The organism is Pseudonocardia alaniniphila, from assembly GCF_022524485.1.
Taxonomy (GTDB): domain Bacteria; phylum Actinomycetota; class Actinomycetes; order Mycobacteriales; family Pseudonocardiaceae; genus Pseudonocardia; species Pseudonocardia alaniniphila.
Window position 1 is genome coordinate 113,057 of sequence record NZ_JAKXMK010000024.1, and the last position, 57,671, is coordinate 170,727.

At 71.1% G+C, this 57,671-nt stretch carries 48 protein-coding genes (2 of these 48 running past the window's edge); 29 read left to right on the top strand and 19 right to left on the bottom strand.

Annotation, left to right across the window (positions count from 1 at the left end):
• A protein-coding gene (fahA, locus tag MMF94_RS26515) for a fumarylacetoacetase (protein ID WP_379660442.1) crosses the window boundary here: on the top strand, positions 1-344 show its end. Its footprint begins 907 nt before the window's first position; the window shows 344 of its 1,251 coding nt (coding positions 908-1,251); its start codon lies beyond the left edge, outside the window; the stop codon is at positions 342-344.
• A gap of 12 nt (positions 345-356) precedes the next feature.
• Here fahA and MMF94_RS26520 read toward each other — a convergent pair whose 3' ends face one another.
• Positions 357-989, bottom strand: a complete 633-nt coding sequence (locus MMF94_RS26520) for a TetR/AcrR family transcriptional regulator (RefSeq protein ID WP_241039911.1) — start codon at positions 987-989, stop codon at positions 357-359.
• Positions 990-1,072: 83 nt separating this feature from the next.
• Positions 1,073-2,134 carry a LacI family DNA-binding transcriptional regulator gene (locus tag MMF94_RS26525; protein WP_241039912.1) on the bottom strand — a complete coding sequence of 354 codons (1,062 nt, stop codon included), beginning with the start codon at positions 2,132-2,134 and terminating at the stop codon, positions 1,073-1,075.
• A 94-nt stretch (positions 2,135-2,228) separates the two neighbouring features.
• Here MMF94_RS26525 and MMF94_RS26530 point away from each other — a divergent pair, with 94 nt between their 5' ends.
• The 6 genes from MMF94_RS26530 to MMF94_RS26555 all read left to right on the top strand — a co-directional run bounded on the left by MMF94_RS26530 (position 2,229) and on the right by MMF94_RS26555 (position 9,487).
• On the top strand, positions 2,229-3,440 hold the full coding sequence (locus tag MMF94_RS26530) for an MFS transporter (RefSeq protein WP_241039913.1): 1,212 nt from the start codon (positions 2,229-2,231) through the stop codon (positions 3,438-3,440).
• A gap of 132 nt (positions 3,441-3,572) precedes the next feature.
• Complete coding sequence (locus MMF94_RS26535) at positions 3,573-3,902, top strand: bifunctional 3-phenylpropionate/cinnamic acid dioxygenase ferredoxin subunit (protein WP_241039914.1); 330 nt, start codon at positions 3,573-3,575, stop codon at positions 3,900-3,902.
• Positions 3,899-6,322 (top strand): GcvT family protein, encoded by a 2,424-nt coding sequence (locus MMF94_RS26540; protein ID WP_241039915.1) that lies wholly within the window; start codon positions 3,899-3,901, stop codon positions 6,320-6,322. Before MMF94_RS26535 ends, MMF94_RS26540 begins: the two co-directional genes overlap by 4 nt.
• Positions 6,323-6,392: 70 nt before the next feature.
• A complete protein-coding gene (gene solA / locus MMF94_RS26545; protein WP_241039916.1) occupies positions 6,393-7,523 on the top strand; it encodes an N-methyl-L-tryptophan oxidase in 1,131 nt (376 codons plus the stop codon).
• Positions 7,520-8,659, top strand: a complete 1,140-nt coding sequence (locus MMF94_RS26550) for an aromatic ring-hydroxylating oxygenase subunit alpha (protein WP_241039917.1) — start codon at positions 7,520-7,522, stop codon at positions 8,657-8,659. The genes solA and MMF94_RS26550 overlap by 4 nt, the downstream gene beginning before the upstream one ends.
• A 42-nt stretch (positions 8,660-8,701) precedes the next feature.
• The gene (locus tag MMF94_RS26555) at positions 8,702-9,487 is read left to right on the top strand and encodes a class I SAM-dependent methyltransferase (protein ID WP_241039918.1); all 786 of its coding nucleotides are present in this window, start codon (positions 8,702-8,704) and stop codon (positions 9,485-9,487) included.
• Here the strand turns inward: MMF94_RS26555 and MMF94_RS26560 are convergent.
• Positions 9,484-10,542, bottom strand: coding sequence for an esterase-like activity of phytase family protein (locus MMF94_RS26560; protein ID WP_241039919.1), 1,059 nt, complete (start codon positions 10,540-10,542; stop codon positions 9,484-9,486). The genes MMF94_RS26555 and MMF94_RS26560 overlap by 4 nt on opposite strands.
• A 183-nt stretch (positions 10,543-10,725) precedes the next feature.
• Between MMF94_RS26560 and MMF94_RS26565 the strand changes: the two genes are divergently transcribed.
• Positions 10,726-11,619, top strand: a complete 894-nt coding sequence (locus tag MMF94_RS26565) for an endonuclease domain-containing protein (RefSeq protein WP_241039920.1) — start codon at positions 10,726-10,728, stop codon at positions 11,617-11,619.
• A 50-nt stretch (positions 11,620-11,669) separates the two neighbouring features.
• Here the strand turns inward: MMF94_RS26565 and MMF94_RS26570 are convergent, their stop codons facing one another.
• Positions 11,670-12,449 carry an IclR family transcriptional regulator gene (locus MMF94_RS26570; RefSeq protein WP_241039921.1) on the bottom strand — a complete coding sequence of 260 codons (780 nt, stop codon included), beginning with the start codon at positions 12,447-12,449 and terminating at the stop codon, positions 11,670-11,672.
• 68 nt (positions 12,450-12,517) lie between these two features.
• Here MMF94_RS26570 and MMF94_RS26575 point away from each other — a divergent pair, with 68 nt between their 5' ends.
• From MMF94_RS26575 to MMF94_RS26590, 4 genes are all read left to right on the top strand, one after another.
• Positions 12,518-13,984: an aldehyde dehydrogenase family protein gene (locus MMF94_RS26575; protein WP_241039922.1), complete on the top strand. Its 1,467-nt coding sequence runs from the start codon at positions 12,518-12,520 to the stop codon at positions 13,982-13,984.
• A gap of 16 nt (positions 13,985-14,000) precedes the next feature.
• Positions 14,001-15,551: an APC family permease gene (locus tag MMF94_RS26580; protein ID WP_241039923.1), complete on the top strand. Its 1,551-nt coding sequence runs from the start codon at positions 14,001-14,003 to the stop codon at positions 15,549-15,551.
• 73 nt (positions 15,552-15,624) lie between these two features.
• Entirely contained in the window at positions 15,625-17,172 is a 1,548-nt protein-coding gene (locus MMF94_RS26585) for a GMC family oxidoreductase (RefSeq protein WP_241039924.1), read from the top strand.
• 36 nt (positions 17,173-17,208) lie between these two features.
• Entirely contained in the window at positions 17,209-17,664 is a 456-nt protein-coding gene (locus MMF94_RS26590) for a nitroreductase family deazaflavin-dependent oxidoreductase (protein WP_241039925.1), read from the top strand.
• Here the strand turns inward: MMF94_RS26590 and MMF94_RS26595 are convergent.
• Positions 17,651-19,081, bottom strand: a complete 1,431-nt coding sequence (locus MMF94_RS26595; protein WP_241039926.1) for a hypothetical protein — start codon at positions 19,079-19,081, stop codon at positions 17,651-17,653. The two genes, MMF94_RS26590 and MMF94_RS26595, sit on opposite strands and share 14 nt — an antisense overlap.
• Before the next feature lie 168 nt (positions 19,082-19,249).
• The gene (locus MMF94_RS26600; protein WP_241039927.1) at positions 19,250-22,522 is read right to left on the bottom strand and encodes an AfsR/SARP family transcriptional regulator; all 3,273 of its coding nucleotides are present in this window, start codon (positions 22,520-22,522) and stop codon (positions 19,250-19,252) included.
• Between the two features lie 130 nt (positions 22,523-22,652).
• Here MMF94_RS26600 and MMF94_RS26605 point away from each other — a divergent pair, with 130 nt between their 5' ends.
• On the top strand, positions 22,653-23,561 hold the full coding sequence (locus MMF94_RS26605; protein WP_241039928.1) for an NAD(P)-dependent oxidoreductase: 909 nt from the start codon (positions 22,653-22,655) through the stop codon (positions 23,559-23,561).
• Positions 23,558-24,433, top strand: coding sequence for an NAD(P)-dependent oxidoreductase (locus MMF94_RS26610; protein WP_241039929.1), 876 nt, complete (start codon positions 23,558-23,560; stop codon positions 24,431-24,433). The genes MMF94_RS26605 and MMF94_RS26610 overlap by 4 nt, the downstream gene beginning before the upstream one ends.
• Here MMF94_RS26610 and MMF94_RS26615 read toward each other — a convergent pair.
• From MMF94_RS26615 to MMF94_RS26625, 3 genes are read right to left on the bottom strand one after another with little or no spacing between them, the layout of a single operon-like run.
• Positions 24,420-25,322 carry a ketopantoate reductase family protein gene (locus MMF94_RS26615; RefSeq protein ID WP_241039930.1) on the bottom strand — a complete coding sequence of 301 codons (903 nt, stop codon included), beginning with the start codon at positions 25,320-25,322 and terminating at the stop codon, positions 24,420-24,422. The genes MMF94_RS26610 and MMF94_RS26615 overlap by 14 nt on opposite strands.
• Before the next feature lie 38 nt (positions 25,323-25,360).
• Positions 25,361-25,693 (bottom strand): DUF3140 domain-containing protein, encoded by a 333-nt coding sequence (locus MMF94_RS26620; protein WP_241039931.1) that lies wholly within the window; start codon positions 25,691-25,693, stop codon positions 25,361-25,363.
• Positions 25,694-25,736: 43 nt separating this feature from the next.
• Positions 25,737-26,258 (bottom strand): MarR family winged helix-turn-helix transcriptional regulator, encoded by a 522-nt coding sequence (locus MMF94_RS26625; protein WP_241039932.1) that lies wholly within the window; start codon positions 26,256-26,258, stop codon positions 25,737-25,739.
• A 110-nt stretch (positions 26,259-26,368) separates the two neighbouring features.
• Here MMF94_RS26625 and MMF94_RS26630 point away from each other — a divergent pair, with 110 nt between their 5' ends.
• Entirely contained in the window at positions 26,369-27,043 is a 675-nt protein-coding gene (locus tag MMF94_RS26630) for an FMN-dependent NADH-azoreductase (protein ID WP_241039933.1), read from the top strand.
• Between the two features lie 49 nt (positions 27,044-27,092).
• On the opposite strand, the gene MMF94_RS26635 is transcribed toward MMF94_RS26630, so the two are convergent.
• Positions 27,093-28,286 (bottom strand): acyl-CoA dehydrogenase family protein, encoded by a 1,194-nt coding sequence (locus MMF94_RS26635; protein ID WP_241039934.1) that lies wholly within the window; start codon positions 28,284-28,286, stop codon positions 27,093-27,095.
• A 162-nt stretch (positions 28,287-28,448) separates the two neighbouring features.
• Between MMF94_RS26635 and MMF94_RS26640 the strand changes: the two genes are divergently transcribed.
• On the top strand, positions 28,449-29,453 hold the full coding sequence (locus tag MMF94_RS26640) for a TIGR03557 family F420-dependent LLM class oxidoreductase (protein WP_241039935.1): 1,005 nt from the start codon (positions 28,449-28,451) through the stop codon (positions 29,451-29,453).
• 1,361 nt (positions 29,454-30,814) lie between these two features.
• Here the strand turns inward: MMF94_RS26640 and uxaC are convergent.
• Positions 30,815-32,227 carry a glucuronate isomerase gene (gene uxaC, locus MMF94_RS26645; RefSeq protein WP_241039936.1) on the bottom strand — a complete coding sequence of 471 codons (1,413 nt, stop codon included), beginning with the start codon at positions 32,225-32,227 and terminating at the stop codon, positions 30,815-30,817.
• Between the two features lie 154 nt (positions 32,228-32,381).
• On the opposite strand from uxaC, the gene MMF94_RS26650 reads away from it, so the two are divergent.
• Genes MMF94_RS26650 through MMF94_RS26675 form a run of 6 tightly spaced genes read left to right on the top strand, consistent with a single transcriptional unit; the run spans position 32,382 to position 38,993 of the window.
• Positions 32,382-33,419, top strand: a complete 1,038-nt coding sequence (locus tag MMF94_RS26650; RefSeq protein ID WP_241039937.1) for a LacI family DNA-binding transcriptional regulator — start codon at positions 32,382-32,384, stop codon at positions 33,417-33,419.
• On the top strand, positions 33,416-34,624 hold the full coding sequence (locus tag MMF94_RS26655) for an extracellular solute-binding protein (RefSeq protein ID WP_241039938.1): 1,209 nt from the start codon (positions 33,416-33,418) through the stop codon (positions 34,622-34,624). Before MMF94_RS26650 ends, MMF94_RS26655 begins: the two co-directional genes overlap by 4 nt.
• On the top strand, positions 34,621-35,745 hold the full coding sequence (locus tag MMF94_RS26660; protein ID WP_241039939.1) for an ABC transporter ATP-binding protein: 1,125 nt from the start codon (positions 34,621-34,623) through the stop codon (positions 35,743-35,745). Before MMF94_RS26655 ends, MMF94_RS26660 begins: the two co-directional genes overlap by 4 nt.
• Positions 35,746-35,755: 10 nt before the next feature.
• A complete protein-coding gene (locus tag MMF94_RS26665; protein ID WP_241039940.1) occupies positions 35,756-36,676 on the top strand; it encodes an ABC transporter permease in 921 nt (306 codons plus the stop codon).
• Entirely contained in the window at positions 36,676-37,536 is an 861-nt protein-coding gene (locus MMF94_RS26670) for an ABC transporter permease (protein ID WP_241039941.1), read from the top strand. Before MMF94_RS26665 ends, MMF94_RS26670 begins: the two co-directional genes overlap by 1 nt.
• Positions 37,533-38,993: a mannitol dehydrogenase family protein gene (locus tag MMF94_RS26675; RefSeq protein ID WP_241039942.1), complete on the top strand. Its 1,461-nt coding sequence runs from the start codon at positions 37,533-37,535 to the stop codon at positions 38,991-38,993. The genes MMF94_RS26670 and MMF94_RS26675 overlap by 4 nt, the downstream gene beginning before the upstream one ends.
• Here the strand turns inward: MMF94_RS26675 and MMF94_RS26680 are convergent.
• Positions 38,983-39,729: a helical backbone metal receptor gene (locus MMF94_RS26680; RefSeq protein WP_241039985.1), complete on the bottom strand. Its 747-nt coding sequence runs from the start codon at positions 39,727-39,729 to the stop codon at positions 38,983-38,985. The two genes, MMF94_RS26675 and MMF94_RS26680, sit on opposite strands and share 11 nt — an antisense overlap.
• A gap of 1,302 nt (positions 39,730-41,031) precedes the next feature.
• On the opposite strand from MMF94_RS26680, the gene MMF94_RS26685 reads away from it, so the two are divergent.
• The gene (locus MMF94_RS26685) at positions 41,032-41,637 is read left to right on the top strand and encodes a GNAT family N-acetyltransferase (protein ID WP_338104370.1); all 606 of its coding nucleotides are present in this window, start codon (positions 41,032-41,034) and stop codon (positions 41,635-41,637) included.
• 10 nt (positions 41,638-41,647) lie between these two features.
• Here the strand turns inward: MMF94_RS26685 and MMF94_RS26690 are convergent, their stop codons facing one another.
• Positions 41,648-42,562, bottom strand: a complete 915-nt coding sequence (locus tag MMF94_RS26690) for an ABC transporter substrate-binding protein (RefSeq protein ID WP_241039943.1) — start codon at positions 42,560-42,562, stop codon at positions 41,648-41,650.
• A 107-nt stretch (positions 42,563-42,669) separates the two neighbouring features.
• Positions 42,670-43,578 (bottom strand): LysR family transcriptional regulator, encoded by a 909-nt coding sequence (locus MMF94_RS26695; protein ID WP_241039944.1) that lies wholly within the window; start codon positions 43,576-43,578, stop codon positions 42,670-42,672.
• Between the two features lie 67 nt (positions 43,579-43,645).
• Here MMF94_RS26695 and MMF94_RS26700 point away from each other — a divergent pair, with 67 nt between their 5' ends.
• A complete protein-coding gene (locus MMF94_RS26700) occupies positions 43,646-44,983 on the top strand; it encodes an MFS transporter (protein ID WP_241039945.1) in 1,338 nt (445 codons plus the stop codon).
• Here the strand turns inward: MMF94_RS26700 and MMF94_RS26705 are convergent.
• Positions 44,973-45,920, bottom strand: a complete 948-nt coding sequence (locus tag MMF94_RS26705; RefSeq protein ID WP_241039946.1) for an alpha/beta fold hydrolase — start codon at positions 45,918-45,920, stop codon at positions 44,973-44,975. The genes MMF94_RS26700 and MMF94_RS26705 overlap by 11 nt on opposite strands.
• A gap of 149 nt (positions 45,921-46,069) precedes the next feature.
• Between MMF94_RS26705 and MMF94_RS26710 the strand changes: the two genes are divergently transcribed.
• Positions 46,070-46,954 carry an SCO6745 family protein gene (locus tag MMF94_RS26710; RefSeq protein WP_379660441.1) on the top strand — a complete coding sequence of 295 codons (885 nt, stop codon included), beginning with the start codon at positions 46,070-46,072 and terminating at the stop codon, positions 46,952-46,954.
• 55 nt (positions 46,955-47,009) lie between these two features.
• Here MMF94_RS26710 and MMF94_RS26715 read toward each other — a convergent pair whose 3' ends face one another.
• Entirely contained in the window at positions 47,010-48,632 is a 1,623-nt protein-coding gene (locus tag MMF94_RS26715) for an AMP-binding protein (RefSeq protein ID WP_241039948.1), read from the bottom strand.
• A gap of 208 nt (positions 48,633-48,840) precedes the next feature.
• Here MMF94_RS26715 and MMF94_RS26720 point away from each other — a divergent pair, with 208 nt between their 5' ends.
• Positions 48,841-50,580 (top strand): NAD-dependent malic enzyme, encoded by a 1,740-nt coding sequence (locus tag MMF94_RS26720; RefSeq protein ID WP_277398831.1) that lies wholly within the window; start codon positions 48,841-48,843, stop codon positions 50,578-50,580.
• 5 nt (positions 50,581-50,585) lie between these two features.
• Positions 50,586-52,025 carry a class II fumarate hydratase gene (gene fumC / locus MMF94_RS26725; RefSeq protein ID WP_241039949.1) on the top strand — a complete coding sequence of 480 codons (1,440 nt, stop codon included), beginning with the start codon at positions 50,586-50,588 and terminating at the stop codon, positions 52,023-52,025.
• 56 nt (positions 52,026-52,081) lie between these two features.
• On the opposite strand, the gene MMF94_RS26730 is transcribed toward fumC, so the two are convergent.
• From MMF94_RS26730 to MMF94_RS26740, 3 genes are all read right to left on the bottom strand, one after another.
• Positions 52,082-52,690, bottom strand: coding sequence for a TetR/AcrR family transcriptional regulator (locus MMF94_RS26730; RefSeq protein ID WP_241039950.1), 609 nt, complete (start codon positions 52,688-52,690; stop codon positions 52,082-52,084).
• 29 nt (positions 52,691-52,719) lie between these two features.
• A complete protein-coding gene (gene icmF, locus MMF94_RS26735; RefSeq protein ID WP_241039951.1) occupies positions 52,720-55,935 on the bottom strand; it encodes a fused isobutyryl-CoA mutase/GTPase IcmF in 3,216 nt (1,071 codons plus the stop codon).
• A gap of 197 nt (positions 55,936-56,132) precedes the next feature.
• Positions 56,133-56,426 carry a hypothetical protein gene (locus MMF94_RS26740; RefSeq protein WP_241039952.1) on the bottom strand — a complete coding sequence of 98 codons (294 nt, stop codon included), beginning with the start codon at positions 56,424-56,426 and terminating at the stop codon, positions 56,133-56,135.
• An 82-nt stretch (positions 56,427-56,508) separates the two neighbouring features.
• On the opposite strand from MMF94_RS26740, the gene MMF94_RS26745 reads away from it, so the two are divergent.
• Complete coding sequence (locus MMF94_RS26745) at positions 56,509-57,279, top strand: maleylpyruvate isomerase family mycothiol-dependent enzyme (RefSeq protein ID WP_241039953.1); 771 nt, start codon at positions 56,509-56,511, stop codon at positions 57,277-57,279.
• Between the two features lie 106 nt (positions 57,280-57,385).
• Positions 57,386-57,671 carry the 5' portion of a hypothetical protein gene (locus tag MMF94_RS26750; protein ID WP_241039954.1) on the top strand. Its footprint extends 11 nt past the window's final position, so only the first 286 of its 297 coding nucleotides appear in the window; it begins with the start codon at positions 57,386-57,388; its stop codon lies beyond the right edge, outside the window.

Sequence of the window (57,671 nt, forward strand, 5' to 3'; positions counted from 1 at the left end):
AGCTGGAGGTGGCGCTCAACGACCACGTGGTCTCCCGCCCGCCGTTCGCCACCATGTACTGGACTGCCGCGCAACAGCTCGCGCACCTGACCGTCAACGGGGCTTCGCTGCGTCCCGGGGACGTCTTCGCGAGCGGCACCGTGTCCGGGCCGGAGAAGGAACAGCGGGGCTCGCTGCTGGAGCTGAGCTGGGGAGGGGCCGAGCCGATCACGCTGGCCGACGAGAGCACCCGCACGTTCCTCGAGGACGGGGACGAGGTCGCGATCACCGGCACCGCCCCCGGCACGGCAGGCACCCGCATCGGCCTGGGCGAGGTCCGCGGCCGCATCCTCCCCTCCCGCTGACGCGGCGAGCCGTCAGGTCAGGAGGGTTCGGGCCGTCTGTTTCCAGAGGGGGAGATGGGGGTCGGTGCTCGGGTCGCGGTGATCCAGTGCGTAGGCGAGCCCGACCCCGCGCATGCTCGTGAACAACAGGTCGCGAACCTCCGGATAGCGTGGGTGGGCGACGAGCTCGGGTCCGTAGAACCGGTCGAGCCCGCCCTTGATCGCCGCGCCGATCTCCCGCTCGTGGACGAGGAGCGCGGCGCGCAGCTCCTTGTTGGTGCGCGCCGCCGTCCACAACTCCACGGCCGCCCAGAAATGCGGTTCGGAGAAGGCCTCCCACATCAGTTCGATAGCGCGGTCCAGCCGTTCGGCGCCGGTCAGTCCGCCCGCGAGGCTCTTGATCCGTTCACCGTTGCGCCGCAGCCGCTGGGTGGACAGGTGCTGGGACGCGGCGACGAGCAACTGCTCGCGTGACGGGAAGTGGTGCAGCAGCCGGCCGCGGGACACGCCGGCCCGGGCCTGGATCTGCAGGGTTGTCGCACCGGCATACCCGGATTCGACGAGGCAGGCGACCGCCGCGTCGAGGATCTGGGCGCGGCTGGCCGCCGTGCGCTCGTCGCGACGCCCGCGCGGCGCGGGTGACGAAGCATCGGCGGAGGCGTTCATGGTCCGCGAGGATATGTCTCGCGCCGGATGACGTGTGCGCGAGCACCGTATTCGGTATACGTCGGACGGTTTGGCGCGCGGCGTCAGCGGGTGTCAGGCCGGGGTGGGCCGCTCGTCGTGCCGATTCGCAGCGACACCGGCAGCGTGACGTCCGGCGGCCGCCGCCCCTCGACGAGCTCCATCGCGGCCTCAGCAGCGGCGCGGCCCTTCTCGTCGGTCGGCTGCACCACCGTGGTGAGGCGGGTGACACCCAGCCAGGGCAGGTCGGCACCGTCGAACCCCACGACGCTGACGTCCTCCGGCACCCGCAGTCCCAGCTCCTTCGCGGCCTGCAGCACGCCTGCGGCGAGCACGTCGCTCTGCGCGATCACGGCGGTGGGGCGCCGGTGCGCCGGAACGTCCAGCAGCACGCGCCCCGCCGCTGCACCCTCGTCGACGGCGTTGCTGGCCGTCTCGAACGCGGGCACCGGTCCGAAGACGTCCTCCACGCCCTCCAGCCGGTGCCGCACGTCGCGGTAGTGGGCCCGGGCCCGGCGGGCGGCGTCGACGGGGCCACACCGGCCGTCGAGGCGCAGGGGCATCGCGAGGATCTCGACCCGGCGGTGGCCGAGCTCGTGCAGGTGCCGGGCGAGGTCACGGGTGCCGCGCCGGTCGTCGATGTCGATGAGCACGACGCCCTCCAGCTCCGGGCCCTCGACGACGACGAGGGGTACGCCGCGGGCCCGCAGCCGGTCGAGCGCGGGGTCGTCCTCGAGCCCGCAGGTGGCGAAGATCGCGGCGTCGAGCGGGATGCGCCCGATCTGCTCGGTGGAGGGGCGCCCTGAGTCGCCGGCGAGCAGCAGCAGCCCGACTCCGTGCGAGCCGAGCACGCCGGTGATCCCGTCCAGCAGTTGGACGGCCACGGGGTCGCGGAAGGCGTACAGCAGTCGCTCGCCGACGAACGCGCCGATGACCCCGCTGCGACCGCGGCGCAGCGAGGCGGCCAGCGGGTCGGGCCCGGCGTAGCCGAGTTCGGCCGCGGCGGTCAGCACCCGCTCGCGGGTGCCGGGCGTGACCCGTGGGCTGCCGGAGAACGCCAGCGACGCGGTGGAGGGCGAGACGCCCGCGCGCGCCGCGACGGATGCGAGCGTCGGGCGGGTGGACACCCCCGAACGGTAACGGGGCCACTCGATTACAGGTTGAACCCGGCCGGGTGACCGCGTACGGTGTCGTCGATCGAATCGATTCGACAAGGAGCGCATGTTGACGACGACCGGGGCCCCGCCCGCCGCCGCCGAGGTCCTTCGTGCCCGTACCGCCGTCGTCGTCGCGTTCGCCGCGAACGGGCTCGCGTTCGCGTCGTTCATCTCCCGCACGCCCGCGATCCGGGACGTGCTGGGGCTGACACCGGGGCAGCTGGGCCTGCTCCTGCTGTGCCTGTCCGCCGGCGCCGTCGCGGGGTTGCCGCTGTCGGGGCCGATCGTCCATCGGCTCGGTCCGGGTCGCGCGGTGCTCTCGGGAGCCCTGTCGGAATGTCTCGGATTGGCCCTGCTGGTCGTCGGGCTGTTCACCGGGGCGGTCGCTCCGGCGGCGATCGGGCTCGTGCTCGCCGGGTTGGGCACGGGGGTCTGGGACGTCGCGATGAACGTCGAGGGTGCCGACGTCGAGCGCAGGCTCGGTCGTTCGCTCATGCCCCGGCTGCACGCAGCGTTCAGCCTCGGCACCGTCGCCGGTGCAGGCCTGGGAGCCGCATCGGCCGCGCTGGGTGTGCCCGTCGCGGTGCAGATCATGGTCGTCGCCGCGCTGCTGCCGGCGGTGGTCATCGTCGCCACCCGGCGGTTCCTGCCCGTCCACGTGGCCACCGCGGAGGAGAAGGCCGCGGGTGCGGGGGTCCTCGCCGCGTGGCGCGAGCCGCGCACGCTCCTGGTCGGACTGCTGGTGCTCGGGTTCGCCTTCACGGAAGGCTCTGCCAACGACTGGATCGCCATCGCGTTCGTCGACGGCTACGGCTCCGGCGAAGCGGTCGGGGCCGTCGCCTTCGGGTTCTTCGTCAGCGCGATGACGATCGGGCGGCTGGTCGGCGGATCCGCGCTCGAACGGTTCGGCCGCGTCGCCGTGCTTCGCGCGACCGCCGCGATCGCACTCGCCGGCCTTCTCCTCGTGGCGCTCGGCGGCTCCACGCCCGTCGCCCTCTGCGGAGCACTGCTCTGGGGGATCGGCGCCTCGCTCGGCTTCCCCGTCGGGATGAGCGCGGCCGCGGACGACCCGGCCCGCGCGGCCGCGCGCGTCTCCGTGGTGAGCTCGATCGGCTACACGGCGTTCCTGGCGGGGCCTCCGTTGATCGGCCTGCTGGCCGAGCACGCCGGCATCCTGCGCGCCCTGTTCGTGGTGCTGGGCGCTCTGGTTCTGGGATTGCTGGCCTCGGGTGCCAGTCGCCCGCTCCCCCTAACAGGGTCGAGCAGCGCCCGCTGACCGAGAACCTGGCCGAATCGCCAGGTTACGGTCATTTTTCACAGCCTTCCGGGCCTTGACGTTGCCGGTTTGGCAGCGAACTCTGTTGCGCGTCGTGCACCACGTTTCGCACAGCGCTTCGGGAGACTCCCCATGATCCACGTCTGCCCGCTCACCGATCTTCCGCGCGGAAGTGCCCGCCGCCTCCCGCTCGACCCGCCGGTCTCGGTGTTCCACACCAGCGACGGCGAGCTCTACGCGATCGATGACACCTGCACCCACCAGGATGCCTCGCTCGCCGACGGTTGGCTCGAGGGTTGCGAAGTCGAGTGCCCGTTACATGCGGCGATATTCGATCTGCGCACCGGAGAACCGGACGGTCTGCTGGCTCGCGAACCGGTCCGTACCCACCGGGTCGTCATCGAGAACGACGCCGTGTACGTCGTCCTCGCCGGGTCCGACGAGCTAGAAGCCGCGTCGTGAGCGCCTCTCCCCGAGTGGTCGTCATCGGGGCAGGCGTCGTCGGAGCCGCGGTCGCCGACGAGCTCACCGCGCGCGGCTGGACCGACGTCACCGTGCTCGACCAGGGCACACTCCCGCTGCCGGGCGGGTCGTCCTCGCACGCTCCGGGCCTGGTGTTCCAGACCAACCCGTCGAAGACCATGGCCGGCTTCGCCCGCTACACCGTCGAGAAGCTCTCCGCGCTGGCCGGGCCGGACGGATCGTGGTGCTTCAACGCCGTCGGCGGCCTGGAGGTCGCCACCACGCCCGAGCGGCTCGCCGAGCTGCGCCGCCGGCACGGTTTCGCCACGAGCTGGGGCATCGAGTCGCGGCTCGTCGGCCCGGACGAGTGCGCGGCCATGCACCCGCTCGTCGACGCCGGCCGGGTGCTCGGCGGGTTCCACACCCCCACGGACGGTCTGGCCAAGGCGCCGCGGGCGGTGGCTGCTCAGCTCGCCCGCGCCGCCGACCGCGGTGCGCGGGTGCTCGGCAACCACCGGGTGCTCGACGTGCTGCGGGAGAAGGGGCGCGTCACGGGCGTGCGCACCGACCACGGCGACCTCCCCGCCGATCTCGTGGTCTCCGCCACGGGCTTCTGGGGGCCGAAGACCGGCGCGCTGGTGGACCTGACGATCCCGCTGCTGCCGATGGCCCACCAGTACGTGACGACCACACCCGTCGCCGCGCTGGCCGGGAGGAACACGGAAGCCGCCGAGGCGAGCGCTCCGATCCTGCGTCACCAGGATCGTGATCTGTACTTCCGTGAGCACGTCGACCGCGTCGGCATCGGCTCCTACGCCCACCGCCCGATGCCGGTGGACCTCGACGTGCTGCCTGCGGAAGGCATGCCGAGCGTCCTGGGCTTCACACCCGAGGACTTCGCGCCGTCCTGGGCCGACGCACGCGAGCTGTTGCCCGCGCTGGGTGACGCCGAGATCGACACCGGCTTCAACGGCATCTTCTCCTTCACGCCCGACGGGATGCCGCTCATCGGCGAGCACCCGGGACTGGCGGGCTTCTGGGTGGCCGAGGCGGTCTGGGTGACCCACTCCTGCGGCGTCGGGCAGGCGCTCGCCCGCTGGCTCGTGGACGGTGAGCCGGGCGTCGACCTGCACGAATGTGACCTCAACCGGTTCGAGGAAGCACAGCTCGCGCCGACCTACATCAGCGCCCGCAGCGCGCAGAACTTCGTGGAGGTCTACGACATCCTGCATCCGCTGGAGCCGCCGGCGCAGCCGCGGCCGTTGCGGGTGAGCCCGTTCCACCCCCGGCAGGTGGAGCTCGGGGCCGTGTTCCTGGAGGCCGCGGGCTGGGAGCGGCCCCACTGGTTCGAGGCCAACGCCGCCCTGCTGGAGGTTGCCGGCATCCCGGAGCGCGGGGCGTGGGCCTCGCGGTTCTGGTCGCCGATCGCGGGGGCCGAAGCGCTCGTCACGCGCGACCGCGTGGCGATGTACGACATGACCCCGCTCAAGCGGCTGGAGGTCAGCGGCGCCGGTGCGCTGGATCTGCTGCAGCGGCTCACCACCAACAACCTCGCCAAGTTGCCGGGCGCGGTGACGTACACGCTGCTGCTGGAGCCGTCCGGCGGCGTGCGCAGCGACCTCACCGTCGCGCGGCTGGGCGAGCAGCGGTTCCAGGTCGGTGCCAACGGCAACCTGGACCTCGACCGGCTCGTCCGCGAGGCGGGTGACGACGTCGTGATCCGCGACATCACGGGCGCCACCTGCTGCATCGGGCTGTGGGGACCGCGAGCCCGGGACGTGCTGGCGTCGGTCACCTCCGATGACGTCTCGCACGCCGGGTTCGGCTACTTCCGGGCCCGCGGCATCCACGTGGACGCCGTGCCCGTCACGGCGATGCGGCTGTCGTACGTCGGCGAGCTGGGCTGGGAGCTCTACACGAGCGCCGAACTCGGGTTGCGGCTGTGGGACGTGCTGTGGGAGGCCGGGCAACGCCACGGCGTGATCGCGGCCGGCCGCAGCGCGTTCAACTCGCTGCGACTGGAGAAGGGCTACCGCAGCGCAGGCACCGACATGACCACCGAGCACGACCCGTACGAGGCCGGGCTGGGCTTCGCGGTGCGCCCCGGCGACTACGTCGGCAGCGGAGCGATCGCGGGGCGCGAGACTCCCGCCCGGCGGCTCGTCCCCCTCCTGCTCGACGACCCTGCGCACGTCGTCATGGGCAAGGAGCCGGTGTGGCATGCCGGCACGCCCGCTGGGTACGTCACCAGTGCGGCCTACGGCTACACGATCGACGCGAGCATCGCCTACGCGTGGTTGCCGGCGGCCGCCGCCGAGCCCGGCACTCCGGTGCACGTGGAGTACTTCGGCGACCGACTACCGGCGGTGGTGGCCGCCGAGCCCCTCTTCGACCCCGAGATGAAACGGATCCGTTCATGAGCGAGCTCGCGAGCGAATCATCGGCGCAGCACCTCGGCGAATCCGCGACCGAGCGCAGCGAGGGCGCGCGATGACCAGCTACGACGTGATCGTGGTCGGGCTCGGCGGGATGGGCTCGGCCGCGGTCCGGCACCTCGCCGCCCGGGGCAAGCGCGTGCTCGGGCTGGAGCGGTTCACCCCCGCTCACGACCGGGGCTCGAGCCACGGGGGCTCGCGGATCATCCGGCAGTCCTACTTCGAGGACCCCGCGTACGTCCCGCTGCTGCTGCGGGCCTACGAGCTGTGGGCCGAGGCGGAGAAAGAGGCCGGCGCCGACCTGCTCACCCTCACCGGCGGCCTCTACCTGGGGCCGCCCGACAGCACGACGTTCGCCGGGAGCCTGCGGGCGGCGCGGGAGTGGGACCTGCCGCACGAGGTGCTGGAGCCCGACGCCGTGCGGGCCCGCTTCCCGACGTTCGCCCCGGCCGCCGACGAGCTGGCCGTGTTCGAGGAGCGTGCGGGCTTCGTCCGTCCCGAGGCGGCCGTGGCCGCACACCTGGAGCTCGCCGCCCGCGACGGCGCCGACCTGCGGTTCGGCCAGCAGGTGCTCTCCTGGGACGCGACGGGCGACGGCGTGTGCGTCCGCACCGCCGAGGGCGAGCACCGCGCGGAACGGCTCGTGATCTCACCGGGGGCGTGGGCGCCCTCGGTGCTTGCCGACCTCGGCCTGCCGCTGCGCGTCGAACGTCAGGTGCAGTACTGGTTCGCCCCGCCCGGCGGCGTCGAGCCGTTCGCCGGCAACCCCGTCTACGTGGCAGAACAAGCCGAGGGAGCGCAGATCTACGGCTTCCCCGCGATGGACGGCCCGGACGGCGGTGTGAAGGTCGCGTTCTTCCGCCGCGGCCGCGACACCGACCCGGACGCACTCGACCGCGTGGTCACCGACGCCGAGGTACAGGAGATGCGCGCCCGCGTCGGCCACACCCTGCCCGGCCTCGTCGGACCGGTGCTGCGGACCGTGCCGTGCATGTACACCACCACGCCCGACGAGCACTTCGTGATCGCCACCCACCCCGAGCACGCCAACGTCACCGTGGCCTGCGGGTTCTCGGGGCACGGGTTCAAGTTCGTGCCGGTCGTCGGGGAGATCCTCGCCGACCTCGCCACCACCGGGGCCACGGCCCACCCGATCGCCCTCTTCGATCCGCGGAGGTTCCCATGACCGTCTCCACGACTCACGGTCCGCCGCCCACCACACAGCCGTCGCTCATCCCCACGCTTCCCGGCTCGGCCTACACCGACCCGTCGGTCTTCGCCGCCGAGCAGGAGCGGATCTTCGAACGCCGCTGGACGTGCGTGGCGTACGCGGCCGACCTCGCCACGCCCGGCGCGTTCCGCACCGTGACGGTGGGCCGGGAGAGCGTCGTGCTCGTCCGGGGCCGCGACGGTGCGGTGCGCGCGTTCCTCAACGTCTGCCGCCACCGCGGTGCCCGGCTCTGTACGGAGGAGGCCGGGGAGCTGCGCCGCAACCTGCAGTGCATGTATCACGCGTGGACCTACGACCTCGCCGGCAAGCTCGTCGCGGCGCCGAACCTGACGTCCATGCCCGACGTCGACCGCGACGAGTACGGGCTGCTGGCCGTGCACATGCGGGAGTGGCTGGGCTACGTGTGGATCTGTCTCGACCCCGATCCGCCCTCCTTCGAGACCGACGTGCTGGGCGAGGTCGTCACCCGGCTCGGCGACCTCACGGCGATCGACAGCTACGGCGTCGAGCACCTGGCGCTGGGCAGGCGGATCACCTATGACGTCGCGGCCAACTGGAAGCTGATCGTCGAGAACTTCATGGAGTGCTACCACTGCGCGACGATCCATCCGGAGCTCACGACAGTCCTTCCGGAGTTCGCCGACGGGTACGCGGCGCAGTACTACGTGGGCCACGGCGCCGAGTTCGGCTCGGAGATCACCGGGTTCACGGTCGACGGGAGCGCGGGAGCCGAGCGGCTCCCCGGCGTCACTCCCGACCAGGATCGCCGCTACTACGCGATCACGATCAAGCCGCAGGTCTTCGTCAACCTGGTGCCCGACCATGTGATCGTCCACCGCATGACTCCACTGGCCGCCAACCGCACGGTGGTGGAGTGCGACTGGCTGTTCGCCCCCGACGTGGTGGCGAGCGGGTGTGACCTCGGCCCGTCGGTGGAGCTGTTCCACCGCGTCAACGTCCAGGACTTCGACGCCTGCGAGCGCACGCAGCCGGGGATGAGCAGCCGTGCCTACCGGGAGGGCGGCGTGCTCGTGCCCAGCGAGCACCACATCGGACAGTTCCATGCCTGGGTGGCCGATCAGCTGGCGTGAGCCCGGCTGATCGAGGTGCTCGCGGCGCAGAAGGGTAACCGCGTGCGACACGAGGAACGGCAACGTCACAGGTCGTCGTTCGGTGCGGCGGCCGTCGCATACGCCGAGCATCGCCCGGACTACGCGCAGGACGCGGTGCGGTGGGCGCTCGCGCCCGCGCCCGGTCCGCGCGTGCTCGACCTCGGCGCCGGCACCGGCAAGCTCACCGCCACGCTGGTGGCGCTGGGCGCCCAGGTCATCGCGGTCGAGCCCGACCCCGCGATGCTGACCGAGCTGCGCCACGCATTGCCGGCTGTCCGCGCCCTGCCGGGGAGTGCGGAGGCGATACCGCTGCCGGACGCGTCCGTCGATGCCGTGCTGGCCGGGCATGCCCTGCACTGGTTCGACATGGCCGTCGCTGGGCCTGAGATCGCCAGGGTCCTCAGACCCGGCGGCATCCTGGCGGGCCTGTGGAACGTCGTCGACAACCGGGTCGACTGGGTCTCCGCACTCGAGCGGGTCAGCGGGAGCGCGGCCATCGGCCCGCGTGACACGCTCAGCAGCTGGCGCGCCGAGACGGCGGCCGCGCATCTACCCGGCCCTGGCGTGATCGCCCGGTTCGGCTCGCCGGAGCAGGCCGAGTTCCCGCACGGGCAGCGCCGCACAGTCGACTCCCTCGTCGCGGCCCTCGCGACGAGGGCGGGCGTGCTGGTCATGCCGGAGCAGGAACGAGAGGCCACGCTCGGGCGGATCCGCGCTTTCCTCGCGAGCCGACCGGAGACCGCCGGCGGCGAGTTCACCCTCCCGATGCTGACCGGCGTGCTGCGCGTCCGGCCGCTGTCCCGCTAGCGCTTCGGGAGGGTCGCCGTCAGCGAGTACAGGCGGGTGATCTGGACGGGGTTCTCGTTGTCGTCGCTGACCAGCAGCAACCGCAGGCGTCCGCCGCCCTCGTGCCGCGTGACGGCGATCCCCTCGATGTTGTCCAGCAGCGGGTTGGGCTGCGGCTGCTTGGCGGTGGCGCCGAGGGTCGGGCACTTCCCGATGTCCGCCAGCAGTGTCTTGCCGATCAGGTGGGTGTCCGTCTGCGGGGTGAGGTTCTCGACCTTGCTGACGTCCGTGGCTCCGCGCGGGTCGGCGAGGTAGAGGCGGACCGTGTTGCCGACGCCCTCGGTGAAGCCTCGTTCGAGCACGAGCAGGCGGCCGTCGCCGGTCGCGGCGATGTCGGAGATGCCGAGGCCGGGATCGCCGCGGTAGGCGTACTGGGCGCCGAGCGTCAAGTCCGCCTTCGGGTTCGGGCGGGTCCAGGTCTGGAAGCGGTGGAGGTCGGGCTCGTCGCCGCTGAGCGGGCCCTCCATCGACGCGATCAGGGTGCGGTCGCCGGGCTGCATCGTCAGGCCCTCGAACGTCAGGTTCGTGGTGGCGCGGCCGGCGGGCGCCACGCGGAGGGCGTCCGGGACGGGAAGGCTGCCGGCGATGAGATGCCCGTCGCGGTCGTAGCGGCGAATGGACGGCTCGACCTCGGACGTGATGAGCCGGGTGCCGTCGGCATCCACGACGATGGCCTCGGAGTCGAGCGGCTTGCCGTTCTCGTCCGCGAGGGGCACCACCTTGGTGGGCTTCTTCGTGCGCCCGTCGAGGTTGAACAGCGAAGACCGGTCGGCGAGCGCGAGGATGCTGCCGTCCGTGTCGACCGCGAGCGCGGAGAGGTTGCCGACGAAGGTGTTGTCGAACGTGGTCTTGTTCAGCGCGTCGGAGAACGAGTTGATGGTCACCGATGGCGAGCACGCGTGGCTGCCGCCCGCGGCTTCGACATCGGCCTGCGCCGGTGCGACCGGTCCGGCGACGGTGACGAGGGCGACCACGGCGGGCACAGCGGCGAGGACGAATGCTGATCGCAAGCGCACGACGACACGCTAGGGGACGATCACCCCCCGTGACGTCCGGCTGTGATCCATGCCGCGTAGAGGCGAGTGCGTGAGATCGACTTCAGCGCTGGGCTCTCGCCCGGGAACAGCACTGATGTCCAGTTCACGGCCGTTTTTCTGATACGAGCCACGGGCCCGCGCGTTCTCCGCGATGCTCTCGCCGTGTCGAGCGTTCCGTCGCCCGGTTCCCACACACCGTGGTGGCCCACCGTCTTTCGCTGGTCGGTCGCCGTGCGGGCCGGGCTCGTGACGAAGGCCGAGCTACGCGGCCGCAGGTATGTCCGCGTTTTCCCCGACGTCTATGCGGCCGCCTCCACGCACCCGTCGGACCCATTGCTGCGCGCCCGCGCCGCTTTCCTGCTCACCGGGGGCCGTGGAGTGGTGTCCGGCTACTCGGCGGCCGAGATGCTCGGTGCCTCGTGCGGCCCGCAAGGTGCACCGGTGGAGCTGACGGTGCCCGGAAGTGGCGCGCGCTCGCACCCCGGTCTGCTGCTGCATCGTGACCAGCTGGCCCGTGACGAGGTGCAGCGGTGCGCGGGGGTGCTCGTCACGACGCCGCTGCGGACCGCGTACGACCTGGCCCGGTGGCAGGACCCCGTGGAGGCGGTGGTCGCCGTCGACACATTGGCGAACCGCGGCCGGTTCGCGCCCGAGGAGGTCCTGCGGCTCGCCGCCCGCTATCCGCGGGCCCGTGGCCGCACCGGCCTGCCACGCGCCGTCGGGCTGTCGGACGCGCGAGCCGGCTCGCCCATGGAGTCGCGACTGCGTCTCGTGCTGGTGTTGCGCGGACTGCCCGCACCCGAGGTGCAGTACCCGGTGCTCGACGATCGCCGCCGCAGGGCGGTGTGGCTCGACATGGCGTACCCGGAGCACCGAATCGGCATCGAGTACGAGGGCGCGGACCATGGCAGCCGGGACGGAGTTCTGCGCGACGTGAGCCGGTACACGGCGCTGGTGGACCGGGGTTGGCGGATGTACCGCTTCAGCAAGTACGAGGTGTACGGCGAACCCGACGAGATCGCCGCGAAGATCCGGCGGGCGCTCGACCGGGCGTGAGATCGACATCAGTGCTGGTCTCGCGCCGAGAGACAGCGCTGGTGTTCATCTCACGGTTGGAACCAGCCCATCCTCCTGCTCATCTCCGATGCTGCTGCACGGAGGGGCGTGGCCAGTTCTTTCAGGCGGGTGGTGTCCATGCGGTAGGCGGGGCCGCTCACGGTCAGCGCCGCGATCACCTGGCCCGCGCGGTCGCACACCGGTGCGGCCGCGGCGTTGAGCCCGATCTCGTACTCCTCGATGGCCACCGCGAGTCCGGTTTCGCGCACCTGCGCGAGCTCGGCGTCGAGCATGCTGAGGGAGGTGATCGTGTTCGGGGTGACCGCCTCCATCCCCGCCTCGGCGAGCAGTTCGGCTCTGCGCTCGGGGTCGAGGTGGGCCAGAAGCACCTTCCCGCTCGACGTGCAGTGCAGCGGCGTGAGCCGGCCGATCCAGTTGTGGGTGGCCACAGTGGACGGTCCCATCGCCTGGTCGATGTTGACGACCCAGTGTGACTGGAGCACCGCGATGTTGATCGTCTCGCCGAGGTCGGCGGCCAGTTGCTCGTACACCGGGCGCCCCTGGCGGGTGACCTCGAGGCGGTCGGATACGGCTCCTGCCAGCGGGATCAGTCCGAACCCGAGCCGGTACTTGCCGCGGTCGGTGGCCTGCTCCACGAGGCCATGGCCTTCGAGGGCGCCGAGTAGCCGGAACGCCGTGGACTTGTGGACCTCGATCTCCGCTGCCACCTCGCTGACGCCCGCCTCGCCCAGCCGAGCCAGTATTTCCAGGACGCTTATCGCGCGGTCCACGGACTGGATCCCGCCGTCTCGACCCCCTGTGTTGCTCATAGCGAAACTATATGCACCAAAACGGGCACACCGCTTGACGTGAGGGCACTTCTGAGGACGATCTACGCGTGCTCAGCCATTTCGTTAACGGATCATGGATCCCCGGCTCCGGTGGGACCGCCGAGGTGATCAACCCGTTCGACGCAAGCGTGCTCGAGAACCTCGTCCAGGCCGGGCCTGACGAGGTCGACCGGGCGGTGCTTGCGGCGCGGGCCGCGTTCGACACCGGGCCCTGGCGACGCACCCCGGCGACGGAGCGCGCGGCGTTGCTGCGCCGGGTCGCCGACCTGCTCGTGCGGGACAAGGAGAAGATCGCCCGCACCGAGACGCTCGACACCGGTAAGACGCTGGTGGAGAGCCGGATCGACGTCGACGACGTGACCGCGGTGTTCCGCTACTACGCCGATCTCGCCGACAAGGACGTGGGGCGGATCGTCGACTCCGGGCAGGCCCACGTCGTCAGCCGGGTGGTCCACGAGCCGATCGGTGTGTGCGCGCTCATCACGCCCTGGAACTACCCGCTGCTGCAGCTGTCGTGGAAGGTCGCTCCCGCGATCGTCGCGGGCAACACGATGGTGATCAAGCCCAGCGAGGTGACGCCGCTGACGAGCGTGATGCTCGTGCGGCTGCTCGAAGAGGCGGGCGTTCCGCAGGGCGTGGTCAACATCGTGCTGGGGGACGGCCCCGGCGTCGGGGCCCCGCTCACGGAGCATCCGGCCGTCGACATGGTCAGCTTCACCGGCGGCCTCGCCACCGGCCAGGCGATCATCCGCGCGTCCGCCGCCACGGTGAAGCGCGTGGCCGTCGAGCTCGGTGGAAAGAACCCCAACATCGTCTTCGCCGACACCGACTTCGAGACGGCGCTCGACTACGCGATCACTGCGGTGTTCCTGCACTCGGGTCAGGTGTGCTCGGCGGGTGCCCGGCTCATCGTGCAGGACGAGATGCACGACGACCTCGTGGCCGAGATCGGGCGGCGGGCCGAGCGGATCAGGTTGGGCAACGGCCTCGACGAGGGGAGCGAGGTCGGCCCGCTGGTGTCGGCGGCACACCGCGCCAAGATCGAAGACTACGTCGCGTCGGCGCAGGCCGAAGGGGCGCGACTGGTCGCGGGTGGGTGCCGGCCGGAGGAGCCCGAGTTGCAGAAGGGGTTCTTCTACCGGCCCACGGTGTTCGCCGACGTGCATCGCGAGATGCGCGTGGTCCGCGAGGAGACGTTCGGTCCCATTCTCACCGTGGAGCGCTTCTCCTCCGAGGAGGAGGCCATCGTGCTGGGCAACGACACCGATTTCGGCCTCGCCGGTGCGGTGTGGACCGCCGACATGGGCCGAGCCGAGCGGGTGGCGGGGGCACTGCGGCACGGCACGGTGTGGATCAACGACTACCACCCGTACATCCCGGGGGCGGAGTGGGGTGGTTTCAAGCGGTCCGGCAACGGTCGCGAACTCGGTCCGACGGGGCTGGCCGAGTATCAGGAACACAAGCACATCTGGCACAACACCGCACCAAAGCCGATGCGGTGGTTCTCGGGATGAATACAGGAGGTCCGCGGTGAGCGCTCCCCAGGACGACGGGCTCGCCGATTTCGGCTACAGCCAGTCGCTCGACCGCAGCATCGGAAAGTTTGCCAGCTTCGCGGCAGGCATCAGCTACATCTCGATCCTGACGGGCACGTTCCAGCTGTTCTACTTCGGTTTCGCATTCGGCGGCCCCGCCTATTGGTGGTCGTGGCCGCTCGTGTTCTTCGGCCAGGTCATGGTGGCGCTCTGTTTCGCGGAGCTGGCCGCGCGCTATCCCGTTGCGGGGTCGGTCTACAACTGGTCGAAACGCCTCGCCGGCCCGGCAACATCCTGGCTGGCAGGTTGGATGATGTTCATGGCCTCGGTCGTCACGATCTCGGCGGTCGCGCTGGGCTACCAGACCACGCTTCCGCAGATCTGGAGCGGATTCCAACTCGTCGGCGACGGCAGCGGCACCACATTCGCGGTTTCCGCTGTGATCTGGGGCGTGGTCCTCGTCGCGTTCACGACCACGGTGAACGCCATCGGCGTTCGGCTGATGGCCCGGATCAACAGCATCGGTGTGTTCATCGAGCTGATCGCCGCGGTGATCCTGGTGGTCCTGCTCGGCGTCAACATCGTCAACCCGCCCACGGTGCTCTTCGACACCCAGGGCCTCGGCGAGGGTACGAATCTCGGTTACTTCGGGGCGTTCCTCATCGCCACGCTCGCCAGCGCCTATGTCATGTACGGCTTCGACACCGCCAGTTCGTTGGGTGAGGAGACCGTCGACCCGCGGCGTACGGCGCCCTCGGCGATCCTGCGTGCCGTGATCGCGTCGTTCATCATCGGCGGGCTGATCCTGATGTTCGCCATTCTCGCCGCGCCCGACCTCGCCGACCCGGCGATCGGGGAGAACGGCCTGCAGTACATCGTGCTCTCCGTGCTCGGTGGCCCGGTCGGCAGCGTCCTGCTGGTGGCGGTGATCGTCGCGATCACGGTCTGCGCGCTCGCGGTGCACACCGCGGCGATCCGGCTGATGTTCGCCATGGCGCGTGACAACGCTCTCCCCGGTGCCGCGCGGCTCGCCCACCTCGACCCGAAGCGGCGGACCCCGCTCGTGCCGGCGGTGCTGATCGGTGTGGCCGCGGTGCTGATCCTCGTGGTCAACATCGGCTCGCGGGAGATCTTCACGGCAGTCACCAGCGTCGCGATCATCATGATCTACATCGCGTACCTGCTGGTCACGGCGCCGATGCTCGGCAAGCGTCTGCGTGGCGAGTGGCCGGGTCCCGGCGCGGGCAAGGACGGCTACTTCTCGCTCGGGCGCTGGGGCCTGCCTGTCAACATCATCGCCGTGGTGTGGGGTGCGGTGATGGCCGTCAACCTCGCCTGGCCCCGCACGGAGGTCTACGGCGAGGGTCTGCTGGCCTGGAGCGCGTTCATCTTCATCGGCGCGGTCGTCGTGGTGGGGCTGGGCTGGTTCCTGCTGCGCGGCCGGCACCAGGTCGGCACGCTGCCCGAGCACCTCGCGAAGCAGCTCGACGTCGACCCGACGGTGCCGAAGGACGCCCAGTCCTTCCCGGAGGGGAGCCAGGCGTGAGTGAGCTTGCGAGCGAACCATTGGGCACAGCAGCTTGGCGAACGTGGCCGACGAGCGTCAGCGAGGAGGCCGCGTGAGGGAAGTGTTCGACTACGTGGTCGTCGGCGGCGGGTCGTCGGGCTGTGCCCTCGCCGCGCGGCTGTCGGAGGACCCGAAAGTCACGGTGTGCCTCCTGGAGGCCGGACCATCCGATGTGGACGACCCGGCGATCCTGAAGCTCACCGACTGGATGGCGCTGCTGGACTCCGGCTACGACTGGGACTACCTGGTCGAACCGCAGGAGCACGGCAACAGCTTTCTGCGGCACGCGCGCGCGAAGGTGCTCGGCGGCTGCTCGTCGCACAACTCGTGCATCGCGTTCTGGACGCCGCGCGAGGACCTCGACGAGTGGGCGTCCATGGGCTGCGACGGCTGGAGCGCCGACGAGTGCTGGCCGCTGATCGAGCGGCTGGAGACCAACGACGGGCCGTGGTCCGGGCACGGTCGATCGGGCCCGGTCACGATCATGCAGGTCGAACCGGACGACCTGTGCGGCGTGGCGGTGCTGGAGGCCGCCGCCGCCGTCGGGCTCCCGACCGTCCGGTTCAACGAGGGCACCACGGTCTGCGAGGGCGCGGGGTTCTTCCAGATCAACCAGGAGCCCGACGGCACGCGCGCCTCGTCGTCACGGGCGTACCTGCACCCGATCATGGGTTCGCGGCCCAACCTCGAGATCCGCACGGGCGCCTGGGCGTCGCGGGTGCTGTTCGAAGCAGGGCACGCGACCGGCGTGGAGTACCAGCAGGACATCGGCCCCGGCAGGCGCACGGTCACCGCGCGCCGCGAGGTGGTGCTGTCGGCCGGGTCGATCGACACTCCGAAGCTGCTGATGCTCTCCGGGATCGGTCCGGCCGAGCACCTGCGCGAGTTCGGCATCGACGTGCTCGTGGACGCGCCAGGTGTGGGGTCCAACCTGGACGACCACGTCGAGGGCCTCGTGATGTGGGAGGCGTCCCGGCCGATGGTCACCCGCTCCACGCAGTGGTGGGAGATCGGGCTGTTCACGCGCACGGAGCCCGGGCTGGACCGGCCGGACCTGATGATGCACTACGGCTCCGTGCCGTTCGACCTCAACACCGTGCGCTGGGGCTACCCGACCACGGACAACGGTTTCTGCTTGACCCCGAACGTGACCCGTGGACGGTCGCGGGGCACGGTGCGGCTGCGCACTCGTGACTTCCGTGACCGGCCCAAGGTCGATCCGCGCTACTTCACCGACCCCGAGGGCCACGACATGGCCGTGATGCTCGCCGGTCTGAAGCTCGCGCGGCGGATCGGGGAGCAGCAGCCGCTCAAGGAGTGGGTGGCCAGGGAGCTCGCGCCCGGCCCGGACGTGGTGACCGACGACGAGTTGGTGGACTACGTCACGAAGACCCACAACACCGTCTACCACCCGGCGTGCACCGCCAAGATGGGGCCGGCGTCCGACCCGATGGCCGTGGTCGACCCTCAACTACGGGTGCGCGGGGTGGACGGGCTGCGGATCGCGGATGCGTCGATCCTGCCGTTCCTGCCGGCGATCAACCCCAACATCACCTGCATGATGATCGGGGAGAAGGCGAGTGATCTGCTGCTGCGGTGATTGACCTCGGGATGTGGCGGTGATCCAGTGGACGGCATGGCAGAAAAGCCGAACTGGGCCGAGATCAATCCGCCGGTCATCGCCACATTCCGGGCGAACCATGGGCAGGTCGGCGGCCCTTTCGTGGCTTCGCCCATCCTGCTGTTGCACACCGTCGGGGCACGGACCGGTCAGCCCCGGATCAACCCCCTGACCTACCTCCCCGACGGCGACCGGTTCGTCGTGTTCGCGAGCGACCAGGGCGCTTCCCGCCACCCGGACTGGTTCCACAACATCGTCGCCGGCCCGGCGGTGCAGGTGGAGGTCGGCGACCAGATCCTCGCCGCCATCGCCACCGTGGCGGAGGAACCGGAACGCAGCGAGCTCTACGCGCGCCAGGTGGCCGCGCTGCCCCGGTTCGGGGAGTACCAGGAGAGGACCAGCCGCACGATCCCGGTCGTCATCCTCACCCCGTCCGGGCCGGGCGCAGGCGCGCGAGCTACTGGAAGCTGATGAACACCGGGGACTGCGGCCCGATGGCCATCGTCTGGGCAGCGGTGAACATCGGGCTGTCCTCGTCGTAGAAGTTCTTCCAGCCCCAGCGGATACCGGACGGCGCGGCCTGGTGCAGCGTGCGCCATGTCGCGAACTTGAGGTCCGGGGTGCCGAAGCCGTCGGCGTGCAGCAGGAGCGACAGTTCGTCGCGCGATGTGTCGAGCCGCTCTCGCCCGTTGATCATCATGAGCCGGAACTGGTGCACCATCAGCAGCTTCTGCGGAAGCACCCGATCCCGGGTGAGATCGGCGAGCCATGTCACCACGGAGTTGACCTCGTCGATGCCGACCGAGCCGATCTGCACGCGGTGGAGCTGTTGCGGGCCGAGCCGCCACTCGGGGTCCAGAGCCAGCCCGACATGGGGCTGGGCGAGCAGTTCCTCGTAGCGCTTGGCCTGGGTGAGGAAGTCGGTGCGACCCGGTTGCAGGTCCAGCATCACGTAGACGCCCGCGTCGCGCGCCGCGTCGACCCACGGACGGAGTTCGTCGACCGAGGACTCGGCCGAATAGTTGCCGTCCGCGCCTGGCACGGAGTCGGCGACCGTGGCGATGATCTCGAAGGCCGGCACGACCGGTTCTCCCACGAGCGGCTGGTACTCGGCCGCGAGTTCCCGGGCACGCCGTATCGATCCCGCGATGTCCTGCTCGCCGAGCACACCGAGAGCCGGGGCGCCGGGATGACCGTAGAGGGCCACCATCCGCCGTCCCGGGAACGCGACCTGGCCGCCGCCGGGAAGCATCACGCCGGTAGCGGCCACAGCCAGCCGTTGCTCGAGTACCTGGGGTGTGCCGAACCCGGAGCCGAGGGCGACCACATGGTCCGGACGCCGGAGAAGTTCGGAGGCGAGCCGCGGGTCGCCCCCCGGCAGTACGGCCAGATCTGCCCCGGAGGCACGGGCCGTGGTGATCGCCGCGAGCTGGGCAGCGGGGTCGAGCGCCAGCACCAGCACGGACGGGCGGCGGGGCGGTGCGACGACAGGGGACAGCGCGGCTTCGTCGGTGACGATCCTGGCCGCAACCTCCGCCGCGGTTGCCCAGCGCACGGCCTCCTCGCCCACGGCGAGCACGGTGGTGGTGCCGAGCCTGGTCAGCTCGGCGCGTACATCGGGGGAGTCCTCATCGGTGGGGGTCAGCAACAGAGGCGCGCCGATCCGCTCCGCCATGGGGCCTGCCGCAGCCTGCCCGGCCGGATCCGCGGCCGTGGTGAGCACCGCGACGGGCGCGCCGGCGAAGAGTGCGGCGCTGGTGGCGACGGCCAGTGCGGCCGGACCGTCGGTGCTGAGCACGGTGGTCGCCCCGGCGGGCACCGTGACGCGAGCGGTCAGCGGAGCCAGCGGAACGACAGGGGTGCAGGCGAGGGCCGACAGACAGGCCATGAGGACGCCGACGGAACATGCCGCCCGCCAGGCGCGGCGGAACGACAAAGGCCCCGACCCGCGACGTTCTGCCCGTACCTCCACTCTCACGCACAGTAGTTCAGTGCGGGCCCTCCGCCAGGTCCGTGAGGACTCCCGTATGGGGGACATCGGGCAGGTACTCGCTGATCAGCGGGCGACCCGCGCGGGCGTGGCGAGCGGCTGTGCGAGCTCGGCGGGCTCCATTCCCGCGCCGCGGTCGAACTCGTTGTCGAAACCCCGCTCACCGAGAGCCCCGCGGGCCGTGGCCGTGATCCGGTCGACGTCGCCGCGCTCGGCGTCGGGCAGGGGTGCGCCGACCGACTCCCGTGCCGCTGCGGCGGCGCCGAGCAGCCGGGCGGCCCGCACGTGCTCGCCGACCAGTGCGAGGGCTCCGGCCAGGCCTTCCATGGCCAGCGCGACGGCCCGCGGATCACCGACCCGGCGCGCCATCGCGAAGCCGTCGAGATGCAGCTTGGTGGCTGCGGCCGCATCGCCGCGCAGCTCCGCGACGAAGCCGAGCTCGGCGAGGATCAGGGCGTTGCCCGGATCGACGACCGCTCCGCCGTTCCAGGTGAGCAGGGTGTGGAGGTGCTCCTCGGCGGTGTCGAGATCGCCCACGCGGCGCGCGCAGAGCGCGAGCCCGGTGGCGGCGTACATGCGGCCCGGGACGAAAGCGTGCTCCATGGCAGTGCGCAGCGCCTGCTCGTGGAGCTGCGTCGATTCCGCGAACCGCCCCTCGAGCAGGGCGACCCGGCCGAGCCACGACAGCTGGTAGGACACCTCGGCCCACAGGCCGAGCTCCTCGGCCATCCGCAACCCCTCACGGTGCTGTCGGGTGGCCCGCTCGTAGTCGCCCGCGATCGAGGCGAGTGTGCCGACGGCGTAGGACGCCTGCACCTGCCCCCAGCGGTCGCCGACCTCGTGGAACAACGCGGCGGCCCGGGCGGCGGCGCGGCCCGCGCCCGCGAGATCCCCCGCGGTCATCAGCTGGCTCATCTGGTCGACGAGAGCGGCGGCGACGCCCCAGCGATCGCCCAGAGCGCGGAAGGTGCGCAGGGCGACCGCGGTGAAATGCTCGCCACGGGCGTGGCCCACGGTGGCGAGGGCGTACCCGAGGAACCACTGCATCCGCGCGCGCAGCGCCGCGGGCTCGATGGCCGCGATGTCGAGCGCCAGCCCGGTGTCGAGCTCCGGTGGCGCCTCGATCCGATCGCCGTCGAGCACGCCGAGGCCCGCATCCCAGGCTGACGCGACGGCCCGCACGGTGGCGGGCGCGGCACCCGGCACGGACAGCGCGCGGCCCAGCGACCGACGAGCCTCACCGACCCGGCCGCGGAGGAACCAGTACCACGAGAGCGCTCCGGCCAAGCGCAACGCGGACTCGGCGCCCTCGGGTTGCTGGCACGTGTGCTCGAACGCGGCCCGCATGTTGGCGGCCTCCGCGTCGAGCCGTTCGAGCCAGAGCCCCTGCGCGGGGCCGCGCAGGAGCGGTTCGGCGTGCTCGGCGACGCCGAGGTAGTGCAGGGCGTGCAGCCCGCGCAGCTCCTCGGCCTCTCCCGCATCGGCCACCCGCTCGAGGCAGTAGGCGGCGACCGATTCGAGCAGCCGGAACCGGGGTTCGCCGACAGCGCCGGTGTGGGCGACGACCAGCGAACGGTCCACCAGCCGGCTGAGCAGGTGGACGACGTCCCCGGGCGCCACCCCGGGGCCCGCGCACACCGCCTCGGCAGCGCCCAAGCCGCAGCCCTCGGCGTGGACGGCGAGTCGGCGCAGCACTATTTGCTCCGGTGCGGTGAGCAGCTCCCAGCTCCAGTCGATCATCGCGCGCAGCGTCTGCTGCCGGGCCGGTGCACCGCGGGCTCCGGTGGACAACAGCCCGAACCGGTCGTCGAGTCGGGCGAGCAGCTCGTGGACCCCGAGGGCCCGCACCCGGGTGGCTGCCAGCTCCAGAGCCAGCGGGATGCCGTCGAGCCGCCGGCAGATCGCGGCGACGGCGGGCGCGGCGGCCGCGTCGAGGGCGAAGCCCGGCGCTGCCGCGGCCGCGCGGGCTACGAACAGCTGCACAGCGGACGCCTCCCGCACCGCGTGGAGGCTGTGCTCGGCGCCGCGCTCGGGCAGCGTGAGCGGCGGGACGGGCTGGAGCACCTCGCCGGTGAGGCCGAGGGGCTCCCGGCTGGTGGTGAGGATCCGCAGGCCGGGCGCGAGGCGGAGCAGCCGCTGGGCCAGCGCCGCGACCTGCTCGACCACCTGCTCGCAGTTGTCCAGCACGAGCAGGACCTCCCGCTCGCGCAACGCCTCGCCGAGCCGGTCGACGAGGCGGGTGGGCGCACCGGCCGAGACGGGGCCCTGGTCGTCGCGGACGCCGAGCGCGGCCGCGACCACCTCCACCAGCCGCTCCTCGGCCGGCCCCGGCTGCTCGGGGTGCACCTGCCGGTCGATGCCGGCGAGCTCGACCAGCCACGTGCCGTCGGGTAGCTCGGACACGAGCTGGCGGGCCGTCTCCACTGCGAGGCTCGTCTTCCCGACGCCGCCCGGGCCGGTGAGCGTGACCAGCCGGGCGCTGCGGAGCAACATGCGCACCTCCTCCACCGCTGAAGCCCGGCCGACCAGCTCGGTGATCGGGGCAGGCAGGTTGGTGGTGGGGCGCGTCGCTGCGGGGGAGCGGCGCGATCCCGGATCCTGCGTGAGGATCGCCTGCTGCAGGGCCGCGAGCTCGGGGCCGGGTTCGAGCCCGAGCTCCTCGACCAGCCGTGCGCGCAGCTCGGAGTAGCTCGCCAGCGCCTCACGCGGAAGCCCGGCCTGGTGGAGCGCGCGGATCTGCGCCGCGCGCAGCCGCTCCCGCAGTGGATGCCGGGCGACGAGCTCCTCGAGTTCGCCGATCAGCGCGCCGTCGGGGGGACCGGGGGCCGCGAGCAGCGCCTCGGCCCGCTCCTCGGACGCGACCAGCCGTTCCTCCTCCAGGCCACGGACGGCCGGGGCGGCGAACGGTTCGCCTGCGATGTCGGCCAGGGCGGGACCCCGCCACAACGCCAGGGCGTCGGACAGCATCGCCGCCCGCTCGCCGGGGTGGTCGGTGGCGCGGGCCCGGGCGGTCAACGCACGGAACTCCCCGACGTCGACGGTGCACACCTCGGTGCGCAGCCGATATCCCGCCGGCTCGTGGACGACGAGCTCCCGGCCGCCCGGCTCGGCGTTCTCCAACGCGCTGCGCAGCTGCGACACCTTCGTCTGCAGCGTGTTGCGGGGGTTGCCGGGTAGCTGCCCGCCCCACAGATCGTCGAGCAGCCGATCGACGGACACCGGCCGTCCGTCGTGGACGAGCAGATCGGCCAGCAGGGCACGGACCTTCAGCTCGGGGACCCGCACGGGGGTGCCCTGCGACGTCCACACGGCCAGCGGACCGAGCACCCCGAAACGCACGAGTCGACGGTAACCGCTCCGACCGACGGAATCGGGCACGAGTCGTGCGCGGATCCCCAGCGAACCGTGCGCGGCCGCCCGCAGGCTGGCCCCTGACAGATGCAGATCCACGGACTTCCGGAAGGACTCGATGAAGAACACCGACAAGGCGGTGACGGTGCTCGGCCTCGGCGCCATGGGCGGCGCGCTGGCCAGGGCGTTCGTTGCCGCCGGCCACCCGACCACGGTGTGGAACCGCGCCCCGGAGAAGGCCGCGGCGCTCGTCGCTGCGGGCGCGGTGCGCGCCGAGACGGCCACCGCGGCCGTTGCTGCGAGCCCGCTGGTGGTGGTCTGCCTGGGTGACCACCGCTCCGTGCACGAGGTGCTCGATCCGGTGGGCGACGCGCTTGCCGGACGGGTCCTGGTCAACCTCACCACCGGCACCCCCGAACAGGCCCGCGAGCTGGACGCCTGGGCGAGTGAGCGGGGCGCCGAGCACCTGGACGGCGGGATCATGGCGGTCCCCCCGATGATCGGAACGCCAGCGGCGTTCGTGCTCTACAGCGGACCGCTGCGCACGTTCGACGCCCACCGCGCGACGCTGGACGTGCTCGGTGACAGCCGGTTCGTCGGCGAGGACCCCGGGCTCGCCTCGCTGCACGACCTCGCCTTGCTCAGCGGCATGTACGGGATGTTCGAGGGCGCGCTGCAGGCCTTCGCGCTCGTCCGCTCGGCAGGCGGCTCGGCGAAGGACTTCGCGCCGGCGCTCCGCGAGTGGCTGCGCAACATGAGCGAGTTCGTGACCGGTTCGGCGGAGCAGATCGACACGCGCGACTACGCCACGGACGTGGTCGCCACGCTCGCCATGCAGGCGTCCAGCTACGGCCACCTCGTCGACGTCGCCGAGGCGCAGGGAGTCAGCACCGAGCTGATCACCCCACTCGCCGCGCTCATGGACCGCAGGGTCGCCGACGGGCACGGCCAGGACGGCATCGCAAGTGTGATCGAAGCGCTGGTCGAGCCGCGAGCGGCCACCGGCGTCACGGGAGGGAACCGATGAGCGAGAACAGCGCCCCACCGCTGACGATGATCGGCCTGGGCCCGATGGGCCGGGCGATGGTGCGGCGGTTCCTGGCCGCCGGGCACCCGACGACGGTGTGGAACCGCACGGCGGCGAGGGCCGACGACCTCGTGGCCGAGGGTGCGGTGCGGGCGGCCACGGTGGCGGATGCGGTGGCCGCCAACCGGCTGGTGCTGCTGAGCCTGACCGATTACGCCGCCATGTACGACGTCCTGAAGCCTGCGGAGGGCGAGCTCGCGGGCCGCGTGATCGTGAACCTGAGCTCCGACACCCCGGAACGCACGCGGGAGGCGGCCGCATGGCTGGCCGAGCGCGGAGCCGAACTGCTCGTCGGCGGGGTCATGGTGCCGGAGGAGATGGTCGGCACCGATGCGGCCTACGTCTTCTACAGTGGCCGACAGTCCACATTCGACGCTCACGAGCCCACGCTGCGCGTGATCGGCCGGGCCGACTACCGCGGCGCGGACCCAGCGCTGGCGCAGCTCTACTACCAGGCCCAGCTGTCGCTCTTCCTGACGTCACTGGCGGCGTACCTGCACGCCACGGCGCTGGTCGGCTCGGCCGGAGTGTCGGCGGCGGAGTTCCTTCCCTACGCGGTGGACAACGTCAGCGGTCTTGCGTACTTCCTCGACGAGGCCTCCCGCGAGATCGACAGCGGGCGGTACCCGGGCGACGCTGCCAACGTGACGATGATGGGCGCGACGGCGGACCACGTCGTGGGGTCGAGCCTGAGCGCCGGCATCGACGCGGGCCTTCCGGCCGCGGTCAAGTCGCTCTACGACCGCGCCATCGCCGCCGGCCACGGCCGTGACTCCTGGACGAGCCTGATCGAGGTGGTCAGGAAGGGGTAGCCGCGCCGGCGCCGGTGATCTCGGCGACGACGCTCCGGGTGACCGGAGCGCCGTCGGGCGCGGCCCGCAGCACCGGCCCGGCGATGGCGTCGAGCTCCAGCACCGCTCCGGCCATCGCGTCCTTGAGCATCGAGGACAGCATGGTCGCGGGGAGCGAGGAGAGCCGCTGCCGGACCGTGTCCGGGTCGATGTGGGCCCCGCCTCGCGCCGCCGCGGCCGCTGTCTCGGTGACCAGCGCGTCGAGCACGTCGGCGCGGGCCTCCCGGGCGGGCCCGATCGCCTCCCTCGTGCTCGTGGTGATCAGCGCGAGCGGACACAGGAAGGAGAGCTTGCGCCACAGCAGGGTGGCCTCGTCGGGCGCCGACGCGTCGACGTCGAGGCCCGCCTTCTGCAGCACCGCGGCTGCATCGGGCCCGGTGTCGGGACGATCGGCGGCGACCGCGTAGTCGTTGAACGGCGACAGGTGCTCGATCACACCGGGAGCCACCCGCGTCGCCTCCACCGCCACGGTCATGGGGGTGACGGCGGCGCTGCCGAACACGGCGCGCAGCAGCGGGACGTGGTCGATCCCGTTGAGCAGCGGCACCACGGTGGCCCCGGACACCAGCGACGGGGGGACCCGGGCCAGCGCACCGAGCAGGTCGGGGGCCTTGACCGTGACGAAGAGGAGGTCGACCGGCTCGGTCAGCCAGGGCCGCGCGGGCACCGACACACGACGGTCGCCATAGCGGCCGCTCCGCAGGCTGAGCCCGGAGGAGTTGATCGCGGTGCTGGTGCGGTCGGTGGCGAGCACCGTGACGGTGTGCCCCGCGTCGGCCAGGAGCACTCCGAGCATCCCGCCCACGGCGCCGGCTCCGAGGATCGCGATGCGCTGCGGGTGATCCGTCACGGAGTCCTCCTGTTCACCGCCGGCGCGGCCGCGTTGCGTCAGTCTGCGGGCTTGAGCGGGTCGTGCCCGATGGACATGAGCTTATGTCGCCAGGTGGCCTGTCCGGCTGTGGGCTCGAGGTCGTCGCGGCGCTGCTCGTACACCCGCTCGACGACCCGGCGCATGACGTGCGCGTCCTGATCGGTGATGTCGTGGCGACGTTTGCCGAGGATCGCCAGCACATCGTGCCCGGTAGGCGTGCCGGTCCGGTCCGGAAACTGCTCGGCGTCCTCCCCCGCGTCGCGGGTGCGCAGCCAGTCGCCCAGCTCACGTGAGGTCATGTTCACAACACGGTGGAACTCGTTCCACATCTCGTCGTCGACATCTGCCATGCATTCGGCCTACCCGGATCGGCCGCGCGCAACGCGTGGCTGATCAACTCCGCCTGCGGCGGGGCCGGGCCGCGGCGCCATCCTCCAGCTTGTCCTGCACTTCCTGCGCGACCGAGCATGCGTCGGCGGCCTCGACGCCGGTGCGGGTGGCGACGCGTTCCAGCAGGTGGCGCAGCACGCCACGCTCCGCGGGATCGAGCGGTTCGAGAACCTCTTCCTCCACGGCCGCGAGCCGGCGTTCGAGCTCGCACAGGCGCTCTGTTCCCGACTCGGTGAGCACGATGCGGCGGGCGCGACGGTCGGCAGGGTCGGGTTTGCGCTCGACCAGCCCCGCGCTCTCCAGGTCGTCGAGCAGGTAGGTCATCACGGTGCGGTCCAGACCGAGGTGCTGGGCCAGCGCGAGCTGGCTGCCCGGCTCACCACGCCCCGCCGCCGAGAGCACCTGGTAGCCCCGCGGCCCGCCCGGCACGTCGTCGACCGCTTCGTGCGCCGCCTTCAGGTACGACCTCATCACGGCGCCCAGCGCCCAGCCGAGATCCGAGTCGACGGTCGGCGGTGTGCTCACGGTCTCATCCTACCTGGGGGAATACGCAGTCAGAGAAGTTCGGTTGACACGATCGTCTTGATAGCAGACGATCTGCGGCGCAGAGATGCTGCACGACTGAAGGAGTTCCGATGACGTTTTTCCGCCTCGACGCGAGCATCCGTCGCGAGGGATCGGTGAGCCGCGAGGTGGCCGACACCGTGCAGCGCGCGTGGGTCGAGCGCCACCCGCACGACACGGTGGTCCGCCGCGATCTCACGGCGCCGCTGCTGTCTCCCGAGGTGTGGCTGCAGGCGGCCACCGCCGGGTTCCTGCCCGAGGAGGACCGCACCCCCGAGCAGCGCGCAGCCCGAACCCTGGCCTCACTGCTCGCCGACGAACTGCTCTCGGCCGACGCCGCGGTGATCTCGGCGCCGCTCTACAACTACGGCGTGCCGCAGCACCTCAAGAACTACATCGACCTGCTGCTCACCGACCAGCGCTTCATGGCGACGCCGCTGGAGGGAAAGCCGGTGACCCTCGTGGTCGCGCGCGGCGGTGGCTACGGCCCGGGCACCCCGCGCGAGGGGTGGGACCATGCCACCCCGTACCTGGTGCGGATCTTCGGTGAGTTCTTCGGCGCCGACCTCACGGTCGTCTCGGCCGAGCTGACCCTTGCCGATGTCAACCCGGCGATGGCCGAGCTGCGTGACGCCGCCGCCGCATCCAGGGCGGAGGCGCTGGAGCTCGCCCAGCTCACGGGACGGGCGCAGGCCGACCAGGTGGCCGCCAAGCGGGCGGAGAAGCAGCTGGAGGGCGTGGCCTGAGGCCACGGCGTGCGGTCCGGTCGGCGTTGCCCGGGTCGCCGCCCGCCCCTCAGACGAAAGCCCCCATGCCCGTCAGTGCCCGCCCGACGATCAAGGTGTTGATCTCCCGGGTTCCCTCGTAGGAGTAGAGGGCCTCTGCGTCGTTGAACACCTTGGCGATCCCGTAGTCGAGCACGATCCCGTTGCCGCCGAAGAGCTCCCTGGCGCGGGCGACGCTCTCCCGCAGCCGCGTGGTGCAGAACTGCTTCGCGAGCGCGGCCTGCTCGTCGCGGAAGATCCCCTGGTCCTGCAGCTGCGCCACCCGCACCGCCATGCCCAGCGACGCCGTCAGGTTGCCGATGATCGTGGCCAGGTGCTCCTGGACCAGCTGGAACTTCGCGATCGGGCGGCCGAACTGCTCGCGGGAGACGGCGTAGTCCCGAGCCAGCTCGTAGGTGTTCATCATCGCCCCCACCCCGCTCCAGGCCACACCACCGCGGGTGGCCCGCAGCACGCGGGCGGTGTCGCGGAAGGAGTTCGCGCGGGCCAGCCGGTTCTCCTCCGGCACCCGGCAGTCGGTGAGCTCGATGTCCGCGTTCTGCACCGTGCGCAGGGCGAGCTTCCTCTCGATCTTGCGGGCGACGAAGCCCGGCGTGCCCTTCTCGACCACGAAGCCCTTGACCTCGCCGTCGCCCTCGTCGCGGGCCCAGATGATGTTCAGGTCGGCGAACGTGGCGTTGCCGATCCAGCGTTTGGCGCCGTTGAGGACCCATGTGCCGCCATCGCGGCGAGCGGTGGTGTGCACGCCGCCTGCCACGTCGGACCCGTGGTCCGGCTCGGTGAGCCCGAAGGACCCGATCGCCTCCATCCTGCGCATCGGGGGCAACCATCGTTCCCGCTGCTCCTCGGAGCCGCACTCGTCGATCGTGCCCATGGCGAGTCCGGTGTGGACACCGAGGAAGGTGGCCATCGACGCGTCGGCCCGAGCGAACTCCGCCGCGATGAACGACGTGCACAGCTTGCTGCGTGCCGGGCGGCCGGGGAAGTCGATGCCGAGCCCGGCGATGTCGAGCGCCGCGATCTCCGGCACCAGGTGGTGCGGGAACTCCGCCCGCTCCCACTGGTCGAGGGCGATCGGCGCGACGTGCTCGGCGAGGAAGCCGCGCACCTTGTCGAGCAGATCGCGGTCCGCAGGCTCCAGCAGGTCGGCGTAGCCGTAGAAGTCGCCGGGCAGTGCGGCCGGCTCCTCGCCGTTGCGGGTCATGGGGTGTCCTCCTTGGTCGTCACGATCTGACCTCGGCGAGCCGATCCGCCGCGCCGGGATCCCGGCCACGGCGGTGAAACCGGGCAGGACCAGGACATGGCCGGGTAGATCATGGTTACCGGGGTACCCGCATTGCGACCACTCCACGACCGAGAGGACGTCATGGTCGCCTTCGGCTACTCCTTACTGTGCGAGCAGCGCGGGCCGCGTGAGCTCGTCGCCGATGCCGTCGCCGCCGAGGACGCCGGCTTCGACTTCGAAGTGATCAGCGACCACTACTTCCCGTGGCTCGACTCGCAGGCCCACGCGCCCAACGCCTGGCCGGTGCTCGGAGCTGTGGCGGCAGCCACCGAACGCGTGCCGCTGATGACCTACGTGACCTGCCCGATCATGCGCTACCACCCGGCCGTCGTGGCGCACAACGCGGCCACCGTGGCCCTGCTGGCAGGCGGGGAGCGCTTCGTCCTCGGCCTGGGCGCAGGTGAGAACCTCAACGAGCACGTCATCGGCCAGGGCTGGCCCCCGGTGAACGTGCGGCACGAGATGCTCGGAGAGGCCGTCGAGATCATCGGGGAGCTGTTCACGGGCGACTACGTCAACCGGAGCGGCACCTACTACCGGGTCGACTCGGCGAAGCTCTGGGACGTCCCGGACGGCGGTGTCCCGATCGCGGTCGCGGTCTCCGGACGGCAGTCGATCGAGTCGTTCGCTCCGGTGGCGGATGCGATGGTGGCGGTCGAACCGCGCCCGGACCTGGTGCAGGACTTCGACGACGCCGCAGGCATGACACTGCCCAAGATCGGTCAGCAGCCGATCTGCTGGGGCACCGACCCCGACGAGGCGGCCGCGCTGGCCCACGACCAGTTCCGCTGGTTCGCCGGTGGGTGGAAGGTCAACGCCGAGCTGCCCGGCCCCGCGGCCTTCGCCTCCGCCACCCAGTTCGTGCGGCGGGAAGACGTGGCCGAGGGACTCACCTGTGGCCCGGACGTGGCGGCCCACGTCGAAGCGGTACGGCCGTTCGTGGCCGCGGGGTTCACCCACGTCGCGCTCGTGCAGGTGGGCGGCGAGACACAGCCGGACTTCCTCACCTTCGCCGAGCGCGAACTGCTTCCCGCGCTCCGCGAGGAGTACGGCAAGCCCGGCGCCGCCCGGATCAAGGTGCGCTGAGCCCGCGACCGCACCGGCGGCATGTCTGTCCGGACCTGTCGCGCCGGAGCGTCGCCCGGTCAACGGGGGTGCGGGCAGCGAGCTGGGCCCGGCTGCGGGGCCGGGCCGAGTTGCGGGCCGAGTTGCGGGCCGAGTGGGTTCCGGCCGCGGGGCCGGGCTGAGCCGCCGGCGGGCCAAGCTGTCGGCGAGGCCGGGCTGCCGGGGCCAAGCTGCGGGTGGGGCCGGGCTGCCGGGACCGAGCCGCGGGGGCCAGGCTGTCGGGATGAGCCGCAGGCCGGGCCGGAGCTGCGGGGGCTGAGCCGGGCGGGCCGCGGACGAACGAGCGGCCCGCTCGTTCATTTCTGTCGGCGACCGTGCCGCTTGTTGGAGCGTGAGCCGCGGAGGCCTTTCATGATCAGCTTTTGGGGCCGGGTAGCCGTGTTATCGGCGGTTGTGGGTCCCCGTCTGGTGATCTTGGGTTCCATGATCAGCGTTTGGGGCCTGTTAGCCGTGTCATCAGCAGTCGCGGGGTCCGATCTGGTGATCATGAGTCCGCAGGGTCGGCCGGCGGTGCGCAGAGCGGCCCGCTCGTCGGGATCCATCGGGCGGATGGGCCACTCGTCGGAGCCGGAGCCGGAGCCGGAGCCGGAGCCGGAGCCGGAGCCGGAGCCGGAGCCGGAGCCGGAGCCTGGGTGGCTGCCATCCGGAGTTTTTGCCCGGGGTTCGCTTTCATGATCAGCGTTTGGGGTCGCGGAGCCGTGTTATCGACGGTTGCGGGGCCTGTTCTGGTGATCATGGCACCGGGGCGGCTCGGACTGGTGGGCGAGCGGCCCATTCGTTCAGATGTATCGCCTGCGTGTGCTGCTCGTGGAGCCGCGCCGGGTGGGTCCCTTCCATGATCAGCGTTTGGGACCTGGTAGCTGTGTCATCTGCTGTCGCGGGGCCCGATCTGATGATCATGGGGTCAGCGGCCGGTGCGCGAGCGGCCCGCTCGTCCGGATCTTCCGTGCGAACGAGCCACTCGTTGGAGCCGGATCGGGGTAGCCGCCATCCGGAGCCCCGCTCGCGGTTGCTTCCGTGATCAACGTTCGGGGCCGGGGAGTCGTGTTATCGGCGGTTGCGGGGCCCGTTCTGGTGATCATGGCTTCGCGGCGTGGCCGGCCCGGCGGGCGAGCGGCCCGCTCGTCCATCCCTGTCGTGCGGAAGGGCCACTCGTTGAGCTCGGCTTCGCAGCCCTCCCGGCCGGGCCCCATCTCGGACGATCGGCGCGCTCGTCCAGGCCTACGCGAGAACGCGCCAATCTCGCCCCGCGTGTCCCCTCCAGGTGTATGAGCGGCGCGTTCGTCCCAGACCTACCGGGGCCGAAGTGCCGCTCATCCAGGTCACCGCCGGGCGTAGCTCTCCCTCGGGAGGTTGTAGGCCAGGTCCACCGCCGTCTCCAGCGCCTCGTCCAGGCCTAGACGGTGCTCGGCCACCAGACGGGCGAGGTGGCCGGCGTCCACTCGACGGGCCAGGTCGTGGCGGGCCGGGATGGAGAGGAACGCCCGTGTGTCGTCGACGAAACCCGTGGTGTTGTAGAAGCCCGCGGTGTCGGTGACGGCTTCGCGGAATCGGCGCATGCCGTCCGGCGTGTCGAGGAACCACCACGGGGCGCCGAGCCGCATCGCCGGGTAGACGCCGGCGAGTGGGGCGAGTTCGCGTGAGTAGGTGGTCTCGTCCACCGTGAACACCACGAGCCGGAACCGGGGGTCCCGCCCGAACGACTCCAGCAGCGGGCGCATTGCGCGGGTGAACTCGGTGGCCACCGGGATGTCGAAGCCCTGGTCCGGACCGTGGAGGGCGTGCACGGCGGGGTCGTGGTCGCGCAGCACGCCGGGGTGCACCTGCATCACCAGCCCGTCCTCGCAGCTCATGCGGGCCATCTCGTGCAGCATGTGGCCGGCGAACGCGGCGGCGTCGGCCGGTTCGACGTGGCCTGCCCGCGCCGCGGCGTACACCCGGGCGGCCTCGCCGGCGGACAGCGGGGTGGTGTCGGTGCCGAGGTGCCCGTGGTCGGTGGCCATCGCTCCCGCCTCGACGAACGCACGGCGGCGCGCACGCAGCGCGTCGGTGAATCCGGTGTAGGAGCCCGTGTCGATGCCGGTCAGCTCGGCCAGCTGGTCGACGTCGGCCGTCCACGTAGGACGGTGGAGGTGCAGGAGGGCGTCGGGGCGGAAGGTCGGCACCACCTTGTCGCCCCATCCCTGCTCGCGCAGGACGGCGTGGTCCGGCAGCGTCGAGAGCGGGGAGTCGGTGGTGGCCAGCACCTCGATGCCGAACCGCTCGAAGAGGGCCCGCGGCCGGAACTCGGGCTTGGCGAGGCGCTCGGCGATGTGCTCGTACAGCTCGTCGGCGGTGTCCTCGCCGGGCTGCACCGTCACCTCGAAGATCTCGTGCAGCTCGTGCTCCAGCCAGTACCGCGTCGGCGTGCCCCGGAAGAGGTGCCATCCCGCGCAGAAGCGCCGCCAGATCACACGTGGGTCGGTCTCGACGGGGCCGTCGCCGGCGGCGACGCCGAGATCGCGCAGCTCGGCCCCCTGCGACACGAGCATGCGCAGCAGGTAGTGGTCGGGCACGACGAACAGGCCGGCCGGGTCGGGGAAGGGCCGGTCCTGCGCCAACACGCCGGCGTCGACGTGCCCGTGCATGCAGACCAGCGGGAGATCACGCGTGGCGTGGTAGACCTCCCGCGCCACGGACCGCGTCGCGGGGTCGGCGGGAAGGGCTCGGTCGTCATCGAGCAGCAGGGGACGCATCTAGCCTCCAATCGGTCTGAAAAGGATTGCAATACACAGCATCGATTGGCAAGCGCCGCCACGGGCAAAGTGGGCCTTGACGTGGGGCAACAAACGGTTTCACACTCTCACGGCGATTCACCCTGTGAGACGACCTGATGACGGAGGGACGCTGTTGGCCCCCACCATCCGTGACGTCGCCTCGGCCGCGGGCGTCTCGCAGTCCACGGTCTCGCGCGCCCTCTCGATGCCGGAGCTGGTGAATCCGGCGACCCGGGCACGGGTGCTGGAAGCGGCCGGCCGACTCGGCTACCAGCCCAACCGCGCGGCCCGCGGGCTGATCACCGGGCGCACCGGCAACCTCGGCCTCATCGTTCCCGATCTGTCCAACCCATTCTTCTCGTCCGTGGTCAAGGGCGTGCAGGCGGCGGCCCGAGGGGCCGACTACTCGCTGTTCATCGCCGACACCGACGAGGAGGCGAGCGCCGAGATCGAGTTGCTGCGGGCGCTCACCAGACAGGTCGACGGCATCGTCCTCTGCTCGCCCCGTTCGCCCGACGACGATCTTGCCCGCGTCGGCGTGGACAGCTCGGTCGTCCTCATGAACCGGCGCATCGAGGGGCGCCCGAGCGTCACCGTCGACAACGCCGACGGGATGCGGCAGGCGGTGGAGCACCTGTCCGCGCTCGGCCACCGGCGGATCGCTTACGTCGCCGGGCCGCGGACGTCCTGGTCGAACGCCCAGCGGGAGCGGGGACTGCATCAGAGCGCGGAGGACACCGGCAGCGATCTCGTGCACCTCGGCCACTTCCCGCCGCGGTTCGAGGGCGGTGTCGCCGCCGCCGATCTGGCACTCGCCTCCGGCGCGACGGCGGTGATCGCCTACAACGACGTGGTGGCGCTGGGACTGCTGAGCCGCCTGGGCTCGCGTCAGGTGTCGGTGCCCGACGAGATCAGCGTGCTGGGCTGCGACGACATCAGCATGTCGGCGATGACCCACCCGGCTCTGACCACCGTCTCCATCCCCAAGTGGGAGGCGGGTCGGGCCGCTGTCGTTCTGCTTCTCTCGCTGCTCGCCGAGGGCACCGCCGACTCGCCTGCTCCTGATCGCGAGCTCTCCGCCCAGCTCATCGTGCGCGCCACCACCGGTGTCGCCCCCGCCACCAGCCGTCCTGTACCGGGCGGCCACTCCATGAAGGGACCGACCGGATGAGGATGCAATGGCGCACCGCTCTGACTGCGGGCGGGGTCTGCGCACTCCTGCTCATGACGGCCTGCGGCGCGCCGGGAGGGCCACCTGCGGCCGAGGTGCCTGCGGGGGAGGTGCCGGCCCGCCCGAGCGCACCGGTGACGCTGAACGTGCTGGACGTCGCGGGCAACCTCCAGCTGACTCAGGGGATGATCGACGAGTTCGTGGCGCAGAACCCGGACGTCGTCTCGCGCGTCACGTATGAGAAGGCGGCGGCGCCGGAGATGGCGGGCAAGATCAAGGCCCAGCAGGACGCCGGGCGCATCAACATCGACCTCGTGCTCACCGGCACCGACGGGCTCTCCGCGGGTGCCGAGCAGGGCCTGTTCACGCCCCTGCTGCCGCAGTTCGGGGATCGGCTGACGGGGATGAAGGACTACCTCGAGCCCGCCGCCGCGATGCAGGAGTTGGCCGCCGACCAGGGCGTGGTCATCACCTACTACCCGTCAGGGCCGCTGCTGGAGTACGCCCCCGACCGCGTGCCCGACCCGCCGAACACCGCCGACGAACTGCTCGCCTACGCGGCGGCGCACCCGGGCAAGGTCGGCTACGCGCGCCCGTCCAACTCCGGGCCCGGACGCACCTTCCTGATGGGGCTGCCCTACATCCTCGGCGACTCCGACCCCAAGGACCCGGTGAACGGCTGGGCGAAGACGTGGGCGTACCTGGCTGAGCTGAACAAGCACATCGAGTCCTACCCGTCGGGCACCGCGGACACGATGAAGAACCTGGCCAACGGCACCTACGACATCATCGTCAGCACCACCGGATGGGACATCAACCCGCGCGCGCTGGGCACCGTGCCCGCCGACTACAAGGTCACCACGCTCGACGGGTTCACCTGGGTGACCGACGCCCACTACGCCGCGATCCCGAAGGGTGTCTCGGCCGACAAGCAGTCGGCGGTGCTCGCGCTGCTCGCGTTCATGCTCACCCCGCAGCAGCAGGCGAAGGCCTACGACACCGGCTACTTCTACCCCGGCCCGGCGATCAAGGGCGTCACGCTCGACATGGCACCGCAGCAGAGCCGCGACGTGATCGCCCAGTTCGGCCGTCCCGAGTACGAGGCTCTGATCCGCGATCACCCCACCGCCACCCCGCTGGCCACGAAGGACATGGTCGCCGCGTTCGACCGCTGGGACCGCGAGATCGGCGGTGGCAGCCGGTGACCGAAAGGTCGTTCACCGAACTTCGGCTCGATGGTGTGGGACGCCGGTTCGCAGGCAAGGACGCACTGGTCGACCTCGATCTGACGATCAGAGCGGGCGAGTTCATCGCGCTGCTCGGGCCGTCGGGGTGCGGGAAGTCGACGGCGCTGAACTGCCTGGCAGGCCTGCTCCCCCTCACCACCGGGAGCATCTGGCAACGGGGGCCGGAGGGGGAGCGGCGGATCGACACGCTGCCCCCGGAGAAGCGCGGGTTCGGCATGGTGTTCCAGAGCTACGCGCTCTTCCCGCACATGTCGGTGCGCCGCAACGTCGCCTTCGGGCTGCAGATGCGGCGGCTGCCCCGCGCCGAGGTCGTGCGCCGCACCGCCGAGGCGATCAGCCTCGTCCAGCTCGACGAGCACGCGAGCAAGCTGCCCGGCCAGCTCTCCGGCGGGCAGCAGCAACGCGTGGCGATCGCCCGCGCGGTGGTGCTGGAGCCCTCGCTCGTGCTGATGGACGAACCGCTGTCCAACCTGGACGCGAAGCTACGGCTGGAGATGCGGTCGGAGATCCGCAGGCTGCACCAGTCGCTGGGGCTCACCACGGTCTACGTCACGCACGACCAGGAGGAGGCGCTCTCGCTCGCCGACCGGCTCGTCGTGCTCCGCGAGGGGCGGGTGCAGCAGATCGGCACATCCGAGGAGCTGCACACCCGGCCGTCGAACTGGCACGTCGCCGACTTCATGGGCTTCCGCAACATCATGGAGGTCGACGTCACGCACGTGAGCGGCACGGAGGTCGCGGTGGCGGCAGGCGAGCTGCGCCTGCGCGGCACGGCGACGGCCGACGTGTCGGTCGGGGACCGGGTGGTGGCAGCCGTGCGTCCCGAGGACGTTCTGGTCGGCACGGCGGACGGACCGGACGGAACACCGGCCACCGTGGAGGTGGCGGGGTACCAGGGGCGCGAGCTCGCCGTGGAGGTCCGCACGTCCGACGGCCGGGCGCTGCACCTGCGCACCGAGCAGCGGCTGGCGCCGGGCGACGCCGTCACCCTGACCATCGACCCCCAGCGGCTGCTCATCTACCCACTCGCAGCGGGTGAGCACGTCCCGGAGCCGCTCGTGGCCGCGGTGCCGTCGTGAGGGTGCCGTCGTGAGCCTCATCGCCGAGCGCGCAACCGGGCAGGAGCGCCGGGAGCAGGACCCCGGGCTGCGCCACCGCCTGGCCGAGCGGGGCATCGACCGGCATCTGCTCCTGCTCCTGCCGGCGGTGCTGTTCGTGGTGCTGCTGTTCCTGTACCCGTTCTTCTACGGCCTGCAGCTGTCCTTCGCGCCGGAGGAGGGCGGCCCGCTCGCCAGCTACCAGGCGTTCTTCTCCGACGCCTACCAGAGCGACACGATCTGGAACACGCTCCGGCTGGCGCTACCCGCGGCGCTGCTCAACGTGCTGGCGTCCGTGCCGATCGCCTACCGGATGCGGGGCAGCTTCCGCGGGAAGCGGCTGCTGACGATCGTGCTCGTCGTCCCGATCACGCTCGGCACCGTGCTCACGGCACAGGGCCTGCTGAACTACCTCGGCCCGGCCGGCTGGTTCAACAAGATCCTGATGTCGCTGGGGCTGATCGACGACCCGGTGCGGCTGGTGAACAACTACTGGGGCGTCTTCTTCTCCCTGGTGATCACCGGGTTCCCGTTCGCGTTCCTGCTGATCCTGTCCTACCTGTCCGGGATCGACCCCACGCTGGAGCGGGCGGCGGCCACGCTGGGTGCCGACTGGCGCCAGCGCTTCCGCTACATCACGCTGCCGCTGCTCGCCCCGGGCCTCGCCACCACGTTCTGCCTGGCCTTCGTGCTGGCGTTCAGCGTGTTCCCGTCGGCGGTGCTCGTGGGCAACCCGGCGGGGGAGACGCGCGTGCTCGCCCTTGCCGCCTACCAAGCGGCCTACGAGCAGTACGACTACTCGCTGGCCTCGGCCATCGCGATGGTGATGGGGGCGGTCGAGTTGATCGTCATCGGCGTCGTCCTGCTGTGGCGCTCGCGGCTCTACACCGGCTCGACGGGAGGCAAGGGCTGATGGCTGACACCGCCTCGGCGCCCCCGCGGCGCCGGCTCGTCGCGAGTCCGTCGGGCTGGCTGATCTGGGGTGCGGTCGCGTTCTTCCTCGTGAACCTCGCCGGAGTGATCGGCGCCGTCCTCGTGAGCTCGTTCGGCACCCAGTGGTTCGGCACGTGGCTGCCGAGCGGTTTCACCACGGGCTGGTACAGCACGGCGTGGCGGGAGTTCGGGCTCCTCCAGGTCGTCGGCGTCACCCTGCAGGTGTCGCTGCTCGTGGTGGTGATCTCGGTGCTGATCGGCGTGCCGGCGGCATATGTGCTGGCCAGGCGCACGTTCCCGGGCAAGAAGATCGTCTACTTCGCGTTCCTGCTGCCGATCCTCATGCCGCCGATCACCTACGGCATCCCGCTCGCGACCGTGCTCTACAAGTTCGGCTTCGCGGGCAACGCCTCGGGTGTGGTGCTCGCCAACCTGGTGCCGTCGGTGCCGTTCGTGATCCTCACGATGACGCCGTTCATCGAGCAGATCAACCCGAGCATCGAGTCCGCGGCCCGGATGTGCGGCGCCGGCACGCGCGCGCTGTTCGTCCGCGTGCTCGGCCCACTGCTCGTACCGGGCATGCTCGCGGCGGCCATCCTGGTGCTGGTGCGCACCGTGGGCATGTTCGAGCTGACGTTCCTCACCGCCGGCCCCGATTCGCAGACGTTGGTGGTCGCGCTCTACTACTCGATGTCGGCGGCCGGGATCCGGGCGCAGCAGTCCGTCGACGCGATGGCCGTGATCTACACGTCGACGATGCTCGTGCTGCTCGTCGTCGCGCTGCGGTTCGTCAACCCGACACAGCTGGTCGCCCGGGTCAAGGAGACACCGGAACCGTGACGACGGACGTGCCCCGCCTCTCCGGGGCGACCCTGGGCCGGATCGCCCCCGGCGTGCACATCGGCGCCCGGCGCCCCGACGCCGCGGTCGGCATCGTGCACCTCGGTATCGGCGCGTTCCACCGGGCCCACCAGGCCGTCTACACCGAGGAGGCGATGGCGGCCGAGGGCGTCGGGCACTGGGGGATCTGTGGGGTGACGCAGCGCTCGCGCGCCGTCGTCGACCAGCTGGGGCCGCAGGACGGGTTCTACGGCGTGCTCGAGGGAAGCGACGACGGCGTCTCGGTCCGGGTGGTCGGCTCGGTGCTCGAGGTGGTGCCGGCAGGTGAGCAGCCGGAACTGGTGCAGTCGCGGATCGCGGACGAGGCGGTCCGCGTCGTCACCCTGACCGTCACGGAGAAGGGCTATCGGCGCGACCCCAGCGGCAGGCTCGACCTGCGCGACGCGGGGGTGCAGGCCGACCTGGCCGGCGCCGCACCACCGATCACGGCGATCGGCCGGCTGGTGCGCGGCCTGCAGGAACGCAATCGGCGGCACGGCGCGTCGATCACTGTGCTGTCGTGCGACAACCTCGTGGGCAACGGAGAGGTGGTCCGCGGGCTCGTGGCGGACTTCTGTGCCGCGCTGCCCTCTGCGGAGGGCGAGCCGCTGCGGGAGTGGGTGGCCTCGTCGGTGTCGTTCCCGAGCAGCATGGTCGACCGGATCGTGCCCGCCGCCACCGACGACGACCGCGCTCAGGCCCGCCAACTGCTCGGCGTGCGCGACGACGGGCTGGTGGTGGCCGAGCCGTTCCGCCAGTGGGTGATCGAGGACGACTTTGCCGGGCCCGTGCCCGCGTGGCACCGGGCAGGCGCCACCCTGACCGCCGACGTGGCGCCGTACGAGGCGGTGAAGCTGCGCCTGCTCAACGCCACCCACTCGCTGCTGGCCTACACCGGCGCGCTCGCCGGGTACACGACGATCGCCGAGGCCATGCGCGACGACAGGCTCTCCGCGGCGGCCACGGCGCTGATGGCGCAGGACGCGCTGCCCACGCTCACCCGTCCCGACGACCTCGACCTGGCCGATTACCAGCAGTCGGTGCTCGCCCGCTTCGCCAACCCGGTGCTGCGCCACCGCACCACGCAGGTGGCGATGGACGGCTCCCAGAAGCTGCCCGTCCGGCTCCTGGGTACCGTCCGCGACCGTCTGCGGGCCGGTGCCGAACCGCGCTGGGCGGCGCTGGCCGTGGCGGCATGGATGGTCTACGTCGCCAGGGAGCGCGACGCCCTCGGCCGGCCGCTGCCGCTGGACGACCCGCTGGCCGACCGGCTGCGGAGCGCCGCCGCAGGGCCCGAGAGTGGGCTCGTCGAGCGGATGCTCGCCGTGGAGGAGGTCTTCGACCCGGAGTTGCGCGACTCCACGGTGTTCCGGGGCCTGATCGCCGAGGGTGTGAAGGAGCTGCTGGTCACCCGGTGAACAGCGGCGGCAGCTCGCGGGCCGCCGCCGCGAGACTGGGCCCGTACCACGTGAGCAGCCGCCCGCTGACCAGCACCGCAGGCACATCGGGGAACGCCTCGGGGCCGTCGTCGGCCGTGAAGAGGTACGGCTCGTCGGGCAACACCACGAGGTCGTGCTCCGGGAGGGCGGTGGGGTCGAAACGCGGGTAGCGCTCCTCGTGCGTGGCCAGCACGTTGTCGACGCCGAGGCGGGCGAGCACGGCGCCCGTGAACGTGTCGCGCCCGACAGCCATCCACGGTTTCCGCCAGATCGGCACCACCGCCCGGAGCCGTCGCTCCGGCTCGGGGAGCGCGGCCCACGCGGCCTGCGCATCGTCGAGCCAGGCGGGCCGGTCGAGGCCGCACGCGGCCAGCATCCGCGCCAAGGACGTGAATGCGTCGTCGACCGTGCGGATGTCGGTGACGTACACGGCGACGCCCGCCGCACGCAGGGCGTCGAGATCGGGGAGGCGGTTCTCCTCCTGGTTGGCGAGCACGAGATCGGGCGCCAGATCCAGGATCGCGGCGACGTCCGGGTTCTTGGTGCCCTTGACGCGGGTGACGTCGAGACCGGCGGGGTGGGTGCACCAGTCGGTGGCGCCGACCAGCAGGCCAGGCGCCGTCTCGGCCACCGCCTCGGTGAGCGACGGCACGATCGAGACGACCCGGCGGACGTCAGCAGGAACGGGCACGGTGCGGCCCTCGTCGTCGACCACCACGGATCGACCCTAACCGCGCCGCAGCCCGGGAGGTGACCGAGCGGCACTCTCGTCCGGGGCGGGCGGGCGGCTCGTTCTGGTGACCGGCGGGTTTAGCGGTTTCATGATCACCGGTTGGGGGTCGGGAACTGCTGCTGGTACGTCTGCGGGTCCCCAATTGCTGATCATGAGGTCAGCCGGGGTGCCCGCCGGGCTGGCCAGCCTGGTGGCTCGTGAGTTGGACGAATGGCACTTTCGCGCGGTAGGTCGGGGCAGACGGGCCGCTCGTTCCGGTGGTCGGCGGGTCCGCGTTTTCGTGATCACCGGCTGGGGGTCTGGAACTGCTGCTGGCACGGCTGCGGGTCCCCAATTGCTGATCATGAGGTCAGCCGGGTGCCCGCCAGGCCCGCGGGCTCGTGAGCTGAACGAGCGTGACTCCTGTCCGGTGGGTCGGGGCCCGCGGGCGGCTCGTTCGACCGTCTGGCCGGTCCCGGGGTTTCATGATCATCGGTTCGGGTCCTGTAGCGCTGATAACACCGTTCCCGGTCCCCAATTGCTGATCATGACGTCGGGTGGGGTTCCGGCCTGGCTGGCCGTCCAGCCGGCTCGGTGGTTGGACGAGCGGGCTTTCGCGCGATAGGTCCGGGTGAGCGGGCCGCTCGTTTCGTGGTCTGGCGGGTCCGGCGGTTTCATGATCACCAGTTGGGGGTCGGGAACTGCTGGTGGCACGGCTGCGGGTCCCCAATTGCTGATCATGAGGTCAGCCGGGTGCCCGCCAGGCCGGCTCGGGAGTTGGACGAGCGGGATTCCCGTCCGATGAGTCGGGGTGGGCGGTCGTTCATGGAGCCGCCCGGTCCGCGGCTTCATGATCATCGGTTGGGGCCCTGTAACCGGTGGTGGCACGGCTGCACGTCCCCAATTGCTGATCATGAGGTCGGGTGGGGTGCCCGCCGGGCTGGCCAGCCTGGTGGCTCGTGAGTTGGACGAATGGCACTTTCGCACGGTAGGTCGGGGCAGACAGGCCGCTCGTTTCGTGGTCTGGCGGGTCCGGCGGTTTCATGATCACCGGTTGGGGGTCGGGAACTGCTGGTGGCACGGCTGCCCGTCCTCAGTCGCTGATCATGAGGTCCCGGGTGGCCCTGCGACGCCGGCGCACTCCCGGTCCGGAGGTGGGCGAGCCGCGCTCTCGTTCGATGGGTGCGGATCAACGTGTCGCTCATCCACCCAACGGCAAGGTGCGATCCCGTATGGGCGGCGATCACCGGACCGCAGGCAGACCTCGCCGAACGTCGGGGACGCACGGCGCGGTACCGACCGGACGTGGCACGGTTCGCGGCGCTTCCCAGCGAGCCCGACCCCGATGACTGGGCCGACCTCGCCCTCCTCGCCGGTCCGGGGGAGAAGTTGGTGATCAGCGGGGCGCCGCGTACTCCGCCGGAGGGCTGGGAGTACCGAGGGGGCGAGGGCGTGCAGATGGTCGGCACCGCGGTCGAGGTGGGCCCGGATCCCGAGGCCGTGCAACTGGGCGCCGCCGACGTGCCCGAGATGCTCGACCTCGTGGCTCGCACCCAACCGGGCCCGTTCGAAGCCAACACCCTCCTGATGGGCACCTACCTGGGCATTCGCATCGACGGAGCGCTCGTCGCGATGGCCGGGGAGCGGTTCCGGCCTCCGGGCTGGTCGGAGATCAGCGCGGTCTGCACGGACCCGGACTACCGGGGCCGAGGCCTCGCGTCGCGCCTGATCCGGGCGGTCGGGGCGGTGATCCGGGAGCGCGGTGACGTGCCGTATCTGCACGCGGCGGGCACCAACACCACGGCGATCCGGCTCTACGAGCACATGGGCTTCACGCTGCGCAGGTATGTCGTGTTCGCCCTGCTCCGCACGCCGGTGCAGCTCGGGGCGGACGTCACGTCGATGACGTGACGGGCCGGCGTCAGGCCCACAGTTTGTGTGCGGCAGGCGACACCACGTCGTCATAGCCTGCGTCGCCGCTGGTCAGCCCGCTGGCACGGGTGAACTCGACGAGGCTGCTGACGGCCTCCGGCGAGATCGCCTGCTCGTAGAAGCCGACGTCACGCGCGACCACGTCGGCGATCAGCTCGGCCTCCATCGCCGGGAACAGGGCCCGGCCGACGTCGGTGGCCAGCCCGGGATCGGCGCGCAGTTCCGACTGCGCCCGGGCGATGCCGCGCACGGCAGCCGCGGTGGCGTCCGGCTCGTCACGGATCGTGCGCCTGGTCGCCATGAGCGCGGGGAAGGTGAAGAGCGACGCCGGGCTCGCGTCCCGGCGTGCGTCGACGACCACGCGGCCGACCCCGCGCCGCACCGCCACCTCGGCGCCCATTCCGTTGGCCCAGAACGCGTCGATCCGACCGTCCGCCAGCGCCTGGGCAGCGGTGACACCGAAGGAGACGTTGCCGGCGTCGGCGCCGCGGACAGGTTCGATGGTGACGCCCGCGGCGGCGATGTCGAGCCCTTCGGCCGCCAGCAGCCGGCGCAGCCCCAGGTCGGGCCCGGGTGCGGCGCCGATCCGGACGTTCGTGATCCGGGCCAGCGTGGTGCGCTCGACATCGAGGTCGGGCCGCACGACCAGGAACCAGTACATGTTGCGGGCCAGCGCGCCCAGCAGCTGGACGTCCTGCCAGCCGGGGTCGGCGTAGACCGGCGCGTGCGCGGAGCCGGCGAGGAAGTCGATGGCCCCGTCACGTAGCGCGGCCACGGCGTCGGTGACCGGGAACAGCAGGTCGAGCTCGACGTCGAGCCCCTCCTCTCGCATGAATCCCAGCTCGACCGCGGCAATCGCGGGAAAGTAGGAATTGGACACGAGATCGGGCACGACAAGGCGCATAAGGGTCTTCCTGGCTCGGTCCATGACGGATCACCAGCATATGTGGCCGACGTTTCCGTCGATGCCGGTTTCTATAGATATGACAATTATGAGCGGGAATGTCGGAATCAGGTCGCGAGCAGAGGCCGGTGTCGCAGGAAGGTTTCCAGCGCCTGCACCGGTGGGGTGAGTCGACGGTCACGCACCCGGACGAGGCCGATCGTCCGCGTGGTCCGCGGCGTGATGACCGGCAGCTCGACCACCTCCGGCGTGGCCGGGTGCACGGACATCGGGAGAAGCGCCACCCCGAGCCCGGCCCCGACGAGCCCGCGCAGCGTCTCGGCGTCGCCACCCTCGAAGGACACGCGCGGGACGAACCCGGCCTCGCGGCACCACGCGTCCACCGTGCCGCGCATGCCGAAGCCCCTCTGGAAGCCGATGAACGGCTCACGGGCGGCCTCGGCGAGCGCGACGCCCTCACGACGTGTGGCGAGGGGATGGTCGGCAGGCACCGCGAGCCGCAGTTCCTCCTCGTCGAGCGGCTCGACGACCAGCTCCGGCTCGTCCGGCAGGGGGGAGGTGAGGGCGAGGTCGGCGTCGCCGGAACGCAGCCGCTCCAGCAGCAGCTGGTGAGGGCCCTGCATCAGCGTGAAGCGCACGTCGGGGTGGGTGGCACGGAAGTCGCGCAGCAGCCGCGGGACGGCCGCCACTCCGAGGGTGGTCAGGAACGCCAGGCCGATCCGTCCGTGCAGCTCGTCGGCGTCGCCGTGGATCTCGCGGCTCGCCGCCGTGAGCTCTCCCAGCGCCCGTTCGGCATGGCGCAGCAGCGTGCGTCCCTCTCGTGTGAGTCGCACCGTTCGGCCTGATCGCATGAACAGCCCGACCCCGAGATCGGCCTCCAGGCGCGCGATGCTGCGGCTGAGCGTCGACTGCGGGACGCCGATCTCCTCCGCGGCGTGCGTCATGTGCTCGGCCCGTGCGACGGCGACGAACTGGGCGAGACGGGGTGCGACTGCGAGCGCCCACGGTGCATCCATAACTGCATTATGGCTCTCCCGAACATGCATTGGACGCATGAGATCGGGCGGTCTAGCTTAGATAGCGATGGCAACGACTTCCTCTCCCCCTTCGTCCCCGACCACCTCCGCGGTCCCACAGGCCCCCGGACGCGGTAGCGGACACGAGCGCGGCACCCCCGGCTACCGCCGGCTGGGTGCGGCGATGTGGTGCGCGGGCCTCGCCACGTTCGTGCTGGTCTACTGCGTGCAGGGGCTGCTACCGACGCTCGCGTCCCAGTTCGGGTTGTCCTCGTCGACGTCCAGCCTGGCCCTCTCCGCCACGACGGGGGCCCTCGCCATCGCCGTCGTCCCGCTCTCCACGCTGGCCGAGTCGTGGGGCCGGGTACGGGTGATGACGATCGCGCTGGCGACCGCCGCCGTGCTGGGCGTGCTCGCACCCCTGGCCCCGAACTTCCCGACCCTCGTCGGAATCAGAGCGCTGCAGGGTGTGGCGATCGCCGCGCTTCCGGCTCTCGCGATGTCCCACATGACGCGCGAAGTGGCCCCGCGATGGCTCGGCAGCGCGATCGGGCTCATGATCGCGGGCAACACCCTCGGCGGCCTGTCCGGACGGCTGATCGCCGGTGCCGTGGCCGACGTGGCGGGCTGGCGGATCGGCCTCGGCGTGATCGGCGTGTTGTCGATCATCTGCACCGTGGCGTTCCGGCTGGTGCTCCCGCCCGCCGTCGCCGAGGCGCCGCCGCGGGTGCGGTTCCGCGAGCTGACTCCGCTGACATTCGTGCACCTGCGCGATCCCGGCCTGCTGTGCCTGTTCGGCGTCGGGTTCCTGGTGATGGGCGCGTTCGTGACGGTCTACAACTACCTGGGGTTCCGGCTGCTCGCGGCGCCGTTCGACCTGCCCGCCCAGCTCGTCGGCCTGATCTTCCTCGGCTACATCGCAGGCACGTGGGCCTCGACGAGCGCCGGACGCCTCGGCGACCGGATCGGGCGCCGCAAGGTGATGTGGGGTGCGACGCTCGTCGGCGTGCTCGGTGCCTGGGTGACCGTGCCGGACAACCTGATCGCCGTGCTGGCCGGGCTCCTGCTCGTCACCGTCGGGTTCTTCGGCGCCCACTCGCTGGCGAGCAGCTGGGTCGGCAGGCGCGCGACGCTCCTGCCGGGGGGATCTCCCGGCGTGGCGTCCTCGCTGTACCTGTGCGCCTACTACTTGGGCAGCAGCATCGGCGGAGCCGTCGGGGGCATCGCGTACGACGGCGCGGGCTGGTTCGGGGTGGCGGTCTACGTCAGCGGGCTGCTGGTGGCGGCGCTGGGGCTGGCACTGTGGCTGCGCCGGCTCCCGTCTCCGCAGGCCGTCGCCCCGGCCGCCGTCGTCCCGGATCCGGGGGTGCTCCGGGGCGTGGCCGGCGACGCGGTCACCGGTTGATCGAGTCGAGGAACCCGAGCAGCGCGCGGTTGACCTGGTCGGGTTCCTCCTGCTGCACCCAGTGGCCGGCACCGTCGATGATGAAGCTGCCGCGGTGGTCGACCAGCCATTCGTCCTGTTCTGCGGGCGGCCTCATCACCAGCACCGGGTCGAGCGCACCGCTGATGAAGAAGCTGGGCGCCGCGACGCGCGCGCCCGTGAGCTGCGGGGTGAGCTCCCAGTTGCGGTCGAAGTTGCGGTACCAGTTCAGGCCGCCGGTGAAGCCCGTGCGGCGGAACTCCTGCACGTAGTGCTCGAGCTCGGCAGGCCGCAGCCAGCTCGGCAGCTCCTGCGGCTCCGGGAGGCGGTCGAGGAAGCCGCGGCCGTCGTTGTCGGTGCGCAGGATCCCATCGGCTTCCTGCTCGGTGCGCAGTCCGGCGAGCAGCCGTCGCATCGTCCGGGCGGGATCGGCGCCGAGCTCGGCGTCGGCGACGCCGGGCTCCTGGAAATAGAGGATGTAGAAGAACGACTCGCCGAATGCGGCACGCCAGAGCTCCGTGGGCGGCCGCTGCGCTCGCGGCACGAACGGCACGCTCATCCCGCACACCCCTGCAACGCGGTCGGGGTGCAGCAGCGCGGTCTGCCAGACGACCATCGAGCCCCAGTCGTGGCCCACGAACACGGCCTTCTCCTCGCCGAGCTCGTCGAGCAGGGCGATGAGATCACCGCTGAGATGCAGGATGTCGTACTGGTCGACGCCCTCCGGGGCCGACGTCCGGCCGTATCCCCGCTGGTCGGGGGCGATCGCCCGGTAGCCGGCCGAGGCGACCGCGGGAATCTGGTGGCGCCAGGAGTAGGCGAGCTCCGGAAAACCGTGCGAGAAGATCACCGGCATCCCGGTGCCCTCCTCCACTACGTGCATCTCGATGCCGTTGACGGCGACGGTGCGCTCGGGCATGGCGCGGACTCCTTGCTGAGCATCGTGGCGACGGGCGCTGCCGGATCAAGGGGTTGATATGCGGTGTCGCACCACGATCAGATCATGAGTAGCGCGACTCTTCGCCGCGCACGGCAGATCAGTGATGATCGCGACCACAGGAGGCCGGGTTGACCCCCGCAGCACGCGCACTAGCCGGAGCCCTCGAGCCTGTGACCGGACAGGTGTACTTCGCACCGGAGTGTCACGAGGCCTACGCGGCGCTGGGATTCAGCGGCAGCCCGGCGACGAACAAGGGCGTTGCCGCACCCGACGGGCCCGCGTACTTCTGCAGCCGTGGATCTCTGCTGGGCCAGGTGCCGGGCGAGGTGGTGGCCGCCGCGTTCGGGGTGTTCAACCCCGACGTCGTGGTCAAGGCAGTGGGATACGGATGGACGCTCACCGACTCCGCCACGATCTCCGATGCACGTACACGCGGTGCCACGGCGCAGCTCGTCCGGATCCTGGGGGAGCGCCCCGACCGCATCGACGAGGCGCGGCCCCTGCTAGAGCGCGCCGTCGAGCCGCTGCGTCCCGAGGGCAGGCCGCTGTTCAGCGGGCTCCGGTCGGCGGGCCTGCCTGGTGATCCGGTCGGCGACGTCTGGCGTCTCGGCGACATGCTGCGCGAGTACCGCGGCGACGCGCACATCGCGTCCTGGACGGCAGCAGGCTTCGACGCCACGGAGATCGGCCTGCTCAGCGAGGCGTACTGGGGGATGCCGATGCGCACCTACGTCCGTTCGCGGGCGTGGACCGACGAGCAGCTCGACGCAGCGTACGAGCGGCTGGTGAGTCGCGGACTCGTGGCCGACGGAGCGCTGACCGAGGACGGCCGCGCCCAGCGCGAGGCGGTCGAGGAGGCCACCGACAGGCAGTGCCGCCCGATCGTCGACGCCCTCGGCGACGATCTCCCGACGCTCGTGGAGATCCTCCGGCCCTGGGGCAAGGCGGTGCGCGACGCCTACGGCTACCCGGGAAGAGGCATGCACGACATGGCGGACGCGGCCGGCCGCTGACGCCGTCCCCCGGAACATCGGACCGGGCTCCCCACCCCCCGGATGGGGAGCCCGGTCACTCCGCATGGCCGGCCCCGTGCTGGGCCAGGTAGTTCGCACGCAGCACGTACTTCTGGATCTTGCCGGAGGTCGTCTGCGGGAAGCTCTCGACGAACTGCCATACCCGCGGCGTCTTGTACCGGGCGAGGTGGCGACGGGTGAAGTCGACCAACTCGTCGACGCTCGGGTTCGTGCCCGGGACGGGCCGCACGAAGGCGGCCACCGTCTCGCCCATCTCCGGGTCCGGTAGCCCGACCACCGAGACGTCGGCGACCTGGGGATGGGTGAAGAGGAGATCCTCGATCTCGCGGGGGTAGATGTTCTCCCCGCCGCGGATGATCATGTCTTTCAGCCGGCCGTCGATGCGGAGGTAGCCGAGGTCGTCCATGCTGCCGAGATCACCGGTGTGCAGCCAGCCGTCGGCGTCCACGGCGGCGGCGGTGGCCTCCGGGGCGTCGAAGTAGCCCTTCATCACGCCGTAGCCTCGGGCGCACACCTCACCCACCACGCCGAGCGGCACCGTTGCTCCACTCTGCGGGTCGCTGATACGTACCTCCCAGTGCGGGAGCGCGCGGCCGACCGTGGTGACCCAGTTCGGGTTCGGGTCGTCGGGCACGGTGTGCGTGATGTAGGGCGAGGCCTCGGTCTGGCCGAACCCGATCGTGACCACGACGTCGAGCTCGCGCTGGGCCCGGCGCACCAGCTCGGCCGGCACCGGGGAGCCCCCGAGCGAGGAGAGGCGCCAGCTCGACACGTCCCGCGGCCGTGCCGACTGCTCGTCGAGCATGCGGATGAGCATGGTCGGCACGCTCAGGACGGCGGTGCCGCGTTCGGACTCGACGGCGTCCAGCATCACCGCGGCGTCGAACTCGGGTGGCAGCACGTGGGTGCCGCCGGTCTGCAACGCCCCGAGCGTGGCGAGCCCGCAGCCGGCGGTGTGGAACATCGGCATCGGGTTGATCCAGACGTCGTCGGGCCCCGCGTTTTTCGCCATCGCGGTGTACCGGGCGACGTTGACCAGCCCGCGGTGGGTGAGCTCCGCCCCCTTCGGGGTGCCCGTCGTGCCGGAGGTGTACTGGATCTGGGCGGTGTCGCCCGGCTCGACGGGTGGCAGCTCGCGGGACGGGTCGCCCGAGGCCAGGAAGTCGTCCCAGCCGGAGAGCGCGACGACGTCGCGGAGCGCGGGAAGCTCGGGACGCGCCTCGTCGACGACGGGCACGAGGTCGCGCCCGCGGTAGGTGTCCTGGACGATCGCTCCGCTGCAGCGGGACTGGCCGAGCACGTACGTCAGCTCGCCCAGCTGGTAGGCCGGGTTGACCGTCACGAGGGTGAGGCCTGCGTAGGCGGCCCCCATCTCCAGGAGCACCCACTCCGGGAGGTTCGCCGCCCAGACGGCGACGTGCTCGCCCGGCCGGAAGCGCTCCAGCATTGCCCGCGCCACGCGCAGCCCGTCGAGGCGGAGCTCGTCGAAGGTCCACCGGCGCTTCGCGTTGCCCGGCCCGAACTCCACCAGCGCCGTCCGCGGTCCCCAGGCCGCGGCGGCGAGATCCAGCGCGCCGCCGACGGTAATTTCCCGCAGCGGATCGTCGACGGCGCCCTGCGCGAAGGACAGCCCCGACGACAAACCGGTCCCGCTCATGCTGGTTGTCTCCTCCACAGCGCTTCGGCGGATCATCGCAATTCATCGGGACTGTCGCCGGCCCGGCTATAACAAACGTTATAGCACGCGGTCGGCGGGATGCGACCGCGAAAATGAGTTGAAAAGGGCGATTCGCGCGGAGTGAGAAGATTTGCGAATAGTGTACAAGGCTCACTCGAACATGTGATGTCGGCTCCCGTCGGGCGCGGTGACCGTGGTGGGTGATAAAGCCGACATGAGTTCGGAGATGCCCATGAGCACGAAGATGTCATCACTGGTGTCCGGAACGGGTACGGCGGAGCAGGGTCGCGAGTTGCTGCGTGATCCGTTGCGTAACCACGGCACGGCTTTCACGGCGCGGGAGCGGGATGAGCTCGGGCTCGTGGGATTGTTGCCGCCGGCCGCGCTGACCTTGGATCAGCAGGCGGTGCGTGCGTACGAGCAATATCGGCGCCAGCCCGACGGACTGGCCCGCAACTCGTTCATGGAAGCACTGCGGGATCGCAACGAGACCTTGTACTACAAGCTGCTGGTGGATCATCTGGTCGAGATGCTTCCGGTGGTCTATGACCCGGTGATCGCTCAGGCGGTGGAGAAGTACAGCCACGAGTTCCAGCGGCCGCGTGGTGTGTACCTGTCGGTGGACGACCCGGGTGCCGTGGAGACGGCGTTCACCAACTACGGGTTGGCCGGCGACGACGTGGACCTGCTGGTGGCCACGGATGCCGGGGCGATTCTGGGGATCGGCGACTGGGGCACGAACGGGGTGGCGATCGCCCAGGGCAAGTTGGCGATCTACGCGGCGGCCGCGGGTATCGATCCGTCCCGCGTGATCCCGGTGATGATGGATGCCGGCACGGACAACGAGGCGTTGCTGAACGACCCTCTGTATGTGGGCGTGCGGCACGCGCGGACCACCGGGGACGCGTACGACGCGCTGGTGGATGCGTACGTGACCACGGCGTCGCGGCGGTTCCCGAACGCATTGCTGCATTTCGAGGACTTCGGGGCGAGCAACGCGCATCGGATCCTGAACCGGTACTCGCAGAAGGCGTGCGTGTTCAATGACGACATCCAGGGCACCGGGGCGATCACACTGGCGGCGGTGCTGGCCGGCATCCGGGTGGCGCGGACGACGATGAGCGAGCAGCGCGTGGTGGTGTTCGGCGCGGGCACGGCGGGGGTGGGGATCGCCGACCAGATCCGTGACGCGATGGTCCGGGCCGGAGCCGACCAGGAGAAGGCCACCCGCCAGGTGTGGTTGGTGGACCAGCAGGGTCTGCTGCTGGACGGCATGTCGGACCTGCGGGACTTCCAGGTGCCCTACGCGCGGCCTGCCTCCGAGGTGTCGGGGTGGGAGCGCGGCGGGGACGGGCGGATCGATCTGGCGACCACGGTCGCCCGGGTGCATCCGACGATCCTGGTGGGCACCTCGAAGCAGGGGGGTGCATTCACCGAGCAGGTAGTGCGGGAGATGGCCGCGCACGTCGAGCGGCCGCTGATCTTTCCGCTGTCCAACCCGACCGAGAAGATCGAGGCGCACCCCGCCGACGTGCTGCGCTGGACCGACGGGCGGGCGCTGGTTGGCACCGGCACCCCGTGGGATCCGGTCGAGCTGGAGGGGATCACCTATCGGATCGGGCAGGCCAACAACGCGCTGCTGTACCCGGGTCTCGGGCTGGGCACCGTCGTGGCGCGGGCTGCGCACGTCACCCCCGGGATGATCATCGCTGCCGCGGAGGCGGTGGCCGGGCTGGTGGACACCGGCACCCCCGGCGCTGCGTTGCTGCCCGACGTAGCCGACCTGCGGGTGACCTCCGCGACGGTGGCAGTGGCGGTCGCCCGTCGGGCGCAGGAGGAGGGCGAGGCTCGCGCCGTGCTCGGCAACCTGGTTCAGGACGTACAGGACGCGATGTGGCAGCCGGTCTATCCGCAGGCGGTGGCGTGATGGGCGTGCCGATCGGGACCGGGCGGTGCGGCGGCACACGGGTGGAGAGCGACTCGATGGGGGAGATCGAGGTGCCCGCCGAGCGCTACTGGGGCGCGCAGACCCAGCGTTCGCTGATCCACTTCTCCATCGGCGACGACCGGATGCCGGTGCGCGTGTACCACGCCTACGGGTATGTGAAGAAGGCCGCCGCGCTGGTCAACCAGGCCTCCGGCCGGCTGGACCAGCACCGGGCCGAGGCGGTGGTGCAGGCGGCGGACGAGGTTCTGGCCGGGGACCTGGACAGCGAGTTCCCGCTGTACGTGTGGCAGACGGGGTCGGGCACCCAGTCGAACATGAACGTCAACGAGGTGCTGGCCAATCGGGCCAGCCAGTTGCTGGGCGGTGAGCTGGGAACGAAGTCCCCGGTGCATCCCAACGATCACGTGAACATGGGCCAGTCGTCGAACGACACGTTCCCGACCGCGATGCACATCGCCACCGTGCTGGAGGTGACCGGATACCTGTTCCCGCGGGTGGATGCGCTCGTGGAGGCGATCGAGGAGGGGGCGGTCCGCTGGGTGGACGTGGTGAAGATCGGCCGTACCCACCTGCAGGACGCCACCCCGTTGACCGTCGGGCAGGAGTGGTCGGGCTGGGCCACCCAGCTACGCGACGCGCGCGAGCGCCTGAGGCAGGCGCTCGCAGGCTGCTACCAGCTGGCGGCAGGGGGCACGGCCGTCGGCACGGGCCTGAACGCCCCACGCGGGTTCGGCGAGCAGATCGCCGCCACGATCGCCGAGCTGACCGGGCAGCCGTTCGCCACCGCGCCCAACAAGTTCGCCGCTCAGGGCTCGCTCGATGCCATGGTGGCGGTGAGCGCGGGGCTGCGCGGGCTGGCCGTGGCCCTGATGAAGATCGCCAACGACATGCGCTGGCTGGCCTCGGGGCCGCGGGCGGGGTTGCACGAGCTGGTCCTGCCGGCCAACGAGCCCGGTTCCTCGATCATGCCCGGCAAGGTCAACCCGACCCAGCAGGAAGCCATGGTGATGGTCTGCCTGCAGGTGATGGGGGAGGACTCGATCGTGGCCGCGGCCGGGGCACAGGGCAACTTCGAGCTCAACGCCATGCGCCCGATCATCATCAACAACGTCCTGCACTCGGCCCGGATCCTCGCCGACGCGAGCGACAAGCTCCGCCGCTACAGCGTCGCCGGCACCGATCTCGACCGCGACCGCATCAGCGAGCTGGTCGGACGCTCGCTGATGCTGGTCACCGCGCTGAGCCCGACCATCGGCTACGACCAGGCGTCGAAGATCGCGCACAAGGCCGACGACGACGGTTCGAGCCTGCGCGACGCAGCCCTCGCCCTCGGCGTGGCCGCGGAGGACTACGACCGCATCGTCGATCCCGCACGGATGGTCGGCGACCCGCACGCCGACCTCGGGATTCCCAGCGAGCCGTAGCCGGCAGCCCGTCCGGCAGGGCCGAGCATCGGCGCGCAGAGCTCCCGCCGGCGGGGTTACTTCTGTAGGCCGCGCATCGTGGCGTCGATGGCCGTGGCGTAGCGGGCGGTGAGGTCGGATCGGGGGGCGTTGTCGGTCAGTTCGAGCATCACCAGGCCGTGGCCGCACGCCCAGAGCGCGTGGGCTGCGGACTCGGCGTCGGTGACGAGCGGGCTCTGCTCCCCCCACCGGCGCACCACCTCGATGAACCGGGCGTAGTTCTCGCGTCCGCGGGCGCGCGCCTCACCCGAGGGGCGCGGGAACCCGGGGTCCCGGCGGCCGAACATCACCTGGAAGTAGCCGGGGTGGGCAAGGGCGACTTCCCGGTAGGCCAGGCAGGTGTTGCGGACGTCCGCCTCCGGGTCGTCGGTGAACTGCCAGCGGCGCTGGGCGTCACTCAACCGCTTGTGTCCCTCGTCGTACAGCGCCTCGAGCAGCCCCGGCTTGCCCTCGAAGTAGTGGTAGACGGCCATCGTCGAGCAGCCGGCAGCGGCGGCGATCCGCCGCACGACCAGCCCGGTGGGGCCCTCCGCGGCGAACAGGGCAGCCGCGGCGTCGAGCGTGGCCGCACGGAGGTCGGGCGCGTGGCGGGGCGCCCGACCCTGGTCCTGCGGCGTAGTAGTCATAATTCGAACCTATCCCGATCCGGCGCGGGTCACATGTTGCGCCGGTACTGTCCGCCAACCTCGAAGAAGGCGTCGGTGAGCTGACCGAGGCTGCAGACGCGGGCGGCCTTCATCAGCTCGTCGAACACGTTGCCGTCGCCGGTCGCCACGTCCTGCAGCCGCCGGATCGCGTCGGGTGCCTCGCCGGTGTGGCGGGCCTTGAAGTCGGCGAGCCGGTCGAGCTGGCTCTTCTTCTCCGCCTCGGTGGCGCGGGCGAGCTCGATCTCGACCGGGGTGGTGGAGCCGTCGCGCAGGAACGTGTTGACCCCGACGATCGGCAGCGTGCCGTCGTGCTTGCGCTGCTCGTACAGCAGCGACTCGTCCTGGATACGGCCCCGCTGGTAGCCGGTCTCCATCGCACCGAGCACGCCGCCGCGCTCGGAGATCCGGTCGAACTCCGCGAGCACGGCCTCCTCGACGAGGTCGGTGAGCTCGTCGATGATGAACGAACCCTGCAGCGGGTTCTCGTTCATCGACAGGCCCCACTCGCGGTTGATGATCAGCTGGATCGCCATCGCCCGCCGCACCGACGACTCGGTGGGCGTGGTGACCGCCTCGTCGAACGCGTTGGTGTGCAGCGAGTTCGCATTGTCGTAGAGCGCGCACAACGCCTGCAGTGTGGTGCGGATGTCGTTGAAGTCCATCTCCTGCGCGTGCAGCGACCGGCCCGATGTCTGCACGTGGTACTTGAGTTTCTGCGACCGCTCGTTCGCGCCGTACCGGTCGCGCATCGCGACCGCCCAGATCCGCCGTGCCACCCGGCCGATCACCGAGTACTCGGCGTCCATGCCGTTGGAGAAGAAGAAGGACAGGTTCGGGGCGAAGTCGTCGACGTCCATCCCGCGGCCGAGGTAGCTCTCGACGAAGGTGAAGCCGTTGGCCAGCGTGAACGCGAGCTGACTGATGGGGTTGGCCCCGGCCTCGGCGATGTGGTAGCCGGAGATGGACACCGAGTAGAAGTTCCGCACCTTCTGCTGGATGAACCATTCCTGGATGTCGGCCATCATCCGCAGCGAGAACTCGGTGGAGAAGATGCAGGTGTTCTGCCCTTGGTCCTCCTTGAGGATGTCGGCCTGCACCGTTCCACGCACGTTCTGGAGCGCGAATGCCGTGAGCTCCGTGTACTCCTGCTCCGACGGCTCGCGCCCGTGCTCCGCGCGGAACTTCTCGACCTGCTGATCGATCGCGGTGTTGAGATAGAAGGCGAGAATCGTGGGGGCCGGACCGTTGATCGTCATCGACACCGACGTGGTCGGCGACGTCAGGTCGAACCCGTCGTAGAGCGCCTTCATGTCGTCGAGCGTCGCGATCGAGACACCGGACGTGCCGACCTTGCCGTAGACGTCCGGGCGGGTGTCGGGCTCGCGTCCGTAGAGCGTGACGGAGTCGAACGCGGTGGACAGGCGCTTGGCAGGCGAGTCGGCGGACAGGAGCTTGAAGCGCCGGTTGGTGCGGAACGCGTCGCCCTCGCCGGCGAACATGCGTGCAGGGTCCTCGCCCTCGCGCTTGAACGCGAACACCCCGGCGGTGAAGGGGAACCTCCCCGGCAGGTTCTCCCGGCGCAGGAAGCGCAGCAGTTCCGCATCCTCGGTGTAGCGGGGAAGCGCCACCCGGCGCACCCGGTTGCCCGAGAGCGTCTCGCGGGTGAGCTGCGTGCGCAGCTCCTTGTCGCGGACCCGGACCACCATCTCGTCGCCCGAGTAGGCCTCCACGACCTCGGGCCACGTGTCGATCAGGTGCGCCGCCTCCGGCGGGAGTGCCTTCTCCGCCTGCTCCAGCAGCTCGGGAAGCGCCCCTTGCTCGGCCCCAGCGGCCTGCAGGGCCGCGTGGGCGGTGCGCAGGTGGTGGCGCTGCCGTGCCGCGTCCACGGCCGCCTCGGTGGCCGAGTGGTAGGCCCGGACGGTCTCGGCGATCTCGGAGAGGTAGCGCGTGCGGTTCGACGGGATGATCGCTGCGTGCTCGGAGGAGGTACGCCGTGCGGTGCGCGGGAGCCTGCCCTCGCCGGTCACCAGCCCGTTCTCCGTGAGCAGGGCGACGACGTGCTGGTAGAGCGAGGTGACGCCCTCGTCGTTGAAGGTGGCGGCGCTCGTGCCGAAGACGGGCATGTGCTCCCACGACGCGCCGAAGGCCTCGCGGTTGCGCACGAGCTGGCGGCCCACGTCCCGGCGGGCGTCCTCGGCCCCGCGCCGCTCGAACTTGTTGATCGCGACGACGTCCGCGAAGTCCAGCATGTCGATCTTCTCCAGCTGTGACGCCGCCCCGAACTCCGGCGTCATCACATACAGCGAGCGGTCGACGAACGGCACGATCCCGGCGTCGCCCTGCCCGATGCCCGGCGTCTCGACGATCACCAGGTCGAACCCGGCCGCGCGCAGCACCGCGATCATGTCGCCGAGGTGCTCGGGAAGTGAGCTGTCGGCTCCGCGGGTGGCCATCGAGCGGAAGAGGACCCGGTCACCGCTGAGGGCGTTCATCCGGATCCGGTCGCCGAGCAGCGCGCCCCCGCCCCGGCGGCGGGTCGGGTCGACGGCGAGTACGGCGATGCGGAGCTTGTCCTCCTGGTCGAGCCGGAACCGGCGCACCAGCTCGTCGGTGAGGCTCGACTTGCCCGACCCGCCGGTGCCGGTGACGCCCAGCACCGGGACCGCGCGGCGGGGCTCCAGATCGAGCCCGGACGGCAGTCGTCCCGCCTCGGCGAGAGTGAGCGTGCGGGCGAGCGTGGCGTGCTCGCCTGCGAACAGTCCGTCGAACGACTGCGGCGGCCGGCTCGCGAGGTCGACGTCGCATTCGCGGATCATCACATTGATCATCCCGGGCAGGCCGAGCCGCTGGCCGTCGTCGGGGGAGAAGATGCGGGCCACGCCGCGCTCGTGGAGCAGTTCGATCTCGGCCGGCACGATCACGCCGCCGCCCCCGCCGTAGACCTTCACGTGCCCTGCTCCGCGCTCGCGCAGCAGGTCGACCAGGTAGGAGAAGTACTCGACGTGCCCGCCTTGGTACGAGCTGACCGCCACGCCCTGGGCGTCCTCCTGGATCACCGCGGTCACGACCTCGTCGACCGAGCGGTTGTGGCCCAGGTGGATCACCTCGGCGCCCTGGCGCTGCAGGATCCGCCGCATGATGTTGATCGCGGCGTCGTGCCCGTCGAACAGGCTGGCCGCGGTGACGAACCGGACCGGGTTGGCGGGCACGTGCAGCTCGGCCATGGCGCTCCTCCTAGCAGGACCAGATACTTGGGCATCCTACTATCGGAAGTGCAAGCTATGGTACGGACGAATGCGACGTCACCCGGAGAGGTGCTCGGCTCCGGCGAGGGGGTGGTCACGCGATGAGCTGTTGTCCGCCCCTGAAAACACCGATGCCGGCACGACGGGCGTGCCGGCATCGGAGGGGGCGGAGAGTGTCAGGCCACCCGGCGAGCAGGCTTGATCTCGACGGTTGGCAGTTCGATCTCGACGGTCGGAGGGTCCTGCGCCGGGGGCTCGACGACCGCGCCGCTGACAGCGGCGGGACCACGTAGCCGACGGACCACCACAGGACCCACGGCGCCGAGCGCCACCAGCGCCACTCCGGATGCCGCGATGGAGGTTGCCGCAGCCTCCGGGACGACCATGACCAGCACAAAGGCGGCCGCCGGCCACCACATCAGTGCCCGCAGCGGGGCGGGGACAGTCCATTCCCGTGCGTCGCGCGCCATAGTCGATTTCCTACCCGATCCGGCTACCGGTCATGCGTCCGGCCCCCTTCGCGTACTCCACGTCACGGTCGTGCCCCCGATCGTGGGGACTACCGTCACCGATGTGCAGTACGCCGACTCCCTGATCGATCAGAACCGCCTGCTCGGCGAACTCGTGGCCGGCGCCGATCCGGCGCACGCCGTGCCCACCTGCCCGGGGTGGGACCTGCACAAACTTCTGGCTCACGTCGGCCGGGGCGACCGGTGGGGCGCGATGATCGTGCGGGAGCGGGCCCAGGATCGCGTCGACATGCGCGCGGTGCCCGACGGGAAGCCGCCCGCCGACGCGAGCGGCGCCGTCGTGTGGATCACCGAGAGTGCACGGCTGCTGGTCGATGCCGTTGCCGGCACCGGCGCCGACGTCCCGGTCTGGACGTTCCTCGGCCCGAAGCCTGCGGTGTGGTGGATCCGGCGCCGGCTGCACGAGTCCGTCGTTCACCGCGCGGACGTCGCACTGGCACTGGGCGTTCCGTTCGTCGTCGAGCCCGAGGTGGCGGCGGACGGCGTATCGGAGTGGCTGGACATGCTGGTCACGCGCCTGGCGGGCGACGGACGGGCGCTTCCCGCGGGCGTCACGTTGCACCTGCACGCCACGGACGACGGCCTGGGTGTTGACGGGGAGTGGATGGTCCGTGGCGGTGAGTCAGGGATCACATGGGAGCACGGTCACGGCAAGGGCGACGCCGCCGTCCGCGGTAGCGCCGCTGACCTCCTGCTGGCGATGACGCGCCGGATCGACGCGGACGCGCCCGGCCTTCAGGTGCTCGGCGACGAGTCGGTCTGGGCCACCTGGCTGGAGCACACCCCGTTCTGAGAAGCGTGAACCCTCGCGGGTGCCGGGCCGTGTGTGGAGCGGATCAGCTGGCTGATCATCCGTAGCGGGCCGTCAGCGACGGCCCCCGGCCCCCACCGGAGGAATCATGCCCGTCATCACCGTGAGCCCTGCCGTCTTCTCCGCCGTCCAGATCATCGGCCCGATCTTCTTCGCAATCCTCATCGGGCTCATCGTCACTGCCATCGCTCGAAGCGTCGTGAAAAGCACCCGACGGGTCCGGACCGGGCGGATGATCATCAGCGCCATCATCGGTGCCTACGTCGTCGGCTACATCGGGGACCTGATGGGGATGCAGAACATCGGGCTGCTCCTCGACATCCTCGGGGCCGTGCTGGCGATCGCCGGCCTGACCGTCCGCCGTCGCAGGTTCG

What these genes read in the sequence shown, in the direction of transcription:
- uxaC (WP_241039936.1), bottom strand. Translation starts at nt 32,227, where the DNA reads ATGCGTCCCCTGCTGCTCGATGACGACCGAGCCCTTCCCGCCGACCCC.
- MMF94_RS26705 (WP_241039946.1), bottom strand. Translation starts at nt 45,920, where the DNA reads ATGCCCGAGCGCACCGTCGCCGTCAACGGCATCGAGATGCACGTAGTG.
- MMF94_RS26610 (WP_241039929.1), top strand. Translation starts at nt 23,558, where the DNA reads ATGAGCGAGAACAGCGCCCCACCGCTGACGATGATCGGCCTGGGCCCG.
- MMF94_RS26590 (WP_241039925.1), top strand. Translation starts at nt 17,209, where the DNA reads ATGGCAGAAAAGCCGAACTGGGCCGAGATCAATCCGCCGGTCATCGCC.
- MMF94_RS26695 (WP_241039944.1), bottom strand. Translation starts at nt 43,578, where the DNA reads ATGGATGCACCGTGGGCGCTCGCAGTCGCACCCCGTCTCGCCCAGTTC.
- MMF94_RS26700 (WP_241039945.1), top strand. Translation starts at nt 43,646, where the DNA reads ATGGCAACGACTTCCTCTCCCCCTTCGTCCCCGACCACCTCCGCGGTC.
- MMF94_RS26655 (WP_241039938.1), top strand. Translation starts at nt 33,416, where the DNA reads ATGAGGATGCAATGGCGCACCGCTCTGACTGCGGGCGGGGTCTGCGCA.
- MMF94_RS26730 (WP_241039950.1), bottom strand. Translation starts at nt 52,690, where the DNA reads ATGACTACTACGCCGCAGGACCAGGGTCGGGCGCCCCGCCACGCGCCC.
- MMF94_RS26595 (WP_241039926.1), bottom strand. Translation starts at nt 19,081, where the DNA reads ATGGCCTGTCTGTCGGCCCTCGCCTGCACCCCTGTCGTTCCGCTGGCT.
- MMF94_RS26605 (WP_241039928.1), top strand. Translation starts at nt 22,653, where the DNA reads ATGAAGAACACCGACAAGGCGGTGACGGTGCTCGGCCTCGGCGCCATG.
- MMF94_RS26520 (WP_241039911.1), bottom strand. Translation starts at nt 989, where the DNA reads ATGAACGCCTCCGCCGATGCTTCGTCACCCGCGCCGCGCGGGCGTCGC.
- MMF94_RS26635 (WP_241039934.1), bottom strand. Translation starts at nt 28,286, where the DNA reads ATGACCCGCAACGGCGAGGAGCCGGCCGCACTGCCCGGCGACTTCTAC.
- MMF94_RS26535 (WP_241039914.1), top strand. Translation starts at nt 3,573, where the DNA reads ATGATCCACGTCTGCCCGCTCACCGATCTTCCGCGCGGAAGTGCCCGC.
- MMF94_RS26570 (WP_241039921.1), bottom strand. Translation starts at nt 12,449, where the DNA reads ATGAGCAACACAGGGGGTCGAGACGGCGGGATCCAGTCCGTGGACCGC.
- MMF94_RS26715 (WP_241039948.1), bottom strand. Translation starts at nt 48,632, where the DNA reads ATGAGCGGGACCGGTTTGTCGTCGGGGCTGTCCTTCGCGCAGGGCGCC.
- MMF94_RS26640 (WP_241039935.1), top strand. Translation starts at nt 28,449, where the DNA reads ATGGTCGCCTTCGGCTACTCCTTACTGTGCGAGCAGCGCGGGCCGCGT.
- MMF94_RS26690 (WP_241039943.1), bottom strand. Translation starts at nt 42,562, where the DNA reads ATGCGCCTTGTCGTGCCCGATCTCGTGTCCAATTCCTACTTTCCCGCG.
- MMF94_RS26630 (WP_241039933.1), top strand. Translation starts at nt 26,369, where the DNA reads ATGACGTTTTTCCGCCTCGACGCGAGCATCCGTCGCGAGGGATCGGTG.
- MMF94_RS26670 (WP_241039941.1), top strand. Translation starts at nt 36,676, where the DNA reads ATGGCTGACACCGCCTCGGCGCCCCCGCGGCGCCGGCTCGTCGCGAGT.
- MMF94_RS26740 (WP_241039952.1), bottom strand. Translation starts at nt 56,426, where the DNA reads ATGGCGCGCGACGCACGGGAATGGACTGTCCCCGCCCCGCTGCGGGCA.
- MMF94_RS26530 (WP_241039913.1), top strand. Translation starts at nt 2,229, where the DNA reads ATGTTGACGACGACCGGGGCCCCGCCCGCCGCCGCCGAGGTCCTTCGT.
- MMF94_RS26620 (WP_241039931.1), bottom strand. Translation starts at nt 25,693, where the DNA reads ATGGCAGATGTCGACGACGAGATGTGGAACGAGTTCCACCGTGTTGTG.
- solA (WP_241039916.1), top strand. Translation starts at nt 6,393, where the DNA reads ATGACCAGCTACGACGTGATCGTGGTCGGGCTCGGCGGGATGGGCTCG.
- MMF94_RS26550 (WP_241039917.1), top strand. Translation starts at nt 7,520, where the DNA reads ATGACCGTCTCCACGACTCACGGTCCGCCGCCCACCACACAGCCGTCG.
- icmF (WP_241039951.1), bottom strand. Translation starts at nt 55,935, where the DNA reads ATGGCCGAGCTGCACGTGCCCGCCAACCCGGTCCGGTTCGTCACCGCG.